Genomic DNA, 57,671 nt, shown 5'->3' with positions numbered 1-57,671 from the left:
TCGCTTTCGGCCAGGCTCTCGGGCAGTGCGGCGCAGTTGAGGGCGAGAAACGGCGCGGCGTGGCGGCTGCTGATCGCGTGGCAGGCGCGGGCCACCAGCTCCTTGCCTGTGCCGGTTTCGCCATGCACCAGCAGCGGTGCGTCCAGCGCCGCGACGCGCATCGCGCGAGCCTTGAGGGTGCGGATTGCCGGCGATTCGCCGAGCAGCGCATCGAAGCCTTCGGCGTGGTCGTGGTGCAGGGCCGACAGGCGCTCGCCCATGCGGTTGGGCGGGTACAGGGTGAGCAGGCCACCGGCGTTGGTGATGGGCGTGGCATCGAGCAGCAGGCTCTGGCCGTTGAGCTGCATTTCGCGCATCGGCAGGTGGAAATTGTTGTCCAGCAGGGCTTGCAGCAGCGCGGGGTCACCGAACAGCTCGCCCACCGAACGCCCAGCCGACTCACGGCCGCACAAGGCGATCAACGCCGGGTTGGCCAGCAGCACCTGGCCGGCGCTGTCCACCGCCAGCACCGGGTCGCTCATGGCGGCCAGCAGGGCATCGAGCTGCAGGTGGCGGCGCTGGCCGGGGAGGATGTCGACCACGTCCACCGACTGTACGCCCCGCACTTCGAACAGTGCGTCGTGCAATTCTTCAAGCACGGCGGGGCTTAGCGTTGGGGCGTCGATGTAGACGTTCGGCGGGACCATTTCCACGGCGTCCAGGTTGAGGTTGCGGGCACCGAGCAGGGCGAGAACTTCCTGGGTGATGCCGACGCGGTCGATGAAGCTGACGTGGATGCGCATGGGGGGCGGGGTTGTGGCTGGGGAGAGCAGTAGTATGCCTTAACATTGCCGGGACCGCTCTGCGGCCCCGGCGCTTGACATCATTCCAGATGTTCAGTCTTGATCGGATCGCCTGATTTCACATCGAGCTTCTGGCGAATGTCTTCGAACATCTTGTCGAATAGCGGGTGCGGAGATGGCAGGTTTTCAAATTTCTTAGTTGGAGGCAGGTAAGACTGAGCCGTGCGGCTCAGTTTCATAAGGAAGCTCGGCAACACCTGATCCTTGGCCAGGAAGAACTTCTCGTCCACCGTCTTGCCTTCGATGCTGCCATGCATGTGGAACTGTATGCCTCGGCCTTCCTTGGGATCCTGAATCGCTTCGTAATTGATGTTGAGATCGTAGCTATGGTCGGCGCTGTTCAGCGCGGTGCGCTCGATATGCACGTGACCGGGTTGGTACTGGGCCATGGCGGAATCCTCCGGAAGGTCGAAAACGGCGGGCGACCTGCGCCCGCCTACTGCATTCAACGGTAGCTGATACCTGGCTTGGCCGTGGAAACCCGAGTGCCGGCGGTGCCTTTGACGATGTCCTCGATGTTTTCCAGCGAGCTGATCACCGCCACTTTGCCAGTGTTGCGGGCGAAGTCACTGGCCGCCTGCACTTTCGGCCCCATGGAGCCGGCGGCGAAGCCCAGGCGTTCGAGTTCGTCGGGGTGGGCCTGGGCGATGGCTTTCTGTGTCGGCTTGCCCCAGTCAATGTAGGCCGCATCGACGTCAGTGGCGATGATCAAAAGGTCGGCTTCCAATTGCTCGGCCAGCAGTGCCGAGCACAGGTCCTTGTCGATGACCGCCTCGATCCCTTTGAGCTTGCGGTTTTCATCGTACATGGTGGGGATGCCGCCACCACCTGCGCAGATCACGATGCTGCTCTTTTCCAGCAGCCATTTGATCGGGCGGATCTCGAAGATGCGCTTGGGTTTGGGGCTGGCCACCACGCGGCGGTACTTGTCGCCGTCGGCCTTGACCACCCAGCCCTTTTCCTTGGCCAGGCGCTCGGCTTCCTCTTTGCCATAGACCGGGCCGATGAATTTGGTCGGGTCTTTGAAGGCGGGGTCGTTGGCGTCGACTTCGACCTGGGTCAGCAGGGTGGCGAACGGCACTTCGAACGCCAGCAGGTTGCCCAGTTCCTGTTCGATCATGTAGCCGATCATGCCTTCGGTTTCGGCACCGAGCACATCCAGCGGGTAGGCTTCGTCGGGCTTGTAGGACAGCGCCTGAAGCGACAGCAGGCCGACTTGTGGGCCGTTGCCGTGGGCGATGACCAGTTCGTTGCCGGGGTGAATCTTGGCGATCTGTTCGGTGGCGGTGCGGATATTGGCGCGCTGGTTCTCAGCGGTCATGGGCTCGCCGCGGCGCAGCAGGGCGTTGCCGCCCAATGCAACAACGATACGCATGGGAATGTCCTTTAACGAAGAGGGAAGGGCGCCGCCCCATTGGCCAGGGCGGCGCGGCCGGCTTACAAATCAGCCAGGGTCGATACCAGAATCGCCTTGATGGTGTGCATGCGGTTTTCCGCCTGCTCGAAGGCGATACAGGCCGGCGATTCGAACACCTCGTCGGTCACTTCGATGCCGTTGGCCATGTCTGGATATTGCTCGGCAATCTGTTTGCCGACCTTGGTCTCGGAGTTGTGGAAGGCCGGCAGGCAGTGCATGAACTTGGAGCGTGGGTTGCCGGTGGCCTTCATCAGTTCGGCATTCACCTGGTAAGGCTTGAGCAGCTTGATGCGCTCGCCCCAGGCTTCGATCGGCTCACCCATCGACACCCAGACGTCGGTGTGCACGAAGTCGACGCCCTTGACCGCGGCTTTCGGGTCTTCGGTGAGGGTGATACGTGCGCCGCTTTCTTCTGCGTATTTCTTGCAGCGATCGACCAGGTCGTCATGCGGCCACAGCGCCTTGGGGGCCGCAATGCGCACGTCCATGCCGAGCTTGGCGCCAATCAGCAGCAGCGAGTTGCCCATGTTGTTGCGGGCGTCGCCCAGGTAGGCGTAGCTGATGTCGTGCAGTGGCTTGTCGCTGTGCTCACGCATGGTCAGCACGTCGGCGATCATCTGGGTCGGGTGGTATTCGTCGGTCAGGCCGTTGAACACCGGAACACCGGCGAACTTGGCCAGTTCTTCAACGATTTCCTGCTTGAAGCCACGGTACTCGATGGCATCGTACATGCGCCCGAGCACGCGGGCGGTGTCCTTCATGCTCTCTTTGTGGCCGATCTGCGAGGAATTGGGGTCGATGTAGGTGACGTTGGCGCCCTGGTCATAGGCGGCGACTTCGAAGGCGCAGCGGGTGCGGGTCGAGGTCTTCTCGAAGATCAGGGCGATGTTGTTGCCCTTCAGGTGCTGCTGCTCGGTGCCGGTGTACTTGGCGCGCTTGAGGTCGCGAGACAGGTCCAGCAGGTAGCGCAGTTCGCGCGTGGTGTGGTGTTCGAGGCTGAGCAGGTTGCGGTTGTGAATGTTGAACGCCATGGTGATTCTCCTTGAATTCGGTAATCGGCCCGGCCGCCGCCTTGTAGGGGGCGGCCGGGGGAATGGTCGTTAGTAGTCGATGGGGTCGCGTACGATCGGGCAGGTCATGCAATGGCCGCCGCCACGGCCGCGGCCCAGTTCGCCAGCGCTGATGGTGATGACCTCGATGCCGGCCTTGCGCAGCAGGGTGTTGGTGTAGGTGTTGCGGTCGTAGCCGATGACCACGCCAGGCTCCATCGCCACCACGTTGTTGCCGTCATCCCATTGCTCGCGCTCGGCGGCGAAGCTGTTGCCGCCGGTCTCGACCACACGCAGCTTCACACCCAGTTGTTCGCCGACCACTTCGATGAACGATTTGTTGATGCGGCGAACATCCATGCCATAAGGCTTGCTTTCGTCTGGACGGATGATGAACGGCACGATCTCCTTCACCACCTCAGGGAAGACCGTGACCAGGTCGCGGTCGCAGAAGCTGAAGACCGTGTCCAGGTGCATGGCCGCACGGGACTTCGGCAGCCCGGCGACGATGACTTCCTTCACCGCACCCTTGGCGAACAGGTTCTGCGCCAGTTGGCCGATGGCCTGGCGCGAGGTGCGCTCGCCCATGCCGATGAGGACGATGCCTTTGCCGATCGGCATCACGTCACCGCCTTCAAGCGTGGCATTGCCATGCTCTTTGTCCGGGTCGCCGTACCAGACCTCGAAGTCGGCGTTGGTGAATTCCTTGTGGAACTTGTAGATGGCCGTGGTCAACAGGGTTTCCTGGCGTCGCGCCGGCCAGTACATCGGGTTCAGGGTGACACCGCCGTAGATCCAGCAGGTGGTGTCACGGGTGAACTGGGTGTTGGGCAGCGGCGGCAGGATGAAGCTGGAGTGGCCGAGATAGTCGTTGTACATCTTGACCACATCGGCGCCTTCACTTTGCGGCAGGTCCTGGCCGGCGACACCGCCGATGAGGAATTCGGCCAGGTGGCGAGGCTCCAGGCCTTCGAGCCAGCTGCGCACTTCGTTGGTCAGGCCGACACCAACGGTGTCAGGGGTGATCTTGCGGTCGAGGATCCACTTCAGTGCTTCAGGCTGCTGCACGATGTCGGTCAGCAGGTTGTGCATCTCCAGCACATCCACGCCGCGCTCGCGCATTTTGGTGACGAAGTCGAAATGGTCACGCTTGGCCTGGTCCACCCAGATCACGTCATCGAACAGCAGTTCGTCGCAGTTGCTCGGCGTCAGGCGCTTGTGCGCGAGGCCTGGTGAGCAGACCATCACTTTGCGCAGTTTGCCGGCTTCGGAATGGACACCGTACTTCTGTTTTTCAGCGGACATTGTTCAATCCTCCATGTAGTGCAAAGGCGTGGGTCACAGGGTCAGGAAGCCGTCGTACAGACCATAGGCCGCCACCAGGGCGCCGATGACCACGGCTGCGAAGATCAGTTTTTCCACGTTGGTAAAGATCGGTTGGCCAATTTCATGCTTGGCCTTGGCGAACAGGATCACGCCTGGGGCATACAGCAGCGCCGAGAGCAGCAGGTATTTCATGCCGCCGGCGTACAGCAGCCAGATGGCGTACACCAGGGCAACCGCGCCGATGAACAGGTCCTTGCTGCGCTCGCCGGCAGCGTTCTCGTAGGTTTCACCGCGCAGCGCCAGCAGGAAGCCGTAGCCCGCCGACCACAGGTAGGGCACCAGGATCATCGAGGTGGCGAGGTAGATCAGCGACAGGTAGGTGCTGGCGGAGAACAGCGTGATCACCAGGAAGATCTGCACCATCGCGTTGGTCAGCCACAGGGCGTTGGCCGGTACCTGATTGGCATTCTCCCGGCGCAGAAACTCCGGCATGGTGTGGTCCTTGGCTGCGGCGAACATGATCTCCGCGCACAGCAGCACCCACGACAGCAGGGCGCCCAGCAGCGAGATGATCAGGCCAACGCTGATCAGCACCGCGCCCCAGTGGCCGACAACATGTTCAAGCACCGCGGCCATCGATGGGTTCTGCAGCTTGGCCAGCTCTGGTTGAGTCATGATGCCCAGCGACAGCACATTCACCAGCACCAGAAACAGCAGCACGGTGATGAAGCCGATGACCGTGGCCTTGCCGACGTCGGAGCGTTTTTCCGCACGGGACGAGAAGATGCTCGCGCCCTCGATGCCGATGAATACCCAGACAGTGACCAGCATCATGTTGCGCACCTGGTTCATCACGCTGCCCAGTTCCGGCGTGCCAGTGCCCCAGATGTCGGCGGTAAAGATGTCGAGCCTGAAGGCGAACAGGCAGATCAGCGCGAACAGCACCAGCGGCACGACCTTGGCCACGGTGGTGACCAGGTTGATGAACGCCGCTTCCTTGATGCCGCGCAGCACCAGGAAGTGCACCGCCCACAGCAGGATCGACGCGCCGACGATGGCGGCCGGGGTGTTGCCTTCGCCGAACATCGGGAAGAAGTAGCCGAGGGTGCTGAACAGCAGCACGAAGTAACCGACGTTGCCCAGCCAGGCGCTGATCCAGTAGCCCCAGGCCGAGGAGAAGCCCATGTAGTCGCCGAAGCCGGCCTTGGCGTAGGCGTAGACACCCCCGTCGAGGTCAGGCTTGCGGTTGGCCAGGGTCTGGAACACGAACGCCAAGGTGAGCATGCCGACGGCAGTGATTGCCCAGCCGATCAGCACGGCACCGACGCCTGCGCTGGCCGCCATGTTTTGTGGAAGTGAGAAGATGCCGCCGCCAATCATCGAGCCAACGACGAGGGCAACTAATGCACCCAGTTTTAGTTTTCCAGAAGAATCAGACATTTAACAACTCCGTACCAGGAGAAAGTTGACAACAGAATAAATCTGCCGCCTGAGCCATGACCTGACTTGGATCAGTTCATGGCATTGTGAAGTAAGAAATTTCCTTCACATGACTCCTGGAGAGTGCCGACAGCTCTGCTGCAGGCCACGTGCGCTGGCACCTCCATGTACATCCAGAGCAAACGCTCTGTTCAACCTGCGAGCTTTGAAGCTAGTCGCTTTTGAGGTTTTCGCAAATATTTCTCAACAAATGTCATAGTTAAGATGTTTCGTTAAAGTTGCCCGGTGGACATGCGTTTTTGTCAGCAGGTCGGTATAGACAAAGGAGTTATGAGTGCTATAGCTTTAATAGCTTTGCCTCTTATAACTGGCCATTTTTATATGCACTTGATGCTGTTTCAGGCGTGTGACATGACACACAAACGATGGGGATTTGCATGAGCGAACCCGGACAGAAATTGCGCCTCGGCGCGTTGATCGCACTGGTGGTCGGTTCGATGATCGGCGGCGGGATCTTCTCGTTGCCGCAGAACATGGCGGCGCGCGCCGATGTCGGTGCCGTGCTGATCGGCTGGAGCATCACGGCGGTGGGCATGCTGGCGCTGGCCTTCGTGTTCCAGACCCTGGCCAACCGCAAGCCGGAGCTGGACTCAGGGGTGTACGCCTACGCCAAGGCCGGCTTCGGCGATTACATGGGCTTCTCCTCGGCCTGGGGCTACTGGATCAGCGCCTGGTTGGGCAACGTCGGTTACTTCGTGCTGCTGTTCAGTACTCTGGGCTTCTACTTTCCCGTGTTCGGCGAAGGCAATACGCCGATCGCCATCGGCTGCGCCTCGCTGCTGCTGTGGGCGGTGCATTTTCTGGTGTTGCGCGGCATCAAGGAAGCGGCGTTCATCAACCAGGTGACCACCGTGGCGAAGGTGGTGCCGTTGCTGATCTTCATCGTCATCGCCGCCTTCGCTTTTCGTGCCGACATCTTTACCCGCGACATCTGGGGGCTGAGCAACCCGCAGTTCGGCAACGTGCTGGACCAGGTCCGCAACATGATGCTGGTCACCGTGTTCGTGTTTATCGGCATCGAAGGCGCCAGTGTTTATTCGGGCAGGGCGCAGCGCCGCTCGGATGTCGGCAAGGCCACGGTTATCGGCTTTCTCGGCGTGCTGGCGCTGCTGGTGCTGGTCAATGTGCTGTCGCTCGGGGTGATGACCCAGCCGGAACTGGCCGGCCTGCAGAACCCGTCGCTGGCGTCGGTGCTGGAGCATATCGTCGGCCCATGGGGCGCATTGCTGATCAGTATCGGCCTGGCGATCTCGCTGCTCGGCGCGCTGCTGTCGTGGGCCCTGTTGTGCGCTGAAATCCTCTTCGCCACGGCGCGGGACAAGACCATGCCGCGCTTCCTGGCCAAGGAAAACGCCAACCACGTGCCGGCCAACGCGCTATGGCTGACCAACTGCATGATCCAGGGGTTCCTGCTGATCACGCTGTTCTCGGCGGGCACCTACACCAGCCTGATCTACCTGGCGTCGTCGATGATCCTGGTGCCGTATCTGTGGTCGGCTGCCTATGCGGTGCTGCTGGCGCTGCGCGGGGAAAGTTATGGCGGGGAGGCGGCGCTGCGGCGCAAGGATTTGCTGGTGGCGGCGGTGGCGCTTTTGTATGCGGTGTGGCTGCTATATGCCGGCGGGCTCAAGTACCTGCTGTTGTCGGCCTTGCTGTATGCGCCTGGGGTGATTCTGTTCGCCCGGGCCAAGCGCGAGCAGGGGCAGGCGCTGTTCACCACCTGGGAGAAAGCGATTTTTGCGGCGGTGCTGCTGGGCGCGGCGCTGGCAGCCTACGGCTTGTATTCAGGGTTGCTGAGCTTGTGAGGCCGGCGCGCAGGCGTGCTCTGGCCGGGACCAGATCCACAGGTTGCCCAGGGTCATGCCGGCGATAGCCAGGAACACCGGCCAGTGATGGTCAAGGAAGGTCAGCATGACGCCAGCACATACCAGCATGCTGATGGTCGCGCTAACCTTGGCCCGTCGCTGGATCACCTTGCCATTGCGCCAGTTGTAGAGGATCGGCCCGAACAGCCGATGATTCTCCAGCCAGGCCGACAGGCGCGGCGAGCTGCGCGTCGCGGCCCAGGCCGCCAGCAGGATGAATTCGGTGGTTGGCAGGCCGGGGATGACGATGGCGACCAGGCCAACGCCCAAGCTCACGTAAGCCAGGATGCCGTACAGCAGGCGCGCTAGTTTCGATCGGGCAGGTTGGGTCATGGTCTCACTGCGAAAAACGGTCCGGCCACCGGAAAGGTGGCCGGGTGAAGCGTATCAGGCCAGCGCGCGGTCTGCAGCGTAGGCATGCTTGAGCAGTTCGGTGAAGCGCTCGAAGGCGGCGACGGCGCCACGTTCGGCGGCAGCGTCCTGCTCGGCGGTCAATTCCAGGCCATCGAGAATGCGGGTGAACTGCTTCCAGCCTTCGGCGCGGCCACCGGCCGGCTCGCCCAGGTGACGGGCACCGAAGCTGTCGGATAGCTCCAGGGCCACCGCACGCTTGATCAGAAACGCAGCGCCCAGTTTGGAGCCTTCGGAGACGAAGATCCAGCCCAAGGACTCGGCCAGGCTCGGGTTCTGCAGTGCGCCAGCGACGGCGCCCGGTACTTCGGTGTCGAGGTCGGCGAGGTCCAGGCGGGCCTGTTCGGCGCGGCAGCGTTCGGCCAGGTCCGGGACGATGGCGATCAGTTGCGGGTCGTTGTACAGCGCCTGCAGCTCGGATTGGAACAGGTACTGGGCGACGACAAAACGGGCGAAGCTTTCGCGGCTGTCGAACGGCGCGTGGGATTTGACCAGGGCGTCGAGTTCGGTGTGCGGGGCGTGGGTGACCTGGTTCAGGCGTTGCGAGCGCAGGGCTGGGCGGTCGGTCATGGGGGTGTCCTTGGAAAATAGGGGGCGTCTAGTGACAAGACGAAACAGCGGGGGTGGGAGAGTAAAAAAACTGGTTTTTGACTTGAATGCGGTAGCGACTGTGCGATCGAGCGCCGCCCGCGCGGCGCATCGCGGATGAATCCGCTCCTACATTCGTTTCGGGCCAGTCCATCCTGTGAAAGCACCGCTGTACGCCTTGTTTGTACGACTCGATACCGAGGTTTACAGCCAAGGGCGCGAATCCCACAGAAATAATTGGCCCGAAACAAACGTAGGAGCGGATTCATCCGCGATGCGCCGCGCGGGCGGCGCTCGATCTGGCAGGCGCTGCAGTGCTCAAGCGCACCCAGCTATCAGATATCCCAAACCACATTGATGGCAAAGTTACGCCCCGGCATGGTCAGGCGGTCGAGGTTGGCCGGTTGGGTCACACCCGCTTCACCCTGGCCGTCGTAGCCGCGCACCGAATCCCACTGCCAGTACTTCTTGTCGGTCAGGTTGTACAGGCCAGCGTTCACCGTCACATCGTCGGTCACCTTGTAGAAGCCGCTCAGGTCCAGCACACCGTAGCCCGGAGTGCGGAACTGAGAGCTCTGGCCATCGGGGGCGAAGAAGGTGGTGTCGTCGACGCGGGTCTTGCGCTTGACCAGCGTCCAGCTGAGCAGGCCGCCGTAGTTCGGCTGCTCGTAACCCAGGCCGAACACGCCGGTCAGCGGGTTGACGCTGTTCAACGGCTGGCCATTGTCATCGTTGCGGCCATGGGCGTAAGCGATCGAGCCCTGGGTGTAGAGGCCCTCAGGCGCACCGAAATGGTCGAGGTTGAGACGGCCCTTGACCTCGGCACCCTTGATGGTGGCGTGCTTGATGTTGTTGGCCTGGAAGGTGGTTTCCAGGTTGGCCGACTGCACGGCATCTTCGTCGATGAAGTCGCGGTACTTGTTGTAGAACACCGCAGCACTGAAATTACCGGCATCGAAGTTGCCGCGCAGGCCTGTCTCGTAGCTCTTGCTCTTCTCCGGTTCAAGGCCTGGGTTGCCTTGCACCACATAACCTTCAGCCTGGTTCTCGAAGCGGCCGTACATCGACTTGGCGGTCGGCGTGCGGAAGCCTTCGGCGTATTGGCCGTACCAGGTGTAGTTGTCGTTGAAGGCGTAGGTCAGGCCGAATTTCGGCGACACGCGGTGCCACTTCTTGTCCGAGTCGTCGAGGCTGCCAGGGGCTGCGCCGGAGCCCTGGATGCCACGCAGGAATTCGTCGGTGAACTTCGGTTCCATGCGCGTGTAGTCGTAGCGGGCGCCTGGCAGGAAGGTCCAGTTGTTCCAGCGGATTTCATCCTGCACGAACAGGCTGTAGGTGTTGACGGTCGGGTCCGGGAAGTCGCTGACCAGGGCCTGGCCATCTGCTGGGCGGTTGGCGCCTGCTGCGGAACAACCTGAGCCAACGGCCAGGCAAGTGCCAGTGCCGCTGCGTGAACCGGTTATCTTCTCGTGCTTGAGCGTGGTGCCGTAGGTCAGCAGGTGGTCGGTGGCGCCGATGCTGAAGGCTTTGTCCAGCTGGGCGTCGAATACCCACTGGCGATCCTTGTAAGTCGTGTCGCGGGTACGGAGCACCTGGCGGCCAGGCGGCGCGTAAATTTCATCGGTGTGCTGATCAGTCTTGGCGATCTGGTAGTTCAGACTCCACTTCATATGGTCGGCGACCAGCGAGTCCAGACCAAATTCGTGGTTGATGCCGAAGCGTTCGCGGGTGACAGTGTCGTTGCCACTACGCGCCTTGTAGTAACCCATGCCACCAAAGCCTGGAACGAACGGCCCACCTACGGCGCTGAGGATATTCTGGTCGCGATCATCCTTGTAGCGTTCGTAGGTCAAGCCCAGGCGCGCGTCGTCGGCGTAGTTCCAGCCGAGCTTGGCCAGCACGTTGGTGGTGCGCACGTCTTCCGGGTTGGCTTCGGTGCGCGACAGGCCGGTGCCGCCATGCTCGCCGTAGGATTCGGTTTCGTGGCCGTTGCGCTGGCTCACGTGCAACAGGCCATCAAAGTCGCCCTGGCGGCCGGCCACGGTGGCGGAGGTCAGCCAGCTGTCGTCAGCCGAGCTGTAGCCGGTCTTCAGGCGGGCGCCAACGTCCTTGCCGGGCTTGATGATGTCGTCCGGGTCGAGGGTGAAGTAGCTCACCGCACCGCCGATGGCGTTGCTGCCGTACAACACCGAGGCGGGGCCGCGCAGGATTTCGACGCGCTTGACGATCTCGGGGTCGACGTAATTACGCTGAGTCTGGGCGTACGGGCCGTAGAAGAAGCTGTCGGGAATCGACACGCCGTCGATCTGCGTCAGGATGCGCTCGCCGTCGATACCGCGGATGTTGTAGCCGTTCAGGCCGCTGCGCTGACCGGTGCCGCCAACCGATACACCCGGCTCGTAACGCACCAGTTCCTGGATGTTGCTGACGTTCTGTCGGTCCAGTTCTTCGCGGGTATGCACGCTGACGGTGCTCGGCACCTGGCTGACATCCTGGGCGCTACGGGTAGCACTGACGGTCATCTGCTGCAGGGCGATGGCGTTGCCGGCCGATTGGCGTTCGAGCACCACATTGCCATTGCTGATCTTGCGATAGCCCAGGCCGGTGCCTTGCAGCAGTTGTCTCAAGGCCGCTTCCGGAGGCAGCGAACCGCGTACGCCGGGCGAAGCCACGCCATCGGCCAGTTCGGCGCTGAAGCCGACCTGCCAGCCAGTCACCTGGCTGAAGGCATTGATTGCCTCGACCAGGGGCTGTTGAGCGATGCTGAAGCGGTAGTCGCCCATGCGCGGGCTGCTCGCCTGGGCCGGCTCCACGGCCAGCGCCGGCAGGCTGCAGGCACCGCTGGCGAGAAGCGCCAGGGTCAGCAGAGACAGTTGGCCGGTACGGCGGGGAAGGGTGGACGGGCGAGTAAGACCTGTGGACATCGAAAGCGCTCCCTGACGCGCGAACTGTTATAGGTGATGACCGTTCTTGTTTTCAAACAAGAATCAGTTGCATTGGCTATAACGAGACGGGCGGGGCGGCGCGATCGCGTAAAAATAATTGACAGGTCAGTTGATGATGACCACGGCGGGGTATTCGTGCAGTTGCGCCGAAGTGATGTGGGCCAGGGCGCGCAAGGTCTCCAGCGGCTGGTCGAGGCGATAGTTGCCGGTCACCGCCATGTCGTCGAGTTGGGCGTTGCGGTTGATGATCCAGCCCGGGTAATAGCGGCGCACTTCGGCCAACACCTGGCTCAGCGGGCAGTTCTCGAACACCAGGCGGCCATCGACCCAGGCCAGGTCCTTGTGCATGTCCGGGCGCTGGCGCTGGCCGAAGCCCTGCGGGCCGACGCTGATGCTGTCACCGGCGCTCAGGCGGATACGCTGGTCGCTGGCGGCCTGCAGGTCGACATCGCCGCGTTGCACGCGCACCTGTGCCTCGCCATCGAGGTAGCGCACGGCAAAGTCGGTGTCGCGCACCTGTGCTCGCAGCGGCCCGGCTTGGACTTCCAGGGGCGGCTGGGCACCGCCTGGCACCTGGAAGTAGGCCTCGCCTTGCAGCAGGCGCGCTACCTGGCGACCTTCGCGCAGGTCACTGGCGAAGGCCGAGTTGGTGTTGAGCAACACCTTGGCGCCGTCATCGAGTTGCAGGCGCTGGCGCTCGCCCACCACCGTCAGATGATCGGCCTGCAGGCGCATCGGCAGGTTGCCCACGGTGAACAACCCAACCAGCAGCACGGCGGCGGTTGCCAGAGGTTTCCAGTGGCTGCGCAGGCGCCCGCGCAGGGAGCGGCGCCGGCCTTGATGCATGTGCGTGGCGGCCTGGCGCAGCGGCGTGCCGTTCCACAGCGCCTCGGCTTCGACGTAGGCCTCGGCGTTTTCTGGCGCGGCGCTGAGCCACTGCTCGAAGGCCAGGGTATCGGCTTCGGTCGCGCACTGCAGGCGTACCAGCCAATCCAGCGCCTCGTCCATCGCACGGGCGCGGGCGTGAGGCCCGGCAGTCGGCGGGCGAGGGGCGGGGCTGTCGGTCACGGTGAATCCTTGAAATGATTTTTCCGAATGATCACGGCTATGGCGCAGCGTGGCAAGCGCTTCGCCGCATTCGGCCGGCCAGCGGTCGCCTCACTTGAGGCGATCGGCGACACCCATGCAGATGGCCATGATCAGTTTCAGTTCCTTCTGCACCGTGCTGGCCGAGACATCCAGTTGCTCGGCGATCTCCAGGTAACTCGCGCCATGCAGGCGGCTGAGGATGAAAATACGCTGCTGGCGTTCGGTCAGTTGGTTGAGGCTGACGCTCAGGTGCTTGAGCAACTGTTCGGCGTGGGCGGCATCCTCGCTGCTACTCAGTGGCGCAGCGACGTTGTGGAGGATCTCGTCGGGCACATCGTCGACCAGCATGCGCGATTGCACCCGGCGCGTGCGCAGATGATCCAAGGCCAGATTGCGGGCAGTCTGGAACACGAAAGGTTCGAGATGCTCGATAGGCCGTTCGCCCAACGCGCGCGATACCCTCAGGTAGGTTTCCTGCAGCAGGTCCTCAGCGGTGCTGGGGTTGCCGACCATGCGCTGCAAAGTGCGCAGCAATGAAAGGCGCTGGACGAGGAAGATGGAGTTGAACCGGGACTGACTCACGGGAGAACCTGGCCGACGAAAGGTTAATGATAATGCTTATCATCTTGCCTATTGGTCAAGCCCGGAAGTGTTAGGAAAAGGTAAAGATTGTAGTTCCATGCCTGCCCTATCGCCGACATGCCGGCGATAGGGCGAATGCGGATCAGCGAGCGCTGCACAACGCCAGGCAGTTATCCAGCATGCGGTTGGAGAAGCCCCACTCGTTGTCATACCAGGCCAGCACCTTGAGCATCTTGCCGTTGGCGCGGGTGTGATTGGCGTCGAAGATCGACGACAGCGGGTTGTGGTTGAAGTCGCATGACACCAGCGGCAGCGCGTTGTAGCCGAGCACCTTGGAATGCTGGCTGGCTTCGAGGAACAGCTGGTTGACCTGCTCGACCGTGGCTTCGCGCTTGAGGTTGACGGTGAGGTCGACCAGCGACACGTTGATTACCGGCACGCGCACTGCCATGCCGGTCAGTTTGCCGGCCAGCTCCGGCAACACCAGGCCCACGGCTTCGGCGGCACCGGTCTTGCTCGGGATCATCGACTGGGTGGCCGAACGCGCCCGGTACGGGTCGCTATGGTAGACATCGGTCAGCACCTGGTCATTGGTATAGGCGTGAATGGTGGTCATCAACCCTTGTTCGATGCCGAACTCGCGGTGCAGCACCTGGGCGATCGGCGCCAGGCAGTTGGTGGTGCAGGAGGCGCTGGAAATGATCTGGTGCGACGACCGCAGGACGTCGTGGTTGACCCCGAACACCACCGTGGCATCCACCCCCTTGCCCGGCGCCGAGACGATCACCTTGCCAGCCCCCGCCGCCAGGTGCGCGGCGGCCTTGGCGCGGTCGGTGAACAGCCCGGTGCATTCGAACACCACGTCGATCGCTTCAGCCTTCCAGGGCAGTTCGGCCGGGTTGCGGATGGCGCTGACTGCAATGCGGTCACCATTGACCGTCAGGCTCTCGTGATCGGCCTCGACCGATGCATCGAAAATACCGTGCACGCTGTCGTACTTGAGCAGGTGGGCGTTCATCGCGCTGTCGCCCAGGTCGTTGATGGCGACGACCTGCAGGTCATGGCGGTAGCCTTGGGTATAGAGTGCGCGCAGGACATTGCGCCCGATGCGGCCGAATCCGTTGATGGCGATGCGTAGGGTCATGGCAGTACCTCTGGCAGTCCGAGTGAAACCTGTGGCACAAAGAAGCTTCACTGAAACGGTTTTGTTGTTGGAATTACAAGATTATTCACTGAGCGATAGAAAACAAGCCTTTTTACTGGCAGTATTTTGTTTAAATATACAACGAGTGGTCGGGTCAGCCGCCTCCTCGATGCGCAGGGCCTCTTACACTGGAGCCTAGGCCGCAATCGTTTGGAGGGGAAATGCCCGGTAAACCGCCCTTACCGTTAGCCTGGAGTCCCGTACATGCACCCGCGCATCCTTGAGGTCACCCAACGGCTGGTTGAACGCAGCCGTGCCACCCGTGAACGCTACCTGCAGCTGATTCGCGGCGCGGCCAGTGACGGACCCATGCGGGCCAGCCTGCAGTGCGCCAACTTCGCCCACGGCGTGGCCGGGTGTGGCGCCGACGACAAGCAGAACCTGCGGCTGATGAACGCCGCCAACGTGGCCATCGTCTCGGCCTACAACGACATGCTCTCGGCGCACCAGCCCTATGTGCACTTCCCCGACCAGATCAAGCAGGCCCTGCGCGAGGTCGGCTCGGTCGGCCAGTTCGCCGGTGGCGTGCCGGCCATGTGCGATGGCGTGACCCAGGGCGAGCCAGGCATGGAGCTGGCCATCGCCAGCCGCGAGGTGATCGCCATGTCCACGGCGGTGGCGCTGTCGCACAACATGTTCGACGCCGCGCTGATGCTCGGCATCTGCGACAAGATCGTCCCTGGCTTGATGATGGGCGCGCTGCGTTTCGGTCACCTGCCGACTATTTTCGTGCCGGGCGGCCCGATGGTTTCTGGCATCTCCAACAAGCAGAAGGCCGACGTGCGCCAACGCTACGCCGAAGGCAAGGCCAGCCGCGAGGAACTGCTGGACTCGGAGATGAAGTCCTATCACAGCCCCGGCACCTGCACCTTCTACGGCACTGCCAACACCAACCAGCTGGTGATGGAAGTGATGGGCCTGCACCTGCCCGGCGCCTCGTTCGTCAACCCGTACACGCCGCTGCGCGACGCGCTCACCGCCGAGGCCGCGCAGCAGGTCACGCGCATGACCAAGGCCAGTGGCAGCTTCATGCCGCTGGGCGAAATCGTCGATGAAAAGGCGCTGGTCAACTCGATTGTTGCCTTGCACGCCACTGGCGGCTCGACCAACCACACTCTGCACATCCCGGCGATTGCTCAAGCGGCGGGTATTCAGCTCACCTGGCAGGACATGGCCGACCTGTCCGAGGTGGTGCCTACCCTGTCCCATGTCTACCCCAACGGCAAAGCCGACATCAACCACTTCCAGGCTGCTGGTGGCATGGCGTTCCTGATCCGCGAGCTGCTCGATGCCGGCCTGCTGCACGAAGATGTCAACACTGTGGCCGGCCACGGCCTGCGCCGCTACACCCAGGAGCCGTTCCTCGACAATGGCAAGCTGGTCTGGCGCGATGGCCCGCAGCACAGCCTGGACGAAGATATCCTGCGCCCAGTGGCGCGCCCCTTCTCGGCCGAAGGCGGCCTGCGGGTGATGGAAGGCAACCTCGGCCGCGGCGTGATGAAAGTGTCCGCAGTCGCCCCCGAACATCAAGTGGTGGAAGCTCCGGCACGGGTTTTCCAGGACCAGCACTCGCTGGCCGAAGCGTTCAAGGCAGGCGAGCTGGAGTGCGACTTCGTCGCTGTGGTGCGCTTCCAGGGCCCGCGTTGCAATGGCATGCCCGAGCTGCACAAGCTGACGCCGTTCCTCGGGGTGCTGCAGGACCGTGGCTACAAGGTCGCGCTGGTCACCGACGGGCGCATGTCCGGTGCTTCGGGCAAGATCCCCGCGGCCATTCACGTTTGCCCCGAAGCCTTCGACGGTGGCCCGCTGGCGCGGGTGCGCGATGGTGATATGGTGCGAGTCGATGGTGTCGAAGGCACGCTGCGGGTGATGGTGTCGGCCGAGGAACTGGCCAGCCGTGACCTGCCGCCAGCCCCCCAGGGCAACGACCTGGGTTGCGGGCGCGAGCTGTTCGGCTTCATGCGCATGGCGTTCAGCCCGGCCGAACAGGGCGCGAGCGCCTTCACTTCGGCTCTGGAGAACCTCAAATGAAGGACCTGCTGGTTGGCGACATCGGTGGCACCAATGCCCGTTTTGCGTTGTGGCGTGACAACCAGCTGTATCAGGTAAAGGTGTTCGCCACTGCCGACTACACCAGCCCTGAACAGGCCATCGAGGCCTACCTGCACGATCAGGGCATCGCGCGCGGCGGTTTGTCGGCGGTATGCCTGGCCGTCGCCGGGCCGGTCGACGGCGATGAGTTTCGCTTCACCAACAACCATTGGCGGCTCAGCCGCAGCGCGTTCTGCAAGACCTTGCAGGTCGAGCGGCTGCTGCTGATCAACGACTTCTCGGCCATGGCCCTGGGCATGACCCGCCTGCAACAGGGCGAGTACCGCGAAGTTTGCGCTGGCCAGGCCGACCCGCTGCGGCCGGCGCTGGTCATTGGCCCAGGCACCGGCCTTGGCGTCGGCAGCCTGCTGCGCCTTGGTGAGCGCCATTGGCAAGCACTGCCGGGCGAGGGTGGCCACGTCGACCTGCCGGTGGGCAACGCCCGCGAAGCGGCGATCCACCAGCAGATTCACAGCCAGATCGGCCATGTCAGTGCCGAGACCGTGCTCAGCGGCGGCGGCCTTGTGCGCCTGTACCAAGCCATCTGCGCGCTGGACGGTGATACACCGCGACACAAAACGCCAGCGCAGATCACCGATGCCGCCCTGGGCGGCGAACCACGGGCGTTGGCGGTGATCGAGCAGTTCTGCCGCTTCCTTGGACGTGTGGCCGGTAACAATGTGCTGACCCTGGGCGCGCGCGGCGGGGTTTATATTGTCGGCGGTGTGATTCCACGCTTCGCCGAACTGTTCCTCGGAAGCGGATTTGCCGCGAGCTTTGCCGACAAGGGTTGCATGAGCGGGTATTTCGCCGGAGTGCCGGTGTGGCTGGTGACAGCGGAATTCTCTGGACTGCTGGGCGCGGGGGTGGCATTACAGCAGACGCTGGATCACTGATGCGTGGCTGGGGCCGCTTTGTAGCCCCGTAGCAGGCACCGAAGACCTGTGACAAAAAACAAGAGGGCGGGACACCTTGAGCACTGCCGGAAAATCGATCCTGATGGTCGACGACGATCAGGAAATCCGCGAACTGCTGCAAACCTACCTGAGCCGCGCCGGCTTCCAGGTGCATGCCGCAGCCGACGGCCAGGGCTTTCGCCATGCCCTGGAAAACACCTCCTGCGACCTGGTCATTCTCGATGTGATGTTGCCCGACGAAGATGGCTTCAGCCTGTGTCGCTGGGTGCGCCAGCACCCGCGCCAGTCGCGGGTGCCGATCATCATGCTGACTGCCAGCTCCGACGAGGCCGACCGGGTCATCGGCCTGGAGCTGGGCGCTGACGACTACCTGGGCAAGCCGTTCAGCCCGCGCGAGCTACAGGCGCGGATCAAGGCCCTGCTGCGCCGCGCCGAGTTCGGCCAGGCCGCACCGGCCAGCTCGGTCCTGGCCTTCGACGACTGGCGCCTGGACACGGTGAGCCACCGGCTGTTCCACCGTGACGGCGAAGAAGTGATCCTGTCCGGTGCCGATTTCGCCTTGCTCAAGCTGTTTCTCGATAACCCTCAACAGATCCTCGACCGTGACACCATTGGCAACGCCACCCGTGGCCGTGAACCGATGCCACTGGACCGTATCGTCGACATGGCGGTCAGCCGCCTGCGCCAGCGCCTGCGCGATACCGACAAGCCGCCACGGCTGATCCGCACCGTGCGCGGCAGTGGTTACCTGCTGGCTGCGAATGTCTGCTGCGCTTCCTGAGCGGCGCTGGCGCCTGCTGCCACGTTCGCTGCTGGGGCGCATGCTACTGCTGACCCTGTTGGTGGTGCTGCTCGCACAGGGGCTGTCGAGCATCATCTGGGTCGCCCAACTGCGCGCCAGCCAGCTGCAGGGCCTGCGCGCCAGTGCCGGCAGCCTGGCGCATTCGATGAGCGCCAGTGTCAGCTACTTCCGCTCATTGCCGGTGGCCTACCGGCCGATGGTGCTTGACCAGCTACGCAGCATGGGCGGCACGCGCTTCTTCGTTTCGCTCAACGACAAGCCGCTGGACATGCCAGTGTTACCCATCACGCCCCGCAAGCAGGCGGTCATCGACGTGTTTCAGCAGGTACTGCATGAGCGCCTCGGCGCGCAGATGGAAATTTCCGTCGAGTTCGTCGGGCCTGATGACTTGCGCATCTTCAACAGCGGTTTGAAACTCGATGAGCTGCCGCGCTCCTGGGCCCATTACTCGCTGACCCTGGAACCTCTCAATCCGCCGGTGCTGGTCACGCAGATTCGCCTGGGCGAGGGCGAGTGGCTGTACATCGCCTCGCTGCTGCCCGAGCCCTACACCAGCCTCGAAGCCGAGCGCCTGCCGCGCCAGCAGATCGGTTTCATCTTCCTGACCACCGCCTTGCTGCTGCTGTTCATCGGCCTGCTGGTGCACTGGCAGAGCCGTCCACTCAAGCGCCTGGCGCGGGCTGCGCGCGAGCTGTCGTTGGGTGCCGATGTTGCGCCGGTGGCCGAAGGCGGCGGCAGCGAAGTGGTCGAGGTCGGGCGCGCCTTCAACAGCATGCGCGAGCGCATCAGCCGATACCTCACCGAGCGCAGCCAGCTGTTCAGTGCCATTTCCCACGACCTGCGCACGCCGATCACGCGCTTGCGCCTGCGTGTGGAGCTGCTGGAGGACGAGCGTATGCAGGCCAAGTTCAGTCAGGACCTGGATGAGCTTGAGCTGTTGGTCAAGGGTGCTCTGCAGTGTGTGAAAGACACCGACATCCACGAGAACATCGAGCCGGTCGACCTCAACCAGGTGCTGGACATCCTCGCCGAACCTTACGTGCGCGACGGCCGCATCACCGTCGAAGGCCAGGCACTGGCGCCGTATCCGGGCAAGCCGCTGGCGTTGCGACGCTGTATTGGCAACCTGATCGACAATGCCATCAAGTATGGCGAGCGGGCGTGTTTGCGGGTCATCGACAGTGCCGATGGCTTTGTTCTGCAAGTGGATGACAACGGTCCCGGCGTGCCGCAACAGCAGCAAGAGCAAGTATTCGAGCCGCATTTCAGGCTGGCTGGGCAGCAGCAGGGTTACGGGTTGGGGCTTGGGATTGCGCGCAACATCGCCCACAGTCATGGCGGTGAGGTCAGCCTGTTGAACTTGCGCGAGGGTGGGTTGCGGGTGACGCTTTATCTGCCGCGAGGCATGGATTGACTTGTCACAGATCAGTGACATACCCGCGGGCCTTCGTGACATCCCAGCCAGGACGGCTGGCTAAAATCTGCAAACCTCTGGCATGGAAGTAGCGGGTGCATGAACGACATCGACTCCCCGGAACATATCGCCTGGCTCAGCGCCGAGGGCAGGCGATTGCTGTCATTCGCCCAGGCCGCGCAAGTCCCTGACGGCTTCGCTGGCCTGGATGCCCAGGGTACGTTGCCGCCCTCGGCCGTCGCCGACGCCCTCATTACCGCCCGTATGCTCCACAGCTTCGCCCTGGCGCATATTCAGGGTGAGCCCGGCTGCCGAACGCTTGTTGAGCATGGCGTGCAGGCGCTGCGCGGGCCATTGCGCGACGCCATTCACGGTGGCTGGATCAGCGATGACGGCAAGGCCGCCTATCTGCACGCCTTCGTCGCGCTCGCCGCCAGCTCCGCAGTGGTGGCGCGGGCATCGGGTGCGCAAGGCTTGCTGGTGGACGCGATCCGGGTGATCGAGGAACGATTCTGGAGCGAGGAGGAGGGCGCGATGCGTGAATCCTTCTCCAGCGACTGGTTGCAGGCTGAAGCCTACCGTGGCGCCAACAGCAACATGCACGCCACCGAGGCGTTCCTCGCCCTGGCGGATGTCACCGGCGATAGGATCTGGCTGGAACGCGCGCTGAGCATCGTCGAGCGCATCATCCATGGCCATGCCGCTGCCAATGACTACAGGGTCGTCGAGCATTTCGATGTGCACTGGCAACCCTTGCTCGATTACAACCGGGATAACCCCGCCGATCACTTCCGGCCCTATGGCGCCACACCCGGTCATGCATTTGAGTGGGCGCGGCTAGTGTTGCACCTGGAGGCGGCGCGGCGCCTGGCCGGGCTGAATACCCCGGAGTGGCTGCTGGGCAGCGCCCGCGGCCTGTTCGCCAGCGCCTGCCAGCAGGCGTGGCACGTCGACGGCGGCGAAGGCATCGTCTACACCCTGGATTGGGACAACCAACCGAAGGTGCGCGAGCGCCTGCACTGGGTGCACGCCGAGGCCTGCGCCAGCGCCGCGGCACTGTTGCGGCGTACCGGCGAGCCAGACTATGCGCGCTGGTACCGCTGCTTCTGGGCTTTCATCGACAGCCATTTCATCGACCGCGCAGCCGGCAGTTGGCACCACGAACTTGACCCTGCCAACCGACCTGCCGCGACGATCTGGGCTGGCAAGCCCGACCTTTATCACGCTTACCAGGCCGTTTTGCTGCCCACACTGCCCTTGGCGCCAAGCCTGGCCACCGCGCTCGCACGCAATGTAACCAAACGATGACATTCACGCATCGCTTCGTTACCTGGCGCAGCGGGCACTCTGATTAGACTCCATGCAATGCAAGCGACCGACTTGCCCGGCATAACAACAAGAAAGGTATTCCGATGAATTCGACTCTCCGCCTCGCTGCCGCGATCTCTCTCGCCTCCCTGTTCCCGCTCAGTGCCTTCGCCGCCGACTCCAAAGGCAGTGTCGAGGTGGTGCACTGGTGGACGTCCGGTGGTGAAAAAGCGGCTGTCGACGTGCTCAAGGCCCAGGTCGAGAAAGACGGCTTTACCTGGAAAGACGGCGCCGTTGCGGGTGGCGGTGGCGCCACTGCCATGACCGTGCTCAAAAGCCGCGCCGTGGCCGGTAACCCACCAGGCGTCGCTCAGATCAAAGGGCCGGACATCCAGGACTGGGCCTCTACAGGCTTGCTCGATACCGAGGTGCTCAAGGACGTTGCCAAAGAAGAGAAATGGGACACGCTGCTTGATAAGAAAGTCGCCGACACCGTGAAGTACGAAGGCGACTACGTAGCCGTGCCGGTGAACATCCACCGCATCAACTGGCTGTGGATCAATCCGGAAGTGTTCAAGAAGGCCGGCATCGACAAGGCGCCGACCACGCTCGACGAGTTCTACGCCGCCGCCGACAAACTCAAGGCCGCAGGTTTCATCCCGCTCGCCCATGGCGGCCAGCCGTGGCAGGACAGCACCGTATTCGAAAGCGTTGTGCTGTCGGTGATGGGCGCGGATGGGTACAAGAAAGCGCTGGTCGACCTCGATGAAGCGACGCTGACCGGGCCGCAGATGGTCAAGTCGCTTACCGAGCTGAAGAAGGTCGCCACCTACATGGACCCGGACGGCAAGGGCCAGGACTGGAACCTGGAAGCGGCCAAGGTCATCAACGGCAAGGCCGGCATGCAGATCATGGGCGACTGGGCCAAAAGCGAATGGACCCTGGCCAAGAAGACCGCAGGCAAGGATTACCAGTGCGTGCCGTTCCCGGGTACCGAAAAGGCCTTCCTGTACAACATCGACTCGCTGGTGGTGTTCAAGCAGAACGACAAGGGCACTGCCGCTGGCCAGCAAGACATCGCCAGAAAAGTGCTCGGCCAGGATTTCCAGAAAGTCTTCAGCACCAACAAGGGCTCCATCCCGGTGCGCAACGACATGCTCGCCGACATGAACAGCTATGGCTTCGACGCCTGCGCCCAGGCTTCCGCCAAGGACTTCATGGCCGACGCCAAGACCGGTGGCCTGCATCCAAGCATGGCGCACAACATGGCCACCACGCTGGCCGTGCAGGGTGCGTTCTTCGATGTGGTGACCAACTACATCAACGACCCCAAGGCCGATCCTGCCGATGCGGCGAAGAAGCTGGCGGCGGCGATCAAGTCGGCCAAGTAGGCCTCTTCGCGGGGCAAGTCGCATCGGCGAACCGCCGCTCCCACAGGTCTGGTGCCATGCCCAGAACCTGTGGTGAGTAGGGGACTCTGTGGGAGCGGGCTTGACCCGCGAAGCGGTGCGAAGCACCGCCCATACACTGGACTACTATTCCATGACTACAACCACCGCCCAACTGCGGGCCTCACCCCTGGACGCTCTACAGCGCTGGCTACCAAAGCTGGTGCTGGCGCCGAGCATGTTCATCGTCCTGGTAGGCTTCTACGGCTACATCCTGTGGACCTTCGTCCTCTCCTTCACCACCTCGACCTTCCTGCCGACCTACAAATGGGCGGGCCTGGCGCAATACGCCCGGCTGTTCGACAACGACCGCTGGTGGGTCGCCAGCAAGAACCTGCTGGTATTCGGCGGCTTGTTCATCGCCATCAGCCTGGCCATCGGCGTGTTCCTGGCGGTGTTGCTTGACCAACGCATCCGCCGCGAAGGCTTCATTCGCACCATTTACCTCTACCCGATGGCATTGTCGATGATCGTCACCGGCACCGCCTGGAAGTGGCTGCTCAACCCCGGCATGGGCCTGGACAAACTGCTGCGTGACTGGGGCTGGGAAGGCTTTCGACTGGACTGGCTGATCGACCCGGATCGGGTGGTGTATTGCCTGGTGATCGCCGCCGTGTGGCAGGCCTCGGGCTTCATCATGGCGATGTTCCTCGCCGGCCTGCGCGGCGTCGACCAGTCGATCATCCGCGCTGCGCAAATGGATGGCGCCAGCCTGCCGCGCATTTACTGGACCGTGGTGCTGCCGAGCCTGCGCCCGGTGTTCTTCAGCTCGCTGATGATCCTTTCGCACATTGCGATCAAAAGCTTCGACCTGGTGGCGGCGATGACCGCCGGCGGCCCGGGGTACTCGTCCGACCTGCCGGCGATGTTCATGTACTCGTTCACCTTCAGCCGCGGCCAGATGGGCATGGGCTCGGCCAGCGCCATCCTCATGCTCGGGGCGATCCTGGCGATCCTCGTGCCTTACCTGTACTCGGAATTGAGGAGCAAACGCCATGCATAGCCCTGCCGACAAACCGGCGTTGAGCCTCAGCCGCATCGCCATCCATGCCGTGCTGCTGCTGGCTGTGCTGCTGTACCTGGTGCCGCTGGTGGTCATGCTGCTGACCAGCTTCAAAACCCCCGAAGACATCAGCACCGGCAACCTGCTGAGCTGGCCGACCGTGGTCAGCGGCATCGGCTGGGTAAAGGCCTGGGGTACCGTCAACGGCTACTTCTGGAACTCGATCATGATCACCGTACCAGCGGTGTTGATCTCCACCGCCATTGGCGCGCTGAACGGCTATGTGCTCTCGATGTGGCGATTCCGAGGTTCGCAGCTGTTCTTCGGCCTGCTGCTATTCGGCTGCTTCCTGCCGTTCCAGACCGTGCTGCTGCCGGCTTCGTTCACCCTCGGCAAGTTGGGCCTGGCCAGCACCACCAGCGGCCTGGTGCTGGTGCATGTGGTCTACGGCCTGGCCTTCACCACGCTGTTTTTCCGCAATTTCTACGTGAGCATTCCCGACGCCCTGGTCAAGGCCGCACGCCTGGACGGTGCCGGGTTCTTCACCATCTTCCGCCGCATCATCCTGCCGATGTCGACGCCGATCATCATGGTCTGCCTGATCTGGCAGTTCACCCAGATCTGGAACGACTTCCTGTTCGGGGTGGTGTTTTCCAGCGGCGACTCGCAACCGATCACCGTGGCCCTGAACAACCTGGTCAACACCAGCACCGGGGCCAAGGAATACAACGTCGACATGGCGGCGGCGATGATCGCCGGCCTGCCAACCCTGCTGGTCTATGTGGTGGCAGGCAAGTATTTCGTCCGCGGCCTCAGTGCCGGCGCCGTCAAGGGGTAAGTCATGGCAACGCTTGAAATTCGCAATGTGAACAAGACCTATGGCAGCGGCCTGCCAGACACCCTCAAGGACATCCAATTGTCGATCAGGGACGGCGAGTTCCTGATCCTGGTCGGCCCATCGGGCTGTGGCAAATCGACCTTGATGAACTGCATCGCCGGCCTTGAGAACATCACCGGCGGCGCGATCCTGATCGATGAGCAGGACGTCAGCGGCATGAGCCCCAAAGACCGTGACATCGCCATGGTGTTCCAGTCCTACGCGCTGTACCCGACCATGACTGTGCGCGAGAACATCGAGTTTGGCCTGAAGATCCGCAAGATGCCGCAAGCAGCCATCGAAGAGGAAGTCGCGCGGGTGGCCAAGCTGCTGCAGATCGAGCACTTGCTGGCGCGCAAACCGGCGCAGTTGTCCGGTGGCCAACAGCAGCGCGTGGCCATGGGCCGGGCGTTGGCGCGGCGGCCGAAGATCTACCTGTTCGATGAGCCGCTGTCCAACCTCGACGCCAAGCTGCGGGTCGAGATGCGCACCGAAATGAAACTGATGCACCAGCGCCTGAAGACCACCACGGTGTACGTCACCCACGACCAGATCGAGGCCATGACCCTGGGCGACAAGGTGGCGGTGATGAAGGACGGCATCATCCAGCAGTTCGGCACTCCGCAGCAAATCTACAACGACCCGGCCAACCAGTTCGTCGCCAGCTTTATCGGCTCGCCGCCGATGAACTTCATTCCCGTGCGCCTGGCCAAACGGGACGGGCGCCTGCTGGCCCTGCTCGACAGCGGCCAGGCGCGTTGCGAGCTGCCGCTGGGTGTGGCCAGCGACGAGCTGGACGGCCGCGAGATCATCCTCGGCATCCGCCCCGAGCAAATCACCCTGGGCACGGGGGAGGGCAATGGCCTGCCGGGCATTCGCGCCGAGGTGCAGGTGACCGAGCCGACCGGGCCGGACCTTTTGGTATTCGTCACCCTCAACCAGACCAAGGTGTGCTGCCGCCTGGCGCCAGACGTGGCGTGTCGGGTCGGTGACAGCTTGAACCTGCAATTCGACCCGGCGCGGGTGCTGCTGTTCGACGCCGCCAGCGGCGAGCGCCTGGACCTGAACACTGCCAACGTTTCAGTGAAGGACAACGTCACCCGCCTCAAGGGCCGTTGAAACGTCTACACCATCAATAAGAAAAAAGAGGACGCAAAGGGATGGAACAGCGCAATCGCATCAAGACCTTGGGCTCACTGGCCTTGCTTGCCGTGGTCGGCAGCAGCGGGGCTCAGGCCGCCGAGGCCTTCTCCAGCGAGTCGAAATGGATGACCGGCGACTGGGGCGGCGCCCGCACCGAGCTGCTGGAAAAAGGCTATGACTTCACTCTCGATTACGTGGGCGAGGTGGCCGGCAACCTCAACGGTGGCTACAACGACGACAAGACCGCGCGCTACAGCGACCAGTTCGCCCTTGGCGCGCACCTGGACCTGCAGAAAATTTTCGGCTGGCACGATGCCGAATTCAAATTGGCGATCACCGAGCGCAGCGGCCGCAACCTGTCCAACGACCGCATCAGTGACCCGCGCGCCGGCCAGTTCAGTTCGGTGCAGGAAGTGTGGGGCCGCGGCCAGACCTGGCGGTTGACCCAGATGTGGATCAAGCAGAAGTACTTCGACGGTGCCCTGGATGTGAAATTCGGCCGCTTCGGCGAGGGCGAGGACTTCAACAGCTTCCCATGCGACTTCCAGAACCTGGCCTTCTGCGGCTCGCAGGTGGGCAACTGGGTTGGCGGCATCTGGTACAACTGGCCGGTCAGCCAATGGGCGCTGCGGGTCAAGTACAACATCACGCCGGAATTCTTCGTCCAGGTCGGCGCCTTCGAGCAGAACCCATCGAACCTGGAAACCGGTAACGGCTTCAAGCTCAGTGGCAGCGGCACCAAAGGCGCGATCCTGCCGGTGGAGGCGGTGTGGTCCCCGCAGGTGAATGGCCTGCCGGGTGAGTACCGCCTGGGCTATTACTACAGCACTGCCGATGCTGAAGATGTCTACGAGGACGTCAATGGCAACCCGCAAGGCATCAGCGGTGCTGGCTTCAAATCCCACTCCAGCAAGCATGGCTGGTGGGTGGTGGCGCAGCAGCAGGTCACCGCCCATGGCGGCGATGCAAGCCGCGGCCTCAGCCTGTTTGCCAACTTCACCGTGCATGACAAGGCCACCAACGTGGTCGACAACTACCAGCAGGTCGGCCTGGTCTACAAGGGTGCATTCGATGCTCGGCCCAAGGATGACATCGGCTTCGGCGTGGCCCGCATCCACGTGAACGACGACGTGAAGAAGCGCGCTGAACAGCTCAACGCGCAGAGCGGCATCAACGATTACGACAACCCAGGCTTCGTGCCGCTGCAGCGCACCGAGTACAACGCCGAGCTGTACTACGGCTTCCACGTCACTAACTGGCTGACCGTTCGCCCCAACCTGCAGTACATCAAGAGCCCCGGCGGTGTGGATGAAGTGGACAACGCGCTGGTCGCTGGCTTGAAGATTCAGTCGTCATTCTGAGGCCAATTGTTGTAAATTTACGCCAATCCACTATCGGCTCCCGGCACCCACTGGCTTGCAGTGGTTGTCGGGGATAGGTCGAGACAGCGCTATCTCAAACAACAAGAGCTCTGAACCATGCCTGAACATCCGCTCCATCGCTTCTTTTCCGCACAGAGGCCAAGGCCGACATTCGAGTGGGAGCGTTACCAGCAGCGCGATGTACTGATCATCGATCACCCCAAATGCCAGGCGGTATTCAGCCGCCAGGGCGCGCAGTTGCTGCACTTCCAGCCGGCCGGTGAGCGGCCCTGGCTGTGGTGTGCCGAGCAGTGGCCCCAGGTGGGGGCGATCCGTGGTGGCGTGCCGGTGTGCTGGCCCTGGTACGGCCGTCATCCCAGCGAAGACCTGTGGCCGGCTCACGGCTGGGCACGTTTGCTGGACTGGAAGCTGGTCGACAGCCGCGAGGACGAAGAGGGCGTGAGCCTGAAGTGGCGCCTGGACCTGTGCGATTGGCAGGTTGACCTACATGCCCGGCTGGGCAGCCGCATGGAGCTGAGCCTGAGCACCGAGCACCAGGACAGCGAACCCTGCCAGTTGAGTCATGCGCTGCTGGCCTATTGGCGTATCAGTGACGTGTCCGAGATAGCGCTGTCTGGGCTTGAAGATATCGAGGGTTACGATCGCTTGAGTCGGCAGGCTTGCCGCCAGGACGGCGCCTTGAAGCTCAAGGGCGGCTGCCAAAAGGTCTACCCCGGCACGCCAAGGGTGCAGTTGCAGGACCCGGCGTGGCAGCGCGAGCTGTGCATCGACACCGGTGACAGCGACGACACTGTGGTGTGGCACCCTGGTAACCGGCCTCTGATGGGCGTGAGCGGGCGTGAAAGCCAGGGCTTCGTCTGCGTCGAGGCGGCCAGCGGCAGTGGCGAGGGTCTGAGCCTGGCGCCGGGGCAGCGCGCCCACCTGCGGCTGCAGGCGCACCGGCTCAGCTGAGTTCGTCGTCTTCGACTGGATAGCGGCTGGCGTTCAGGCTCTCCTTGATCTTGCGCAGGTGCGGCTGGAAGTCCACGCCCCGGCGCAGGGTCATGCCGGTGGCCAAGACGTCGAGCACGGTCAGCTGGATGATCCGCGAAGTCATCGGCATGTAGATGTCGGTGTCTTCGGGCAGCGGAATGTGCAGACTCAGGCTGCAGGCCTGGGCCAACGGCGAACCGGCAGCGGTCAGGCCGAGCACCGAGGCGCCGTTCTCGCGTGCCAGGCGCGCCACCTCGACCAGTTCGCGGGTGCGGCCGGTGTAGGAGATGATCACGAACAGGTCGCCGGTGTGCGCCACCGAGGCCAGCATGCGCTGCATGAGTACGTCGGCATGGGCCGACACCGCCAGGTTGAAGCGGAAGAACTTGTGCTGCGCGTCCAGGGCCACCGGGGCCGAGGCGCCGAGGCCGAAGAAATGGATCTGCCGGGCCTGGATCATCATGTCCACGGCGCGGCTGACCTGTTGCGGGTCGAGCTGCTGGCAGGCACTGTCGAGCGAGGCGATGGCGCTGGCGAAGATCTTCTGGGTGTAGGCCGCCGGGTCATCGTCGGCTTCCACCGCGCGGCTGACGTAGGCGGCGCCGCTGGCCAGGCTCTGCGCCAGTTGCAATTTGAGCTCTGGGTAGCCGCTGACGCCGAACGAGCGGCAGAAACGGTTGACGGTCGGCTCGCTGACCTTGGCCGCCTGGGCCAGCGCGGCAATGCTGAAACGGGTGGCTTGTTGCGGGTTGAGCAGAATGACTTCGGCGACTTTGCGTTCGGCCTTGTTCAGCTCGTCGAGGCGTCCCTGGATCTGTTCCAGGAGGTTTCGCACGCGGTCCATGGGTGTGTCCTTGGGTCGGGAAGACAGCCGGCTGGCGCAGCAGCAGGCTTTTTGCACGGTCGTCTATCGTACTGGCGGTACGGGTGGCGCACCACTTGTCTGTAACACATGTGTGTAATGTTGTGGTTTTTACTACATTATTCCTTGAAAACCGTAAGTGAAAGCGGTATTCCTAGACCAACTTTAGGAAAGAACCAACATCATGGCAGCGATCAGTGTCGAACCTTGCACCTTTGCCCTGTTTGGCGCCCTCGGCGATCTGGCATTGCGCAAGCTGTTTCCTGCGCTTTACCAGCTCGACCGCGCCAATTTGTTGCACGCGGACACCCGCCTGCTGGCGCTGGCCCGCGAGCCTGGCAGCGCGCAGGAGCATTTGCAGAGTATTGAGGCCCATCTGCGCAAGCACGTGGCCGAAGACGATCTGGAGCCTGCGGCGCTGGGGCGTTTTCTCGGGCGCTTGAGCTACCAGCACCTGGACTTCCTTCAGGCCGAGGGCTACCAGGCCCTGGCCGAGCAGGCCCCTGCCGAGCTGCCGTTGATTGCCTATTTCGCCACGGCGGCGGCAGTGTACGGCGCCATTTGCGAAAACCTCGATCAGGTCGGGCTGGCCTCACGGACTCGGGTGGTACTTGAAAAGCCCATCGGCCACGACCTGGAGTCGTCGCGCCGGGTCAACGATGCCGTGGCGCGCTTCTTCCCGGAAAGCCGCGTCTATCGCATCGACCACTACCTGGGCAAGGAGACGGTGCAGAACCTGATCGCACTGCGCTTCGCCAACAGCCTGTTCGAAACCCAGTGGAACCAGAATTCGATCTCCCATGTGGAGATCACCGTCGCCGAGAAGGTCGGCATCGAAGGCCGCTGGGGCTATTTCGACAAGGCCGGCCAGCTGCGCGACATGATCCAGAACCACCTGCTACAACTGCTGTGCCTGATCGCCATGGACCCGCCCAGCGAACTGTCGGCCGACAGCATCCGCGACGAGAAGGTCAAGGTGCTCAAGGCCCTCGCGCCGATCACCGGCGAGGGGCTCAGCACTCGCGTGGTACGCGGCCAATACATTGCCGGCTACAGCGACGGCAAGCCGGTGCCCGGTTACCTGGAAGAAGACAATGCCAACGCCCAGAGCGACACCGAAACCTTCGTCGCCCTGCGCGCCGACATCCGCAACTGGCGCTGGTCGGGCGTGCCGTTCTACCTGCGCACCGGCAAGCGCATGCCGCAGAAATTGTCGCAGATCGTCATCCACTTCAAGGAAACACCGCACTACATCTTCGCCCCGGAGCAGCGCCTGCAGGTCGGGAACAAGCTGATCATTCGCCTGCAACCGAGCGAGGGTATTTCGTTGCGGGTGATGACCAAGGAGCAGGGCCTGGACAAAGGCATGCAACTGCGCAGCGGCCCGTTGCAGCTGAATTTTTCCGATACCTGGCGCACCGCGCGCATTCCGGATGCCTACGAACGCTTGCTGCTCGAAGTGATGCGCGGCAACCAGAACCTGTTCGTGCGCAAGGACGAAATCGAATATGCCTGGAAGTGGTGCGACCAGCTGATCGCTGGCTGGCAGAGCGCCGGTGATGCCCCCAAGCCTTATGCCGCCGGGTCCTGGGGGCCGATGAGCTCGATAGCATTGATCACACGTGATGGGAGGGCGTGGTATGGGGATATCTGAACTTCAACTGCCGCAAAGCGTTACAGCGCATTCATTGGTGGATGCCAAGGCGCTCTCGGTAAAGCTGGCCGCTGATGTGGCCGAGCGCTTGCGTGCAGCCATTGCCGCGAAAGGCCAGGCCTGCCTGGTGCTGTCCGGTGGCCGCAGCCCGGTGCCGTTCCTCGAAAAACTGGCAACTGAAGTGCTGGACTGGTCGAAGGTGACGGTCAGCCTGGCCGATGAGCGCTGGGTGCCGGTGGAACACGCCGACAGCAACGCCGGTTTGCTGGCTCGCCACCTGTTCCAGGGGGCAGCGGCCAAGGCGCGCTTTGTCAGCCTGTATCAGCAGGCGGAAAACCTCGATGCTGCCGCTGCCAAAGCAGACCAGGCCTTGGCCGAGCTGCCAGCCATCGATGTGCTGGTGCTGGGCATGGGCGACGATGGCCATACCGCGTCGCTGTTCCCCAACAGCCCGAACCTGGCCGAAGGCCTCGACCTGACCAGCAAACGCCGCTGCCTGCCGATGCTGGCGCCGAGCGTGCCGCACCAACGCTTGTCGCTGACCCGTTCGCTACTCGCCAGCGCCGCCTTCATCGCGCTGTCGGTGCAGGGCCCGGGCAAACTCGCTACCCTGCGCGCCGCGCTGGAGGGCAACGACCTTAACGAAATGCCGATTCGCGCCTTTCTTCACGACCCCTTGAGCATCTACTGGTGCCCATGAGCAAAGGATCCACTGTCATGACCACCCTTGAACGCCCACAGCCTCTGCTGTCGATGGCCGAAAAAGCCGACCGCATCGATGCCATCTGCGGTGCGGCGCGCATCCTGCCGGTGATCACCATCGCCCGTGAGGAAGACATCCTGCCCCTGGCCGACGCCCTGGCCGCTGGCGGCATCCGCACCCTGGAAGTGACCTTGCGCTCCCAGCATGGCCTCAAGGCTATCCAGGTGCTGCGCGAGCAGCGTCCGGAGCTGTGTGTTGGTGCCGGTACCGTGCTCGATCGTGGCATGTATGCCGCAGTCGAAGCTGCAGGCGCGCAGTTCGTGGTCACCCCGGGTATCACCCAGGATATTCTCGAAGCCGGCGTGGACAGCGACATCCCGCTGCTACCGGGTATCAGCACGCCGTCGGAAATCATGATGGGTTATGCGCTGGGTTACCGCCGATTCAAGCTGTTCCCCGCAGAAATCAGCGGCGGTGTTGCGGCGATCAAAGCGTTCGGTGGACCGTTCGGCGATATCCGCTTCTGCCCGACTGGCGGGGTCAACCCGGCCAACGTGCGCAACTATATGGCCTTGCCCAATGTGATGTGTGTGGGTGGGACCTGGATGCTCGACAGCAGCTGGATCAAGAACGGCGACTGGGCGCGGATCGAGGCGTGCAGCGCCGAGGCGATGGCGCTGCTGGACTGAAACTGAATTTGTTGTGTGCTTTATGGGGCGCTTGGTCGGCGTCCCTTTTTTTTGCATTTGTGTTGCATGTGCTGGCCTCTTCGCGGCTGAAGCCGCTCCTACGGGTCCGGTGCCAATCCCTGTAGGAGCGGCTTCAGCCGCGATGAGGCCCGCACAGGCAACAAAAAAGCCCGCATCATGGACGCGGGCTTCTGACCATCATTTCAAAGCTTACGCCGCCTTGGCTTCCTGCTGGCTCAGCGAGCGATTCAGCGCACTGAACAGTGCCTTGAAGCTGGCCGTAGTGATGTTCTCATCGATACCTACACCGTGCACCGGGCGACCACCGGCCACGCGCAGCTCGATATAGGCCGCCGCCTTGGCGTTGGTGCCGGCACCGATGGCGTGCTCGTTGTAGTCCATGATCTCCACGGCGATCGGCAAACCGGCCACCAGCGCTTCCAGGGCGCCATTGCCCTTGCCGCGCCAGTGCAGGGTGGTTTCGCCTTCGCCGGCGACTTCCACTTCCACGGCACTGTGGCCGTTTTCTTCCTGCAGACGGTGGCTGACCAGCGCATACGGGCTGTTGGCCTGGAGGTATTCCTTGTGCAGCAGGCTGTAGATCTGCTGGGCGGTCATTTCCAGGCCGAGGCGATCGGTTTCGCCCTGCACTACCTGGCTGAATTCGATCTGCATGCGGCGCGGCAGGCTGATGCCGTATTCCTGTTCGAGCAGGTAAGTGATGCCGCCTTTGCCCGACTGGCTGTTGACGCGGATCACCGCCTCATAGCTGCGGCCGATGTCGGCCGGGTCGATCGGCAGGTACGGCACTTCCCACAGTTCGCCGTCCTGCTGCTTGGCGAAGCCTTTGCGGATGGCATCCTGGTGCGAGCCGGAGAATGCGGTGTGTACCAGGTCGCCGACATACGGGTGACGCGGGTGCACGGGCAGCTGGTTGCACTCTTCGACGACCTTGCGCACGCCGTCGATGTCGGAGAAGTCCAGCCCTGGGTCGATGCCCTGGGTGTAGAGGTTCAGCGCCAGGGTCACCAGGTCGACGTTGCCGGTGCGCTCGCCGTTGCCGAACAGGCAGCCTTCGGCGCGGTCGGCGCCGGCCATCAGGCCCAGCTCGGTGGCGGCGATGCCGGTGCCACGGTCGTTGTGGCAGTGCAGGCTGATGATCACGCTGTCACGGCGGCTGACGTTGCGGCAGAACCACTCGATTTGGTCGGCGTAGATGTTTGGCGTGGCAACTTCCACGGTGGCCGGCAGGTTGAGGATAACCTTGTGTTCAGGTGTTGGGTTCCACACCTCGATCACCGCATCGCAGACTTCCTTGGCGAACTCCAGTTCGGTGGCGCTGAAGGTTTCCGGCGAGTACTGGAAGGTCCACTGGGTTTCCGGCTGTTGGGCGGCGTATTTGACGAACAGCTTGGCCGCGTTCACCGCGATGTCCTTCACGCCTTGCTTGTCCTGGTTGAAGACGATGCGGCGGAACGACGGGCAGGTGGCGTTGTACAGGTGGACGATGGCCTTCTTGGCCCCGCGCAGCGATTCGAAGGTGCGCGCGATCAGGTCTTCACGAGCCTGGGTGAGCACCTGGATGGTGGTGTCGTCCGGGATGTGGCCGTCTTCGATCAGGCTGCGCACGAAGTCGAAATCGGTCTGCGAGGCGGACGGGAACGAGGCTTCGATCTCCTTCACACCGACCTGCACCAGGGTCTTCCAGAAGCGCAGCTTCTTCTCCGAGTCCATCGGCTCGATCAGCGACTGGTTGCCATCACGCAGGTCCGAGCTGCACCAGATCGGTGCTTCGGTGATGGTCTTCGACGGCCAGGTACGGTCAGGCAGGTCGATGGTCGGGAAAGCGCGGTACTTCTTCGATGGGTCTTTGAGCATGGTCATGGAAGCAATCCTTTTGTGTGCGGCCGAAATCGGGCCTGCCGAGCTGTAACAAGATGAAAGGGCGAGGCGACGCGATTCAACCTGGTAGTCGGGCGCTGACCAGGCAGAGGCTGCGATGTTGTCGGAGCAGAATGAGGGTGCTGAAGGTTTTCATGCCTTCAACCCTAACCAGTGAGGTGAGGGATGGCAAGCGTTCGAAAAAAATTGAGATAAATGCTTAAAAAGCAGGATGTATCGAGATTTTATTGCTGGAATATCTGATGGTGTTTCTGTGTGTTGCGCGAGTCTTTTGGCTCGCGCAACACAGTCGCACCCCTTCGATCAGGGCTGAAAGGCCCCAATGAAGATGGCCGGATCCACCCGCGCATCATTGAGGCTGACGTTCCAGTGCATGTGCGGTCCAGTCGCCCGCCCGGTCGAACCTACACGGCCGACCACATCGCCGCGACGCAACTGTTGACCCACGTTCACATCGATCTTGGACATGTGGCAGAACATGCTGATGAAGCCCTGGCCGTGGTCGACGAACACCGTGCGGCCATTGAAGAAGTAATCGCCGACCAGGATCACCTTGCCATTGGCCGGGGTCTTGATCGGTGTGCCGGCAGGCACTGCGAAGTCCAGCCCCGCATGCGGGTTGCGTTCCTCTCCGTTGAAGAAGCGGCGCACACCGAACTTGCTCGACAGCGGGCCGCTGACCGGTTTGTCGAGCAGCAGGTTGCTCGGCAGGTTCGGGCTGAAGCTGCGGTAGGCGGTGATCTGCTCGGCAAGCTCGCGGTCGATGCGCTTGAGGTCGGCCGGGTCTGGGTTGACCTGGCGCTTGTTCTTCAGGGTGATGTGCTGCTCGGGGTATTTCTTGCTGCCCACGCTGAACGGCAGGTTGCGACTGCCTTGGGTCAGCGTGGCAGTGCCGGGCTTCTGAGTCAGCGGGATACCGACGATGGCCAGCCAGTTGTCCTGCTCTTTCACCACCAGCACCGGCTTGCCATCGAAGCGTGCGCTCGGCGCCGTGGCCGCCGGCCCCAGGTCGACCACGGCGACGCCGCCGGGCACCGGTTTGTTCAGGGTGCGGGTGATGTAGCTGGCCTGGGCGGCGCCGGCCAGCAGCATCAGGGAAAGGGCAAGCAGGGGCGCGAACAGGCGGGGCATGTGTCAGTCCAGTAGGGAAAGGGTGACCGGGGTCAGGTGATTGTCCTCGACCCGCACTTGCAGTTCGCCTTCGTTGAGGCGCGCAGTCAGGCGCTGGCCGTTGCGGGTCTGCTCGGCGCTGCGGATGGCCTGGCCATGCTCGTCGAGGAGGATGCTGTAGCCGCGCGCCAGGGTCGCCAGCGGGCTGACCACTTGCAAGGTCTGCAGCTGGGCCTGGAAGCGTTGGCGGCGGTCCTTGAGCACATCGCGCATGGCCTTTGGCAGGCGTTCGGCGAGGCTGTCCAGGCGTTGGCCGAGCAGCTTCAGCGTGCGCCCCGGGTGCTGCGCGGCCAGACGCGTGTCCAGGCGTGCCAGGCGCTCGCGGCGCTGGTTGAGGTTGAGCATGAACGCCCGGCGCAAGCGCATGTCCAGATCGTCCAGGCGTTGGGCCTGTTGGCGCAGTCGCTCGCCGGGGTGGCGCAGGCGCCGTGTCAGCGAATCCAGGCGCAAGCGGTCGTGGGCCAGGCGGTTCTGCATGCGCAGCAGCAGGCGCCGTTGCAGGCCTTCGAGGCGCTGCTGCAGGCCGCTGTTGTCGGGGGCCAGCAGTTCGGCGGCGGCCGATGGCGTAGGGGCGCGCACGTCGGCGACGAAGTCGCTGATCGACACATCGGTCTCATGGCCTACGGCGCTGACGATGGGCGTGACGCAGGCCGCCACGGCGCGCGCCACAGCTTCTTCGTTGAAACACCACAAATCTTCCAGCGAGCCACCGCCGCGGGCCAGGATCAGCGCATCGAAGCCGCGGCTGTCGGCCAGTTGCAGGGCGCGGACGATCTGGTTGATGGCCTCGCGGCCCTGCACGGCGGTGGGGATCAGGTTCAGCTCGACCTGCGGCGCACGGCGGCGGAACACGCTGATGATGTCGCGGATCACCGCGCCGGTGGGCGAGGTGATGATGCCGATGCGTTGCGGGTGGGCCGGCAGCGGCCGCTTGCGCTCGGCACTGAACAGGCCCTCGGCGCCGAGCTTTTCCTTCAGCGCTTCGAAGGCCAGGCGCAAGGCGCCGTCACCGGCCGGTTCGACGGTGTCGAGAATCAACTGATAGTCGCCGCGCCCTTCGAACAGCGACACCTTTCCGCGCACCCGCACCGCCAGGCCGTCACGCAGGGCCTGGCGCACCCGTGTGGCGTTCTGCCGGAACAGCGCGCAGCGCACCTGGGCGCCGCTGTCCTTGAGGGTGAAGTACATATGGCCGGAGGCCGGGCGGGCGAGGTTGGAGATTTCGCCTTCCACCCAGACACTGCGGAATACGTCTTCCAGCAGCACTCGCGCGCGGCCGTTGAGCTGGCTGACGGTGAGGACCTCGCGGTCCAGGCCGAGTCGTTCGAAGGGGTCTTTGATCATGGGGGCATGATAAGGGGGTGGGTGGGGGGCGCCAAGTCCGCGGTGGGAGATTTGCGATAGAATCAGCCCATTACCGCAGTCGCCAGGCCCGTCCGATCCATGAACATCCAGAGCATCATCGTCCCGAAACTCTCCACCGTGCCGGTGCACGAGGCCCGTGCCCGGGCCATCCTGCGCTGGCTGGTGCGTGAAAAAGTGGTCGAGGAGCAATTGACCACCTGCGGTCGCACCGGCAACCGCATGGGCTATGCCCTGGCCGAAGGCGCACGCAAAGTCGCCCTGCATCCGCACAAGCTGCCCTTCGGCGAGCCGGTCAATGGCTTGGAAGTGGTGCTCAAGCGCTGCATCTATACGCCCCATGACGGCTTCCTCGAAGAAGCCGGTTGCCCCGAGTGCCGCCGCGAGGTGGGCGAGCCTCTGTTCGAGAGCCTGGAAGAGTGGATGCCGGGGGTGAGCGACAACTTCACCTGCCCACTGTGTGGCCATGAAGACGACATCAATGGCTTCCTTTTCCTGCAGCCATGTGCCTTTTCCAACCTGGGGTTCATCTTCAACAACTGGGGCGAGGCCGGTTTCACCCAGGCCTTTCTCGACAGCTTCGCCGACTGGCTGGACCAGCCGGTGGCGGTGGTGCAGGTAAAACTGCCAGAACGCTGACCGAAGGCCCTTATTTTGCATTGAGCGGCGCGCCGTGGATGAGTATAATGGCGCGCTTCCATTTTTCCCGCCCGGGAGCCCCCGCGATGCTGCGTATCAGCCAAGAAGCCCTGACTTTCGACGATATCCTCCTTGTACCTGGCTATTCCGAGGTACTGCCCAATGAAGTCAGTCTCAAGACCCGTTTGACTCGTGGCATCGAGCTGAACATTCCTCTGGTTTCCGCCGCCATGGATACCGTGACCGAAGCGCGTCTGGCCATTGCCATGGCTCAGGAAGGCGGCATCGGCATCATCCACAAGAACATGACCATCGAACAGCAGGCCGGCGAAGTACGCAAGGTCAAGAAGTTCGAGGCTGGCGTGGTCAAGGACCCGATCACCATCGAAGCCGACGCCACCGTGCGCGACCTGTTCGACCTGACTCGCCTGAACAACATCTCGGGCGTTCCGGTGCTGGAAAACGGCGACCTGGTCGGTATCGTCACCTCCCGTGACGTGCGCTTCGAAACCCGCCTGGATGCCAAGGTGCGCGACGTGATGACGCCCAAAGAGCGTCTGGTCACCGTGCGCGAAGGCGCCGACAAGAACGAAGTCCGCGAGCTGCTGCACAAGCACCGGCTGGAAAAAGTCCTGATCGTCGACGACAAGTTCAGCCTCAAGGGCATGATGACCGTCAAGGACATCGAAAAGGCCAAGGCCTACCCGCTGGCCAGCAAGGACGACCAGGGTCGCCTGCGCGTCGGCGCTGCGGTCGGCACTGGCAAGGACACCGGCGAGCGCGTTGCCGCCCTGGTAGCCGCTGGCGTTGACGTGGTGGTCGTAGACACCGCCCACGGTCACTCCAAAGGCGTGATCGACCGCGTTCGCTGGGTGAAAGAAACCTACCCGCAGGTGCAGGTGATCGGCGGCAACATCGCCACCGGCGCTGCGGCCAAGGCCCTGGCTGAAGCTGGCGCCGACGCCGTCAAGGTCGGCATCGGCCCAGGCTCGATCTGCACCACCCGCATCGTCGCCGGTGTCGGCGTGCCGCAAATCAGCGCCATCGCCAACGTCGCCGCCGCACTGGAAGGCACTGGCGTGCCGCTGATCGCCGATGGCGGCATCCGTTTCTCGGGTGACCTGTCCAAGGCCATCGTTGCCGGTGCGTCCTGCGTGATGATGGGTTCGATGTTCGCCGGTACCGAAGAAGCACCGGGTGAAGTCGAGCTGTTCCAGGGCCGTTCCTACAAAGCGTACCGCGGCATGGGCTCGCTGGGTGCGATGGCACAGGCGCAAGGCTCGTCCGACCGTTACTTCCAGGACTCCTCGGCCGGTGCCGAGAAACTGGTCCCGGAAGGCATCGAAGGCCGTGTGCCGTACAAAGGCGCCCTGGCCGCGATCATCCACCAGCTGATGGGCGGCCTGCGTTCGTCCATGGGCTACACCGGCAGCGCGACCATCGAAGAGATGCGTACCAAGCCGGAGTTCGTGCGCATCACCGGTGCCGGCATGGCCGAGTCCCACGTGCATGACGTGCAGATCACCAAAGAAGCCCCTAACTACCGCGTAGGCTGAGGCTTTTAGCAACATTTGCATGCGGGGCTGTCACGACAGCCCCGCGTCGTTTCCGATTTCCACTGACGAGATTGAGTCATGGCCCTCGACATTCACGCTCACCGCATCCTGATCCTCGATTTCGGTTCCCAGTACACCCAGCTGATCGCCCGCCGCGTGCGTGAGATCGGCGTGTACTGCGAACTGCACCCCTTCGACATGGACGATGAAGCGATCCGCGAATTCAACCCGCGCGGCATCATCCTCGCTGGCGGCCCCGAGTCGGTCCACGAAGCCAACAGCCCGCGTGCACCGCAGGCCGTGTTCGACCTGAACGTGCCGCTGTTGGGCATCTGCTACGGCATGCAGACCATGGCCGAGCAACTGGGCGGCAAGGTCGAAGGTTCCGACCTGCGCGAGTTCGGTTATGCCCGCGTTGACGTGGTCGGCAAGAGCCGCCTGCTCGACGGCATCGAAGACCACGTCGACGACGACGGCGTACTGGGCCTGGACGTGTGGATGAGCCACGGCGACAAGGTCACCCAGATGCCGGGCAGCTTCAACGTCCTGGCCAGCACCCCGAGCTGCCCGATCGCCGGCATGTTCGACGACGCCCGTGGCTACTACGGCGTGCAGTTCCACCCGGAAGTGACCCACACCAAGCAAGGCGGTCGCATCCTGTCCCGCTTCGTGAAGGACATCTGTGGCTGCGAAGCCCTGTGGACCGCCTCCAACATCGTCGAAGACGCCATCGCCCAGGTGCGTGCCCAGGTCGGTTCGGCCAACGTCCTGCTGGGCCTGTCCGGCGGCGTCGACAGCTCGGTGGTTGCCGCGCTGCTGCACCGCGCCATTGGCGACCAACTGACCTGCGTATTCGTCGACAACGGCCTGCTGCGCTTGCACGAAGGCGACCAGGTGATGGCCATGTTCAAAGAGAACATGGGCGTCAAGGTCATCCGCGCCGATGCCGAGAAGCAGTTCCTCGACAACCTGGAAGGCGAAGCCGACCCTGAGAAGAAGCGCAAGATCATCGGCCGTACCTTCATCGACGTGTTCGATGCCGAAGCCAGCAAACTGGACAACATCCAGTTCCTCGCCCAGGGCACCATCTACCCGGACGTGATCGAGTCGGCGGGCGCCAAGAGCGGCAAGGCCCACGTGATCAAGTCGCACCACAACGTCGGCGGCCTGCCGGAGGAAATGAACCTCAAACTGGTCGAGCCACTGCGTGAGCTGTTCAAGGACGAAGTGCGCAAGATCGGCCTGGAACTGGGCCTGCCGTACGACATGGTCTACCGCCACCCGTTCCCAGGCCCAGGCCTGGGCGTGCGTATCCTCGGTGAAGTGAAGAAGGAATACGCCGACATCCTGCGTCGTGCCGACCACATCTTCATCGAAGAGCTGCGCAAGGCCGACTGGTACCACAAGACCAGCCAGGCCTTCGTGGTGTTCCAACCGGTCAAGTCGGTCGGCGTCGTTGGCGACGGCCGTCGCTACGCCTGGGTCGTGGCCCTGCGTGCCGTGGAAACCGTGGACTTCATGACCGCGCGTTGGGCACACCTGCCGTACGAGCTGCTGGAAACCGTCAGCGGCCGTATCATCAACGAAATCGACGGTATCTCGCGCGTCACTTACGACGTGTCGAGCAAGCCGCCGGCCACTATCGAGTGGGAATGAGTTAAACAACAAGGGCGCCGCAAGGCGCCCTTGTTGTATTCAGCCTTTTATGAGGTTTTCAGCTCCTTCATGACCATGCCGTGGCGTGAGAGGATGCCGCGCAACTGGCTGAGGTTGCTGAAACGCTGGCCACTGATCCAAGCCCACTTCGGTCGATTGATGAAGTAATAGTTGCCCTCTTTTTGGATCGGCGTGCGCACCAAACTGCCATCCCCAGATCGGTGTATCAGGAATAACTGATTGTGTTGCGCTGTAACGTGATAATCGCCTGGCTCTCGCAGGAGCTCTTCGAGCGTCTCCGTGGCGACCTCGGGTTTTTTCAACGCGGCTTGCAGGCGTATGTCCCCTTTGATAAAGCGCGCGGTCTTATTATCGGCGACTGACTGGCCAGGATCGATCTCGAACCGTTCTGGCTGGCCCATGGGTACATCTTCAATTCGTAGGCCATAGGCACCTTGTATTTCGCTGACGCCAGGCACCCCTTCAAAGGTATTTGAGTGGCTGTTTCCCATCAGCGCTACCCACTTGGATTTACCTCGGGTCGCTTGGTCGGCGTCGATGATCAAGTGCGCGTAATAATTCATCATTTCCTGGCGGGCCAAAGGTGCTGGTTGAATTTCCCAATAGCTGGCCATGCAATCAATCGACTGAATTCGAATGTTCTCTTTCTGCGCACTGCGCAGCACTTCGGTGAATGTATAGGGGTTGGTTTTTGCCAGCCCTCGTCGCGTGCCTTGTGTATCGGCGTACTCGAGTAACCGTTCGGACATGACGCCTGTACGATTGAAGACATCCAGGTCTGCCTGATGAATATCGGTCAGGAAGTGCTCCATATACAGCACTTTCACGTTTTGTTTGCGCAACAGCTTCATGTTGTCGATCAGAAAGCGTTTGCTACCCATGTCGGAGTGGGACTCGCCGATAACGAGTCCATCGGCCTGTTCAAATACGTCGGAGAGAAGCGCCTTCACTTGGGTGGTTGCAGTGAGTTGAGGTAGCGGGGGGCGCGGCGGCAGCTCGAAGGTCTGGACAAAACGGTGAGCGTCCGTTGCCAGTCGCCCACTTGTTTGGCGAAAAGTTTCGGTTGCACTTTCAGTTGGAGAGTCGACCCCCATGCCGTAGTCGCCCTTGAGGACACCGGTATGCTTCTCCAGTGATGCGGTTTGCTCTAATAGTGGGCGGTGCTCGATGGGTATTTCATACGGGGTGGGTGGCAACTCTGGAAGTGCGGCTGTTGTCGCGGGCCTGCCGAAAATCTTCAAGAGTGACGCAGGCATTCCGCCTTTCAGGCTCGGCGGTAAAATAACTTCCCATTGACCGTTGGGGCCAAGGCGGATTGGCTGGTGGCGAGCGAATGAGAATGGGTTTTCCGGGTCTATGACGACCCAACTGTTCAGTTCGCCCACATGGCGCACCTCATAGGGCAGTTCGTCGATCAGGGCATAGAACTTGCCGTCCTGTGTGTAGATCCCCTGCAGTTCGCCGGAGCCGGGATTACCGTTGAGGAGCACATTGGTTTCGAAAGGCGCCAGCAAGTCTTGAGCCTGGGCGGGGCGCAAGGGTTCGGGTACCCAGGCAACGAGGTCCGCGCGCGTGGCAAGGCGATCATCTTCCGTTGGCTCAAGTGTTTCGTCAGGCGTTGTCAATGGCTCTTCGACGCTCACCGGCTCAAGCGCATTGTCTACAGCCGAGCCTGGGGCACTGAGCAGGAAGGTGGCATTGAACAGGGTGTTGACCGCCGCCAGGATAGCCCCCACGACACCGGCTTGGCGCTCGGCGGTTATATGTCCGGTGATGGCCTGGTCGATATTCAACCCGGTTTCGGCAAGCCCCGCGCCGACCGCCGCCAGGGCGACCGGCCAATCCAGCGCGGCCAGCGCGCCGCTGACTTCACCGAAAGCCCGCAGATAGCCGATCCACAGTTGCTTGCGCAGGTCGGCATTGGAGCGCAGCGCGAATCGTTCGTCATCGAGCATGCGTTGCTTGCAGCTATCGCGAAGATGGCTGAATGCATCCGCGTCGATACCGCGGTTGAGCTGGTTCAGAGGGCTGGGCGCAGAACCTCCCCAGTTGAAGAACAGCAGGTCGATCATGTGGTTCAGGCCGACGCTGCTGTTTTGTTGCGCGTGGCTTTCCAGCGGAAAATGGCCCATGAATCGTGACCGGTTATCCGCCTGGTTGTTTTGGTTGAGTAACCACCAGTACAGGTCGTCGTGGCTGGCGAACAGGTGCAGGGCGTCCACTTCGCCTGGCAGGTACAGCAGCTGCTGGCCGTCCAGCATCTCGACGCGCAGGATATCGGACGCCACATGGCCGCCAATGTCGAAGGTACCAACTCTGAGCCCAGCGCTGGGTTGTACCTGTTGGCGAAGTTGCTCAAGCGTAGGTGGCCAGGCGATGTCACCGACCAGGGCCGTGGCTACCCGGCCCGCTTGCAGCGCCAGTGGGCTGCCGGGATTGCTCGCGCGCTCTTCCAGCACCTTGCTCAGGAAGTTGACCTTGGCCAGGACGCGATAATCATCGCTGTGCGCAGCCCAGAACGCCTCGACCTGCTGCTTGAAGTCGCTGCAGAAGTCGATTTGCCAGAAGTACTCCAGCACGTCCCGCGGCGCGATGGCGAGCTCGTTGTGTTCGTCGAACGACTCAGCCTCTGGGCCATCGGTGTAGAAACCGGTCAGGTAGGTGAGCAGGTCGGCGTTGTCCTGATCGTGGACATCGAACCGATGCATCACCAGCTGGGGCAGCGTGTACGATTGATAGGGCGCCTGGTTGTGCGCCCACCCGTTGAAGGTTCGAGGGCTGGTGTGAGCGTACTTGAATCGATGCAGATAGACCTTGTCCGGGTCCAGATCCGTGTGACCGAATTTGCTCAGGACGGCTTGCGCCACCTTGCGTGCGGCTTGTCGAATGTCGGGGCAGGCTGCGGTCACCTGTGTCGCTAAATCCCGCAGGGTCTGCTGAGTGCTCGACTGTTGTGGCGTGAGAGTCATGGCCTATGCACCTGGGAAAGGGGAAGGCCAGTGTTGAGCGGACCCGAAGAGTTCGGGCGGTACATAAATCTCGTTTCGGTATCACGCAGCAACCCTCGTGGGGAAGACTTCACTTAATATTTCGCATTTGCAGGTGTATCGTATTCGCCCTTCATCGCCAGCCGCTGCTGGCACGCTGATTGCGCAGAGCACGAGGTACCCGCACCGATGTCCTTCACCCGTCGACAAATGCTCAAAGGCCTGACCGGCCTGGTTGTGGTTGGCCTGGGCGCTGGAGGCGCCGCGCGGTATTGGCTGGGCAAGGTTGAGGATGAAAATGCCGGGCACGATTATGAGCTGATCGCCGCTCCCCTGGACGTCGAACTGGTGCCGGGCTTCAAGACCGAGGCCTGGGCCTTCGGACCGTCGGCGCCAGGCACCGAGTTGCGGGTACGCCAGGGCACTTGGTTGCGGGTTCGCTTCATCAACCATCTCCCGGTGGAAACCACCATTCACTGGCACGGCATCCGCCTGCCGCTGGAAATGGACGGCGTGCCCTATGTTTCGCAATTGCCGGTCAAACCGGGTGAGTACTTCGACTACAAGTTTCGCGTCCCGGATGCCGGCAGTTATTGGTACCACCCGCATGTCAGCAGCTCCGAGGAGCTGGGGCGCGGGCTGGTCGGCCCGCTGATCGTCGAAGAACGCGAGCCGACGGGTTTCAAGCATGAACGCACGCTTAGCCTGAAAAACTGGCACGTGGACGAGCAGGGCGCCTGGCTGCCGTTCAGCATTCCCCGCGAGGCGGCGCGCAACGGCACGGCGGGGCGGCTGATCACCATCAATGGCCAGGCCGGTTCGGTGACCGAGCTGCCGGCCGGGCAAGTGGTGCGCGTGCGCCTGCTCAATCTGGATAACACCTGGACCTACCGCATCAACCTCAAGGGCAACTGCGAGGCGATGATCTACGCGCTCGACGGCAACCCGGTAACGCCACGCAAACTCGATGACGACTATTGGCTCGGCCCCGGCATGCGTATCTGCCTGGCAATCCGCATTCCTCAAGCGGGCGAAGAAATTTCCCTGCGCGACGGTTTCGTGCGCCTGGGCACCTTGCGTTCGGTGGCCAGCAACGACGCGCCGAGCGATTGGCCGCCAGCCTTGCCGCCGAACCCGGTGGCCGAGCCGGACCTGGAGAACGCCGAGAAGCTGAACTTCAATTTCGAGTGGGTCGGCAAAGTGTCGGTCAATACCGAGAATGGCAAGCCACCTAGCCTTTGGCAGATCAATGGCCAGGCCTGGGATATTACCGACAAGACCTGTGCCGACCGGCCAATTGCCACGCTGCAGAAGGGCAAGAGCTACATCTTCGAGCTGAAGAACATGACCCAGTACCAGCACCCGATCCACCTGCACGGCATGAGCTTCAAGGTGATCGCCTCCAACCGGCACAAGATCGTCGAGCCGTGGTTTACCGACACCTACCTGCTGGGCAAGAACGAGCGCGCCCAGGTGGCGTTGGTGGCGGATAATCCGGGCACCTGGATGTTCCACTGCCATGTCATCGACCACATGGAAACCGGCCTGATGGCCGCGATCGCGGTGGTCTGATGCGCCCGCAGATCATCGATCGCAGCCGCGATCAGGAATTCATGCGCCTGGCCCTGGCCCTGGCCGCCGAGGGCGCGGCGATGGGTGAAGTGCCGGTGGGTGCGGTGCTGGTCCAGCATGGTCAAGTGATCGGGCAGGGCTTCAACCGTCCGATTTTCGACAGTGACCCCAGTGCCCACGCCGAAATGGTCGCCATCCGCGCGGCGGCGAAATCCGCCAGCAACTATCGGCTGCCGGGCAGCACGCTGTATGTAACGCTGGAACCCTGCAGCATGTGTGCGGGGTTGATCGTGCATTCGCGGGTGGCGCGGGTGGTGTTCGGCGCGCTGGAGCCCAAGGCGGGGATCGTGCAGAGCCAGGGGCAGTTCTTCGGGCAGGGCTTTCTCAACCATCGGGTGATGGTCGAGGGCGGGGTGCTGGCGGAGGAGTGCGGGCAGATTCTCAGTGACTTCTTCAAGGCCCGGCGGGCCAAAGGGTAGCTCTCGGCCTCACATCGGCGGCGACTGTTCCGCCGGTTTATCCTTGTTGACCCCCGGCACGTGCAGGTTGCCTTCGGCGACCTGGCCTTCGAGCTGCGGCTGGGTCACCCAGGTGAGGATGTCGTAGTAGCGGCGGATGTTGGCCACGAAATGCACCGGCTCGCCGCCGCGGGCATAGCCGTACTTGGTCTGGCGGAACCATTGCTTCTGCGACAGGCGCGGCAGCATCTTCTTCACGTCCAGCCATTTGTTAGGGTTGAGCTTCTCGCGCCGGGCCAGGGTGCGGGCATCTTCCAGGTGGCCACTGCCAACGTTGTAGGCAGCCAGGGCGAACCAGGTGCGGTCCGGTTCCTTGATGCTGTCGTCGAGCTGTTCCTTGATCAGCATGAAGTACTTGGCGCCACCCTGAATGCTCTGTTTCGGGTCCAATCGGTTGGACACGCCCATGGCCTGGGCCGTGCGCTGGGTGAGCATCATAAGGCCGCGCACACCGGTCTTGGAGGTGACTTCCGGCTGCCACATGGATTCCTGGTAACCGATGGCTGCCAGCAGGCGCCAGTCGACCTGCTCGACCTTGGCGTAACTTTTGAAATGCTTTTCGTACTTGGGCAGGCGCTGCTGCAGGTGTTGGGCGAAGGTGTAGGCGCCGACATAGCCAAGCACGTCGACATGGCCGTAATAGCGGTCTTTAAGGCGCTGCAGAGTGCCGTTCTTCTGCGATTTGTCGAGAAACTCGTTAACTTCGTTGAGCAGGCTGTTGTCTTCGCCCGGGGCTACGGCCCAGCGCTGGTCACGGGTTTCGCCGAGGTCGAAGGCCACCCGTACGTTGGGGAAGTACACCTGATTCATCGCCAGTTCGTTGGAATCGACCAGTGTCAGGTCGATCTGCCCCTCATCGACCATGCGCAACAAGTCGACCACCTCGACCGCGTCGGACTCTTCATATTCCAGGCCTGGATACTGCCGCTTCAGATCGGCCAACTGGTCAGCATGGCTGCTGCCCTTGAGCACCATGATCTTCTTGCCCACCAGGCCCTTGGGTTCGGTCGGGCGCGAACGGCCATTGCGATAGATGACTTGCGGGGTCACTTCCAGGTACGGGTGGGAGAATCGCGCCTGGGTCTTGCGCCGCTCGCTGCTGACCAGGCCGGCGGCCGCCAGCACCGGGCCGGACGGTTTGCTCAGGTCGTCGAACAACTCGTCGAGGTTATCGGCGGTCTCGATCTCCAGCTTGACGCCCAGATCATCGGCGAAACGCTTGACCAGCTCGTACTCGAAGCCGGTTTCGCCGTTACGGTCCTGGAAGTAGGTGGCCGGGCTGTTGCGGGTGATTACGCGCAGCACGCCATCCTCCTTCACGCGCTCGAGGGTGCTGGGTTTTTCAACGCAGGCACCGAGCAGCAGAAAGAGTCCGGTTGCGAAAAGCCATTTGGCGCAACGCTGGCGCAAAGCAGTGTGGGCGAACATAGCTTGCAGTATACGCAAAGGATGAAGCCCGCCATATCTCGACATCCAATTGCTTGTCTGGTAGCAGCTAAAGCCCGACACCGGTTTTTTTGACCCCGAAGTCCGGTTCCACCGCCCGGCAGCATTGGCTTCTGGCGGGTGCCGAAAGCCGTTGAATTAGGCTAGAATGCACGGCCTCTAAGCACACCCCTTCCTGAGGCTGTCCCGACGATGTTGATCCTGCGCGGCGCTCCTGCCCTTTCTGCCTTTCGCCACGGTAAATTACTCGAGCAACTGAGCCAGAAAGTCCCCGCTGTTACTGGTTTGTATGCCGAATTTGCCCACTTCGCCGACGTTGACGGCGAGCTGACCGCCGACCAGCAGCAGGTGCTGGGCCGTCTGCTCAAGTACGGCCCGAGCGTGCCGGTGCAGGAGCCGACCGGCCGCCTGTTCCTGGTCGTGCCGCGCCTGGGTACCATTTCGCCCTGGGCATCCAAGGCCAGCGACATCGCCCACAACTGCGGCCTGCAGTCGATCCAGCGCCTGGAGCGCGGTATCGCCTACTACGTCGCCGGTGACCTGAGCGATGCCGACGCCGCCGATGTCGCGGCCGAGCTGCACGACCGCATGACCCAGCGCGTGCTGGCCCAGCTGGAGCAGGCATCCGACCTGTTCAGCCACGCGCAGCCCAAGCCGATGACCTCGGTCGACATCCTGGCCGGTGGCCGCGACGCGCTGGCCAAGGCCAACATCGACCTGGGCCTGGCCCTGGCCGAAGACGAAATCGACTACCTGGTAGCTGCCTTCCAAGGGCTCAAGCGCAACCCGAACGACATCGAACTGATGATGTTCGCCCAGGCCAACTCCGAGCACTGCCGCCACAAGATCTTCAACGCCAGTTGGGACATCGATGGCCAGGCGCAGGAAAAAAGCCTGTTCGGCATGATCAAGAACACCTACCAGATGCACAACGAAGGCGTGCTGTCCGCTTACAAGGACAACGCCTCGGTGATCGTCGGTAACGTCGCCGGCCGCTTCTTCCCGAACCCTGAGACCCGCCAGTACGGCGCGGTGCAGGAGCCGGTGCACATCCTGATGAAGGTCGAGACGCACAACCACCCGACCGCCATCGCCCCGTTCTCCGGCGCCTCCACCGGCTCCGGCGGCGAAATCCGCGACGAAGGTGCCACCGGCCGTGGCGCCAAGCCAAAAGCCGGCCTGACCGGTTTCACCGTTTCCAACCTGCGTATCCCGGGCTTCGAGCAGCCATGGGAACAGGCCTACGGCAAGCCGGAGCGTATCGTCGACGCCCTCGACATCATGATCGAAGGCCCGCTGGGCGGCGCTGCGTTCAACAACGAATTCGGTCGCCCGGCACTGACCGGCTACTTCCGTACCTTTGAACAAAGCATCAACACCCCCCACGGCGAAGAAGTGCGCGGCTACCACAAGCCAATCATGCTCGCCGGTGGCATGGGCAACATCCGTGAAGACCACGTGCAGAAGGGCGAAATCACCGTTGGCGCCAAGCTGATCGTGCTCGGCGGCCCAGCCATGCTGATCGGCCTGGGCGGCGGCGCCGCTTCGTCGGTCGCTACCGGTGCCAGCTCCGCTGACCTGGACTTCGCCTCGGTACAGCGCGAAAACCCGGAAATGGAGCGCCGTTGCCAGGAGGTCATCGACCGCTGCTGGCAGCTGGGTGACGAGAACCCGATCGCGTTCATCCACGACGTCGGCGCTGGCGGCATCTCCAACGCCTTCCCCGAGCTGGTCAACGACGGTGGCCGCGGTGGCCGCTTCGAGCTGCGCAACGTGCCCAACGACGAGCCGGGCATGGCCCCGCACGAAATCTGGAGCAACGAATCCCAGGAGCGTTACGTGCTGGCTGTCAGCGCGGTCGACTTCGAGCGCTTCCAGGCCATCTGCGAACGCGAGCGCTGCCCGTTCGCCGTGGTGGGTGAAGCGACTGAAGAGCCGCACCTGACTGTGAGCGACAGCCACTTCGGCAACACCCCGGTAGACATGCCGCTCGACGTGCTGCTGGGCAAGCCGCCGCGCATGCACCGCTCGGTCACCCGCGAAGCCGAGCTGGGCGATGACTTCGACCCGAGCGAGCTGGACCTGGACAACGCCGTACAGCGCGTGCTGAATCACCCAGCCGTGGCCAGCAAGAGCTTCCTGATCACCATCGGCGACCGCACCATCACCGGCCTCGTGGCCCGCGACCAGATGGTCGGCCCTTGGCAGGTCCCAGTCGCCGACTGCGCCGTCACCGCCACCAGCTTCGACGTCTACACCGGTGAAGCCATGGCCATGGGCGAGCGCACGCCGCTGGCCTTGCTCGACGCCCCGGCCTCCGGCCGCATGGCGATCGGCGAGACCCTGACCAACCTGGCTGCCGCGCAGATCGAGAAACTGTCCGACATCAAACTGTCGGCCAACTGGATGTCCGCTGCCGGCCACCCAGGTGAAGACGCCCGCCTGTACGACACCGTCAAGGCAGTCGGCATGGAGCTGTGCCCGGAGCTGGGCATTACCATCCCGGTCGGCAAAGACTCGATGTCGATGAAGACCAAGTGGAGCGAAGAGGGCGTCGAGAAGAGCGTTACCTCGCCGATGTCGCTGATCATCACCGGCTTCGCCCCGGTCACCGATATCCGCAACACCCTGACCCCGCAACTGCGCATGGACAAGGGCGAAACCGACCTGATCCTGATCGACCTGGGCCGCGGCAAAAACCGCATGGGCGCCTCGATCCTGGCCCAGACCCACGGCAAGATCGCTGCCCAGGCACCAGACGTCGACGACGCCGAAGACCTCAAGGCCTTCTTCGCCGTGATCCAGGGCCTGAACGCCGATGGCCACCTGCTGGCCTACCACGACCGTTCCGACGGCGGCCTGCTGACCACCGTGGTGGAAATGGCCTTCGCCGGCCACTGCGGCCTCGACCTGCAGCTCGACCCGCTGACCGACAACCGCAAGGACGTGCCGGCCATCCTCTTCAACGAAGAGCTGGGTGCGGTCATCCAGGTTCGTCAGGATGCCACCCCGGACGTGCTGGCGCAGTTCAGCGCCGCCGGCCTGGGTGAGGGCTGCGTGGCGGTGATCGGCAAGCCGGTCAACAACGCCGAAGTGTCCATCAGCCTGAATGGCGAAGTGCTGTTCGACGACGACCGCCGCATGCTGCAACGCCAGTGGGCCGAGACCAGCTACCAGGTCCAGCGCCTGCGCGACAACGCCGACTGCGCCGACCAGGAATTCGACGCGCTGCTTGAAGAAGACAACCCGGGCCTGTCGGTCAAGGTCGGCTTCGACGTCAACGAAGACATCGCCGCGCCGTACATCAAGAAAGGCGTGCGTCCGCAAGTGGCGATCCTGCGTGAGCAGGGCGTCAACGGCCAGGTCGAGATGGCTGCCGCCTTCGACCGTGCCGGCTTCGCCGCCATCGACGTGCACATGAGCGACATCCTCGCCGGCCGTGTCGACTTCGAAGCCTTCAAAGGCCTGGTCGCCTGCGGTGGCTTCTCCTACGGCGACGTGCTGGGTGCTGGCGAAGGCTGGGCCAAGTCGGCACTGTTCAACGCCCGTGCCCGCGATGCCTTCCAGGCCTTCTTCGAGCGTACCGACAGCTTCGCCTTGGGCGTGTGCAACGGTTGCCAGATGATGTCCAACCTGCATGAGCTGATTCCGGGCACCGAGTACTGGCCGCACTTCGTGCGTAACCGCTCGGAGCAGTTCGAAGCCCGTGTGGCCATGGTCGAGGTGCAGAAGTCCAACTCGATCTTCCTGCAGGGCATGGCCGGTTCGCGCATGCCGATCGCCATCGCCCACGGCGAAGGCCATGCCGAGTTCGCCAGCGAAGAGGCACTGCTGGAAGCCGACCTGTCCGGTTGCGTGGCCCTGCGCTACGTCGACAACCATGGCAAGGTCACCGAAGCCTACCCGGCCAACCCGAACGGCTCGCCGCGCGGTATCACCGGCCTGACCAGCCGCGACGGCCGTGTGACCATCATGATGCCGCACCCGGAGCGTGTGTTCCGCGCCGTGCAGAACTCCTGGCGCCCGGATGAGTGGCAGGAAGACGCCGCGCTGATGCGTATGTTCCGCAACGCACGCGTCTGGGTGAACTAAGAGGGTGTACAAGCTCGCCTTCTTCGTCCCGGCCAGCCACGTCGACGTGGTCAAGGCTGCCGTGTTCGCCGCCGGTGGCGGGCGTATCGGCGACTACGACCACTGCGCCTGGCAAACCCTCGGCCAGGGCCAGTTTCGCCCGTTGGACGGCAGCCAGCCGTTCCTTGGGCAAACCGGCCAGGTCGAGGTGGTCGAGGAGTGGAAGGTGGAGCTGGTGGTGGCTGACGACCTGATTGCTCAGGTCGTCGCTGCGCTCAAGCAGAGCCATCCGTACGAGACGCCGGCCTATGAAGTCTGGCGTCTCGCCGACTTCTAGATCGCATCAGCTTCTTCGCGGGCGGTTCATTCAGCACCTATTTCTCGGCTATGCTCAGGCCGCCTCAACCAGGCGCACGCCAACAAACCCACCTCAAACAGCACCCACATCGGCACCGCCAGCATCGTCTGCGAAAACACATCCGGCGGCGTCAGAATCATCCCCACCACAAAGCACCCGACGATCACGTAGGGCCTGCTTCTACGCAACATGGCCACATCGGCCAACCCCACCCAGACCACGATGAACGTCGCCACCGGGATCTCGAACGCCAGGCCAAACGCCAGGAACAGCGCCATGATGAAGTCCAGGTACTGGCTGATGTCGGTCATCATCGCCACGCCATCCGGTGTCACGCTGGCAAAGAAACCAAACATCATCGGAAACACCAGGTAGAACGCGAACGCCATGCCAGCGTAGAACAGCACGATGCTCGACACCAGCAACGGCAGGGCAATGCGCCGCTCGCGGCGGTACAGCCCCGGGGCTAGAAAGCCCCAGGCCTGGTGCAGCAGCAGCGGCATGGCCACGAACAGTGCGCACATCGCAGTCAGTTTGAAGGGCGTGAGAAACGGCGAGGTGACGCTGGTGGCGATCATGCTGGCGCCTTCCGGGAGGAAGCGGCGCAGTGGTTCGGAGATCAGCGTGTAGAGCTGCTGGGCGAAGGGAAACAACCCCGCGAAGACCACCGCGATCAACAGCAGGCAACGCACCAGGCGCTTGCGCAGGTCGCGCAAGTGATCGGTCAGGGGCATGCGTGCAGCAGGGTCCAGGGCAATGCTCATGGGGTGCTCTCCCGAGTCAGGTTGACCGGTTCTACTTCAAGGCTGATGCCCTGGCGGATTTCCTGTTCAAGGCGCTGGAGGGGCGCGCTGTCGAGAGTGGGCATGTCTATTTCACGTTCCATCTGTGCGCGTAAACCGTGCATCGCCCGACGTGCCTGGCCCAGGCCCCGGCCCAGGATGCGCGCCGCCACCGGCAGGCGCTCCGGGCCGAGGACCAGCAGGGCGACGATGCCCACCAGCAGCAGCTCGCTGAAACCTACCTCGAACATCAGGCCTGCCGTTCCGCTTGGGGCTGTGGTGCCGGTTGGCTGGTCAAAGGTGGCTGCTGTACTTGAGCAGCGGGCGGTGTAGTGGCTTCGCCTTCGCCGCCCATGGATTTGCGAAAGCCCTGGATCGCTTCGCCGACATCGCTGCCCAAGCCCTTGAGGCGCTTGGTGCCAAACAGCAGAAACACGATCAACAGCACGATCACCAATTGCCAGATGCCAATGCCACCCATACCAACTACTCCTGTAAGGTCATGAAAAGAAAGGCCAATCCTGCCTCGTGTAGATGACGCCCACATGAATGCAAGGCGATTGCCATCCAACTGCAACAACCCGCGTGTTGACTGGCGCCACGATCGATCGGAAGGGTGGTTGCAGGATGGGCGGCAAGCGACAGCAGGGCGCGGCACTGCTGATGGTGATGGTGGTGCTGGCGATGCTCGCCGCAGGCATGGCTTGGCTGGTGGAGGATGGGCGGCGGCAGGTCGACGAGGTGCAGTTGTTGCGCCAGCGCGTGCAGGTGCGGGCGATGGAACAAGCCGGGCTGGCGTATGCCGAGCAAGCCTTGCGCGACCCTGCCTGGCGCCTCAGCCCGCTGTTCTGGCAAGCCTTGCGCGGGCAGCCGCTGAGCTACGACTTTGGTGCGGGCCAGGCGCAACTGCGGGTGCGCGACCAGCACACCTGCTTCAACGTCAATGCACTGCTGGGCGCCGACGGCGAGCGTGCCGAGCGCCAGCTGCGGTACTTGCTGGGCGACGACATGGCGGCTGAACGCCTGGTCGACGCCTTGGCCGACTGGCTCGACAGCGACAGCGACGCGCGCCTGCAGGGCGCCGAAAGCAACCAATATCTGCGCCAGCAACCACCGCGCCTGGCGGCCAATCAGCCGATGATTGAAACCAGTGAATTGAACCTGCTGCTGGAACCGGATGCCGTACGTCAACGCCGCTACCCGATGCTGTGTGCGTTGCCGCAGACCACGGGCTGGCGTCTGAATGCCAATGCCCTGGGTCTGGAGCATCTGCCGTTGCTCGATGCGCTGTATGAAGGGCGTTACTCGCGCGCGCTGCTGAGCCGGATCATCAGTGGCCGGCCGGCGTCGGGGTATGAGGATGCGTCGGCGTTGCGCCAGGCATTGGGCGCGGTGGATGACGAGACGTTCGAGCGGTTGAGCGAAGGCTTGCTGCTCAACAGTGGGCATTTTCTGCTGCAGCTGTCGTTCGAAGAGCAGGGGCGGACGATGCGCAGCGAGTTTCAAGTCGAGGCGCTGGGGGTGGTGCAGTGGCATGCGCGGGTGCCGGCGCAGCAGGTGCGGGTGAAGAGTCGCGAGCCGATGCTCTGGTGAACCATACCGGCCTCTCCGCGGGGCAAGCCCGCTCCCACAGGTATCTCACCGATCTCAAGAACAGTGGGGTACCTGTGGGAGCGGGCTTGCCCCGCGAAGAGGCCGATACAGTCAGCACAAGGCTAACTGACCGGCTATCAATCAAGCAGTCCCGATCTCGCCGCCATCATCCCGCTGAATCACCACCGTCGAAGCCCGCGGCCGAACCGTGGCACCTGCCGGGGTCACATCCGTCGCCTTGTCGGTATACGGCCAGTTCTCCGGATGCTGGATATTCACGAACATCGATTTGTTATCCGGCGAGAACGCGATCCCGGTCACCTCGCAACCATTCGGCCCAACGAAGAAGCGGCGCAGGTCCACCTGGTTCTGTGCATTGATCGGCACCTGCTTGCCAGTGCCATCCACCAGGTCGGTCGGAATCACAGCCAGCAGTTGGTCGTTGGTGTAGTCGGTGAGCGTGGTCTCGCCGTTGTCGGTCTCGAACCACAGCACGCCACGGCTATCGAAGCTCATGCCGTCGGGGCTGGCGAACTGGTTGAGTTCGGTCAGGCCAGAGCGGTTGATGTCCGCCGTACCGGCGGCGTTGGCGCCGAACACGAAGATGTCCCAGGTGAAGCTCAGCTGGTCGTCGCTGTCGTGCCAGCGGATGATATGGCCGTGGCGGTTCGGGCCACGCGGGTTGGCTGCGTCGACCTTTTCCGGGGTGCGTGCGCTGTTGTTGGTGAGGGTCAGGTAGACATCGCCATTGAGCGGGTTGACCGCCGTCCACTCCGGGCGGTCCATCGGCGTTGCGCCTACTGCATCGCCTGCACCACGGGTGTTGAGGATGATGCCCGGCAGGTCACCGTAGAGGGCGCCGAGGGTGCTGCCGGTGGTGGTCGGGGTGGCCACGTCGAGCAACAGCCACACGCCCGTGCCGTCGGCATTGAAGCGGGCGACGTAGAGCTTGCCCTGGTCCATGTACTTGGCACCGGTGGCCAGGCGGTCAGCGGGGCTGGCGTCGGCGGCGTCCCACACGGCGGTGGAGACGAACTTGTAGAGGTACTCGTTGTTGGAGTCGTCGCCCATGTACCAGACCAGCGGCTTGCCGGCGACTGGCAGGCCCGGGCAGCAGCCTTCGTGGCGGAAGCGGCCCAAGGCAGTGCGCTTGGTGGCCAGGGTGCTGCTGTTGTAAGGGTCGATCTCGACGATGTAGCCATAGGTGCTGGCTTCGTTGCGGTAGTCGTCGGTGGCGCTGGCGCCTTTGACGGTTACGTCGAAGCGGGCGAACTCGTCGCTGACCTCGGTACTGTCACCGGCAGCGCTCTCCCACTTGTACTGGCCGCTGGAGGTGCCGACACCAATGCGGCGCTGGTCTTCCGAGCGGGTGCCCTTGTTGACGAAGATGCCTGGCCAGTTCTCTTCGCAGGTCAGGTAGGTGCCCCACGGCGTGTAGCCGTTGCCGCAGTTGTTGTTGGTGCCGCGGCAATGGGTGCCGGCCGCCGAGTACTTGGTCTTGACGTGGTCGGTACCACGCAGCGGGCCGGTGATTTCCATGCGCGAGGCAGTGGTGAAACGGCGGTTGAGCGGGTCGTTGTCGACCACCTGCCAGCGGCCGTTGAGCTTCTGCAGGCGCACCACACCGGCGCCGTGGGCGTTGATTTCCTTGCGCACTTCCTCGGCCGGGCGCTTGCCGCTGACGTCGGTGGTCGGGCCGTTGGGGTGCAGGGCGGCGGCATCGATGTATTCGAAGTTGATTGCCAGCAGGCCGTCTTCGGAGCTGCCATTGATGGGGAAAAAGTGCATGCCGTCATGGTGCATGCCCATGGCGTTGGCCTGGTCGGTCGAGGTGTTGCTGCCGTCCGATTTCCATGGGTTGCCGTTGCTGTTGATGGGCGTGCCCCATGGCGCCAGCACGTAGGCGCTGTAGCCGGCGGCGACCACGCAGGCGTCGGTGCGCGAGCCTGGGATCGACTGGAAGCCCAGGGCCATTTTCGGCTCAGGCTCGGGCTCGGTCACCGGTGGCTCGGTCACGGGCGGTTCGGTGACCGGGTCGTCGTTGTCGGAACCGCCACCACTGTCGAAGCAGCCGGTCAGGCCGGTACCGGCAATCATGGCGATCGCGGCGCCGAGGCTGCCGCGCATCACGCTGCGACGGCTCAGGTAAGCGTCCATGACGCTAGCCATCGGCAGGTTGCCGCTTAGGTTGCGGTCCAGGTTATCGCCGGATTCTCGACTCATCAGGGTGTCCTTATAGTGGCTGAGTTGAAGGAAACCGGGACTTTAGAGCCCTAGTGTGATGATTCCTTGGCAGAAATGTTAACGGCGCTTTAAAACTGTAAGTTCTTACTTCCACGACAGACAGATCAATTTGGAATGGCTGACCGATTTCTGCCATCAAACTGTCATGCCAACGCCGCAACATCCGGGGCCCAAAGAGAACTCGGATAAGGATGGCGGGCCCGATGGCAAGCAGTGTGAACAGGCGCGAAGTGATCAGCTGGATGGGTGTCGGTGCCCTGGCACCGTTGCTCGGCGCCTGTTCTGCCTTCCCCAGCCAAGGTCGCGGTAATGCCAGCCTGGACCTGCTCTACGTGGCCGACACCCTCGATGCACGGCAACCCGGCCTGCCCGTAGTGCCGGCGACGCGCCTGGGCCCGGTCAGCCACCTGGGCCGCGCACCTTGGATGACCGGGGCCAGCGCCAGTGTGGCGTACCCGCAACTTGCTCCCTTGCTGGATGCCAACCAGGCAACCACGGTACAACTGGGTGGCTATGCCGTGCTGGCAGCCCTGCTTGAGCAATTGCGCGGCGAGGCGGGGGCAGGCAACAGCCTGACACTGGAGAATGGCCAGGGTTGGAATGGTAGCGGCCTGGCTTATCTGACCCAGGGCGAGAGCGGGGTGCAGGGCAGCCAGCTGCTGGGCAGTGAAGCGCGGGTCAGCAGCGATGAACGCGTGCTCTGGCCGCAGCGCAGTGCGGCGCTGTATCGCCAGTCTTCTGCTGTCACCCTGGGTGCCGGGCTTGCTGACAATCAGCGCAAAAGCCTGGGGCTGGAGCCCCTGCAAATCTTCGAACGGGGCGGCGCACGTATCGCCGTGGTCGGGGTCACCGATCCGTATGCTCAGGATCAGAAGGCTTCCCTCAAACAGTGGTACCAATCGTTGTTGCCCACTTTCGAACAGGCGCGTCGCGATGCGGACCTGGTGGTGGCGCTGGCGGATGTCGGCACCGGGCCGGGCCTTTGGCTGGCCGAGCGGGTGGCGCAAGTTGACGTGCTGCTCTGCGCCCGCGGCCAGGACCTGTGGCCGTCCCCCGTACAAGCGACTCAGGCGAGCGGTCGCCGTGTACCGGTGCTGTTCGCAGGCTGTCGTGGCAGCGGAGCCTTTCGCCTTCGTTGCCAGCAAGTGGCGGGGCAATGGCAATTCGATGGGCGTTTCTATCCGGCTTTGGCCCAGCAACTTTCACCGGCCGCGCAGTTGCGCGCCAGCCAGTTGCATGCGCAGGTGCGCCAGCAACGCGCCGGCCACGCCGCCTGGCTCGACCAGCCGCTGGCCCGCGCCCCGCAGGCGCTGTGGCGTCGCGACACGCGTGGCGGCAGCTGGGATCGTCTGCTGCATCAGGCCCTGGCCGATGACGACAGCACGCCGGTGCTGTTGCCAGGCCTGCGCTACGACTACCCCCTCGCCGCCGGTGAACCGATTACCCGCGAACATCTGATCAGCCTCACTGGCAGCTACCCGGCGCCAGTGGTCGAGGCCCCGGCCCGGCAGGTCGAGCAGGTGCTTGAGAACGCCGCCGAGCAATTGTTCGGCGACCCGCTGCTGCTGGACAACAGCCAAGATTTGCCACGCTGGCAAGGTCAGGCCTGGGACGTCAGCTACAGCCCGCAAGGCAAACGCATCACCGGTCTGGCCCCGGTGCAAGGCCAGTGTCGCACCTTCGGCCTGCGATTCGAGGCCCAGGCCGGCGA

General features: G+C 63.1%; 46 protein-coding genes (2 of these 46 running past the window's edge). 24 read left to right on the top strand and 22 right to left on the bottom strand.

What is annotated here, in order from left to right:
• From ACIQUF_RS09555 to arcD (ACIQUF_RS09530), 6 genes are all read right to left on the bottom strand, one after another.
• Positions 1-782, bottom strand: the 5' portion of a protein-coding gene (locus ACIQUF_RS09555) for a sigma-54-dependent transcriptional regulator (protein ID WP_403130942.1). The gene continues 727 nt to the left of window position 1, outside the view; the window shows 782 of its 1,509 coding nt (coding positions 1-782); it begins with the start codon at positions 780-782; its stop codon lies off the left edge, out of view.
• An 80-nt stretch (positions 783-862) separates the two neighbouring features.
• On the bottom strand, positions 863-1,231 hold the full coding sequence (locus ACIQUF_RS09550; RefSeq protein ID WP_403130940.1) for a DUF5064 family protein: 369 nt from the start codon (positions 1,229-1,231) through the stop codon (positions 863-865).
• 56 nt (positions 1,232-1,287) lie between these two features.
• The gene (arcC, locus tag ACIQUF_RS09545) at positions 1,288-2,217 is read right to left on the bottom strand and encodes a carbamate kinase (RefSeq protein ID WP_403130938.1); all 930 of its coding nucleotides are present in this window, start codon (positions 2,215-2,217) and stop codon (positions 1,288-1,290) included.
• 62 nt (positions 2,218-2,279) lie between these two features.
• Entirely contained in the window at positions 2,280-3,290 is a 1,011-nt protein-coding gene (locus tag ACIQUF_RS09540) for an ornithine carbamoyltransferase (RefSeq protein WP_403130935.1), read from the bottom strand.
• 69 nt (positions 3,291-3,359) lie between these two features.
• Entirely contained in the window at positions 3,360-4,613 is a 1,254-nt protein-coding gene (gene arcA, locus ACIQUF_RS09535; protein ID WP_403130933.1) for an arginine deiminase, read from the bottom strand.
• Between the two features lie 33 nt (positions 4,614-4,646).
• Entirely contained in the window at positions 4,647-6,074 is a 1,428-nt protein-coding gene (gene arcD, locus ACIQUF_RS09530) for an arginine-ornithine antiporter (RefSeq protein WP_400797219.1), read from the bottom strand.
• Positions 6,075-6,511: 437 nt separating this feature from the next.
• On the opposite strand from arcD (ACIQUF_RS09530), the gene arcD (ACIQUF_RS09525) reads away from it, so the two are divergent.
• Positions 6,512-7,939: an arginine-ornithine antiporter gene (gene arcD, locus ACIQUF_RS09525; RefSeq protein WP_403130930.1), complete on the top strand. Its 1,428-nt coding sequence runs from the start codon at positions 6,512-6,514 to the stop codon at positions 7,937-7,939.
• On the opposite strand, the gene ACIQUF_RS09520 is transcribed toward arcD (ACIQUF_RS09525), so the two are convergent.
• The 6 genes from ACIQUF_RS09520 to gap form a co-directional block, all read right to left on the bottom strand.
• Positions 7,919-8,332 (bottom strand): YbaN family protein, encoded by a 414-nt coding sequence (locus ACIQUF_RS09520; RefSeq protein WP_403130928.1) that lies wholly within the window; start codon positions 8,330-8,332, stop codon positions 7,919-7,921. The genes arcD (ACIQUF_RS09525) and ACIQUF_RS09520 overlap by 21 nt on opposite strands.
• A 54-nt stretch (positions 8,333-8,386) precedes the next feature.
• On the bottom strand, positions 8,387-8,980 hold the full coding sequence (locus ACIQUF_RS09515) for a biliverdin-producing heme oxygenase (protein WP_403130926.1): 594 nt from the start codon (positions 8,978-8,980) through the stop codon (positions 8,387-8,389).
• A gap of 353 nt (positions 8,981-9,333) precedes the next feature.
• Complete coding sequence (locus tag ACIQUF_RS09510) at positions 9,334-11,922, bottom strand: TonB-dependent receptor (RefSeq protein ID WP_403130923.1); 2,589 nt, start codon at positions 11,920-11,922, stop codon at positions 9,334-9,336.
• 126 nt (positions 11,923-12,048) lie between these two features.
• Positions 12,049-13,011: a FecR family protein gene (locus ACIQUF_RS09505; protein ID WP_403130922.1), complete on the bottom strand. Its 963-nt coding sequence runs from the start codon at positions 13,009-13,011 to the stop codon at positions 12,049-12,051.
• A 90-nt stretch (positions 13,012-13,101) separates the two neighbouring features.
• Positions 13,102-13,614 (bottom strand): RNA polymerase sigma factor, encoded by a 513-nt coding sequence (locus tag ACIQUF_RS09500; RefSeq protein ID WP_403130921.1) that lies wholly within the window; start codon positions 13,612-13,614, stop codon positions 13,102-13,104.
• A 142-nt stretch (positions 13,615-13,756) separates the two neighbouring features.
• Complete coding sequence (gene gap, locus ACIQUF_RS09495) at positions 13,757-14,758, bottom strand: type I glyceraldehyde-3-phosphate dehydrogenase (protein WP_403130918.1); 1,002 nt, start codon at positions 14,756-14,758, stop codon at positions 13,757-13,759.
• Positions 14,759-15,022: 264 nt separating this feature from the next.
• Here gap and edd point away from each other — a divergent pair, with 264 nt between their 5' ends.
• The 11 genes from edd to ACIQUF_RS09440 all read left to right on the top strand — a co-directional run bounded on the left by edd (position 15,023) and on the right by ACIQUF_RS09440 (position 28,154).
• Positions 15,023-16,849, top strand: a complete 1,827-nt coding sequence (edd, locus tag ACIQUF_RS09490) for a phosphogluconate dehydratase (RefSeq protein ID WP_403130916.1) — start codon at positions 15,023-15,025, stop codon at positions 16,847-16,849.
• Positions 16,846-17,805, top strand: a complete 960-nt coding sequence (locus ACIQUF_RS09485; protein ID WP_403130915.1) for a glucokinase — start codon at positions 16,846-16,848, stop codon at positions 17,803-17,805. The genes edd and ACIQUF_RS09485 overlap by 4 nt, the downstream gene beginning before the upstream one ends.
• 76 nt (positions 17,806-17,881) lie before the next feature.
• Positions 17,882-18,607 (top strand): two-component system response regulator GltR, encoded by a 726-nt coding sequence (gltR, locus tag ACIQUF_RS09480; protein WP_403130912.1) that lies wholly within the window; start codon positions 17,882-17,884, stop codon positions 18,605-18,607.
• Positions 18,588-20,042 (top strand): ATP-binding protein, encoded by a 1,455-nt coding sequence (locus tag ACIQUF_RS09475; RefSeq protein WP_403130910.1) that lies wholly within the window; start codon positions 18,588-18,590, stop codon positions 20,040-20,042. The genes gltR and ACIQUF_RS09475 overlap by 20 nt, the downstream gene beginning before the upstream one ends.
• Positions 20,043-20,141: 99 nt before the next feature.
• A complete protein-coding gene (locus tag ACIQUF_RS09470; protein WP_403130908.1) occupies positions 20,142-21,350 on the top strand; it encodes an AGE family epimerase/isomerase in 1,209 nt (402 codons plus the stop codon).
• Between the two features lie 104 nt (positions 21,351-21,454).
• Positions 21,455-22,741 (top strand): ABC transporter substrate-binding protein, encoded by a 1,287-nt coding sequence (locus ACIQUF_RS09465; RefSeq protein ID WP_403130906.1) that lies wholly within the window; start codon positions 21,455-21,457, stop codon positions 22,739-22,741.
• A 151-nt stretch (positions 22,742-22,892) separates the two neighbouring features.
• A complete protein-coding gene (locus ACIQUF_RS09460; RefSeq protein ID WP_403130904.1) occupies positions 22,893-23,801 on the top strand; it encodes a carbohydrate ABC transporter permease in 909 nt (302 codons plus the stop codon).
• Complete coding sequence (locus ACIQUF_RS09455; RefSeq protein WP_403130902.1) at positions 23,794-24,639, top strand: carbohydrate ABC transporter permease; 846 nt, start codon at positions 23,794-23,796, stop codon at positions 24,637-24,639. Before ACIQUF_RS09460 ends, ACIQUF_RS09455 begins: the two co-directional genes overlap by 8 nt.
• Before the next feature lie 3 nt (positions 24,640-24,642).
• Positions 24,643-25,797 (top strand): ABC transporter ATP-binding protein, encoded by a 1,155-nt coding sequence (locus ACIQUF_RS09450; protein ID WP_403130899.1) that lies wholly within the window; start codon positions 24,643-24,645, stop codon positions 25,795-25,797.
• Positions 25,798-25,838: 41 nt separating this feature from the next.
• Entirely contained in the window at positions 25,839-27,182 is a 1,344-nt protein-coding gene (locus tag ACIQUF_RS09445) for a carbohydrate porin (RefSeq protein ID WP_403130897.1), read from the top strand.
• Positions 27,183-27,299: 117 nt separating this feature from the next.
• Entirely contained in the window at positions 27,300-28,154 is an 855-nt protein-coding gene (locus ACIQUF_RS09440; protein ID WP_403130895.1) for a D-hexose-6-phosphate mutarotase, read from the top strand.
• Here the strand turns inward: ACIQUF_RS09440 and hexR are convergent.
• The gene (hexR, locus tag ACIQUF_RS09435; protein ID WP_400798063.1) at positions 28,147-29,010 is read right to left on the bottom strand and encodes a DNA-binding transcriptional regulator HexR; all 864 of its coding nucleotides are present in this window, start codon (positions 29,008-29,010) and stop codon (positions 28,147-28,149) included. The two genes, ACIQUF_RS09440 and hexR, sit on opposite strands and share 8 nt — an antisense overlap.
• A 211-nt stretch (positions 29,011-29,221) precedes the next feature.
• Between hexR and zwf the strand changes: the two genes are divergently transcribed.
• From zwf to ACIQUF_RS09420, 3 genes are read left to right on the top strand one after another with little or no spacing between them, the layout of a single operon-like run.
• The gene (gene zwf, locus ACIQUF_RS09430) at positions 29,222-30,691 is read left to right on the top strand and encodes a glucose-6-phosphate dehydrogenase (RefSeq protein ID WP_403130891.1); all 1,470 of its coding nucleotides are present in this window, start codon (positions 29,222-29,224) and stop codon (positions 30,689-30,691) included.
• Positions 30,678-31,391, top strand: a complete 714-nt coding sequence (gene pgl / locus ACIQUF_RS09425; protein WP_403130888.1) for a 6-phosphogluconolactonase — start codon at positions 30,678-30,680, stop codon at positions 31,389-31,391. Before zwf ends, pgl begins: the two co-directional genes overlap by 14 nt.
• Positions 31,392-31,408: 17 nt before the next feature.
• Complete coding sequence (locus ACIQUF_RS09420; protein ID WP_403130885.1) at positions 31,409-32,083, top strand: bifunctional 4-hydroxy-2-oxoglutarate aldolase/2-dehydro-3-deoxy-phosphogluconate aldolase; 675 nt, start codon at positions 31,409-31,411, stop codon at positions 32,081-32,083.
• Positions 32,084-32,293: 210 nt separating this feature from the next.
• On the opposite strand, the gene leuA is transcribed toward ACIQUF_RS09420, so the two are convergent.
• The 3 genes from leuA to xseA all read right to left on the bottom strand — a co-directional run bounded on the left by leuA (position 32,294) and on the right by xseA (position 36,499).
• A complete protein-coding gene (gene leuA, locus ACIQUF_RS09415; RefSeq protein ID WP_400797162.1) occupies positions 32,294-33,967 on the bottom strand; it encodes a 2-isopropylmalate synthase in 1,674 nt (557 codons plus the stop codon).
• Positions 33,968-34,288: 321 nt separating this feature from the next.
• Complete coding sequence (locus ACIQUF_RS09410) at positions 34,289-35,116, bottom strand: peptidoglycan DD-metalloendopeptidase family protein (protein WP_403130882.1); 828 nt, start codon at positions 35,114-35,116, stop codon at positions 34,289-34,291.
• A gap of 3 nt (positions 35,117-35,119) precedes the next feature.
• The gene (xseA, locus tag ACIQUF_RS09405; RefSeq protein WP_403130880.1) at positions 35,120-36,499 is read right to left on the bottom strand and encodes an exodeoxyribonuclease VII large subunit; all 1,380 of its coding nucleotides are present in this window, start codon (positions 36,497-36,499) and stop codon (positions 35,120-35,122) included.
• 99 nt (positions 36,500-36,598) lie between these two features.
• On the opposite strand from xseA, the gene ACIQUF_RS09400 reads away from it, so the two are divergent.
• The 3 genes from ACIQUF_RS09400 to guaA all read left to right on the top strand — a co-directional run bounded on the left by ACIQUF_RS09400 (position 36,599) and on the right by guaA (position 40,368).
• Entirely contained in the window at positions 36,599-37,156 is a 558-nt protein-coding gene (locus ACIQUF_RS09400; protein ID WP_403130878.1) for a sugar ABC transporter ATPase, read from the top strand.
• An 86-nt stretch (positions 37,157-37,242) separates the two neighbouring features.
• Positions 37,243-38,712, top strand: coding sequence for an IMP dehydrogenase (guaB, locus tag ACIQUF_RS09395; RefSeq protein ID WP_008094438.1), 1,470 nt, complete (start codon positions 37,243-37,245; stop codon positions 38,710-38,712).
• A gap of 78 nt (positions 38,713-38,790) precedes the next feature.
• Positions 38,791-40,368 carry a glutamine-hydrolyzing GMP synthase gene (gene guaA, locus ACIQUF_RS09390; RefSeq protein WP_400802806.1) on the top strand — a complete coding sequence of 526 codons (1,578 nt, stop codon included), beginning with the start codon at positions 38,791-38,793 and terminating at the stop codon, positions 40,366-40,368.
• 47 nt (positions 40,369-40,415) lie between these two features.
• On the opposite strand, the gene ACIQUF_RS09385 is transcribed toward guaA, so the two are convergent.
• Positions 40,416-43,358 (bottom strand): membrane-targeted effector domain-containing toxin, encoded by a 2,943-nt coding sequence (locus tag ACIQUF_RS09385; RefSeq protein ID WP_403130876.1) that lies wholly within the window; start codon positions 43,356-43,358, stop codon positions 40,416-40,418.
• Between the two features lie 207 nt (positions 43,359-43,565).
• Between ACIQUF_RS09385 and ACIQUF_RS09380 the strand changes: the two genes are divergently transcribed.
• Together ACIQUF_RS09380 and tadA are read left to right on the top strand one after the other, a co-directional pair.
• On the top strand, positions 43,566-44,948 hold the full coding sequence (locus ACIQUF_RS09380) for a multicopper oxidase family protein (protein WP_403130875.1): 1,383 nt from the start codon (positions 43,566-43,568) through the stop codon (positions 44,946-44,948).
• Positions 44,948-45,427, top strand: a complete 480-nt coding sequence (tadA, locus tag ACIQUF_RS09375) for a tRNA adenosine(34) deaminase TadA (RefSeq protein WP_403130872.1) — start codon at positions 44,948-44,950, stop codon at positions 45,425-45,427. Before ACIQUF_RS09380 ends, tadA begins: the two co-directional genes overlap by 1 nt.
• Before the next feature lie 9 nt (positions 45,428-45,436).
• Here the strand turns inward: tadA and mltF are convergent, their stop codons facing one another.
• Positions 45,437-46,894: a membrane-bound lytic murein transglycosylase MltF gene (gene mltF / locus ACIQUF_RS09370; RefSeq protein ID WP_403130870.1), complete on the bottom strand. Its 1,458-nt coding sequence runs from the start codon at positions 46,892-46,894 to the stop codon at positions 45,437-45,439.
• A 210-nt stretch (positions 46,895-47,104) separates the two neighbouring features.
• Here mltF and purL point away from each other — a divergent pair, with 210 nt between their 5' ends.
• Entirely contained in the window at positions 47,105-51,004 is a 3,900-nt protein-coding gene (gene purL / locus ACIQUF_RS09365) for a phosphoribosylformylglycinamidine synthase (RefSeq protein ID WP_403130869.1), read from the top strand.
• A gap of 4 nt (positions 51,005-51,008) precedes the next feature.
• Positions 51,009-51,320 carry an NGG1p interacting factor NIF3 gene (locus ACIQUF_RS09360; RefSeq protein ID WP_403130866.1) on the top strand — a complete coding sequence of 104 codons (312 nt, stop codon included), beginning with the start codon at positions 51,009-51,011 and terminating at the stop codon, positions 51,318-51,320.
• A gap of 26 nt (positions 51,321-51,346) precedes the next feature.
• Here the strand turns inward: ACIQUF_RS09360 and tatC are convergent, their stop codons facing one another.
• Genes tatC through tatA form a run of 3 tightly spaced genes read right to left on the bottom strand, consistent with a single transcriptional unit; the run spans position 51,347 to position 52,604 of the window.
• Positions 51,347-52,105 carry a twin-arginine translocase subunit TatC gene (tatC, locus tag ACIQUF_RS09355; RefSeq protein WP_403130864.1) on the bottom strand — a complete coding sequence of 253 codons (759 nt, stop codon included), beginning with the start codon at positions 52,103-52,105 and terminating at the stop codon, positions 51,347-51,349.
• Complete coding sequence (tatB, locus tag ACIQUF_RS09350) at positions 52,102-52,374, bottom strand: Sec-independent protein translocase protein TatB (protein WP_403130861.1); 273 nt, start codon at positions 52,372-52,374, stop codon at positions 52,102-52,104. The genes tatC and tatB overlap by 4 nt, the downstream gene beginning before the upstream one ends.
• Positions 52,374-52,604, bottom strand: a complete 231-nt coding sequence (tatA, locus tag ACIQUF_RS09345) for a twin-arginine translocase TatA/TatE family subunit (RefSeq protein ID WP_403130859.1) — start codon at positions 52,602-52,604, stop codon at positions 52,374-52,376. Before tatA ends, tatB begins: the two co-directional genes overlap by 1 nt.
• A gap of 146 nt (positions 52,605-52,750) precedes the next feature.
• Between tatA and gspK the strand changes: the two genes are divergently transcribed.
• The gene (gene gspK, locus ACIQUF_RS09340) at positions 52,751-53,716 is read left to right on the top strand and encodes a type II secretion system minor pseudopilin GspK (protein ID WP_403130857.1); all 966 of its coding nucleotides are present in this window, start codon (positions 52,751-52,753) and stop codon (positions 53,714-53,716) included.
• Positions 53,717-53,857: 141 nt separating this feature from the next.
• Here the strand turns inward: gspK and ACIQUF_RS09335 are convergent, their stop codons facing one another.
• On the bottom strand, positions 53,858-55,939 hold the full coding sequence (locus ACIQUF_RS09335; RefSeq protein ID WP_403130854.1) for a PhoX family protein: 2,082 nt from the start codon (positions 55,937-55,939) through the stop codon (positions 53,858-53,860).
• 224 nt (positions 55,940-56,163) lie between these two features.
• On the opposite strand from ACIQUF_RS09335, the gene ACIQUF_RS09330 reads away from it, so the two are divergent.
• Positions 56,164-57,671 carry the 5' portion of a lipoprotein UxpA gene (locus tag ACIQUF_RS09330; protein WP_403130853.1) on the top strand. The gene runs 133 nt beyond the window's last position, so 1,508 of the gene's 1,641 nt are visible here — the first part of the coding sequence; the start codon lies at positions 56,164-56,166; its stop codon lies off the right edge, out of view.

It is taken from the genome of Pseudomonas sp. NPDC090233 (assembly GCF_044772285.1).
In the GTDB taxonomy this organism is placed as follows: domain Bacteria; phylum Pseudomonadota; class Gammaproteobacteria; order Pseudomonadales; family Pseudomonadaceae; genus Aquipseudomonas.
This window is presented reverse-complemented; position numbering and strand designations above follow the sequence as displayed.

What these genes read in the sequence shown, in the direction of transcription:
- ACIQUF_RS09550 (WP_403130940.1), bottom strand. Translation starts at nt 1,231, where the DNA reads ATGGCCCAGTACCAACCCGGTCACGTGCATATCGAGCGCACCGCGCTG.
- arcC (WP_403130938.1), bottom strand. Translation starts at nt 2,217, where the DNA reads ATGCGTATCGTTGTTGCATTGGGCGGCAACGCCCTGCTGCGCCGCGGC.
- ACIQUF_RS09540 (WP_403130935.1), bottom strand. Translation starts at nt 3,290, where the DNA reads ATGGCGTTCAACATTCACAACCGCAACCTGCTCAGCCTCGAACACCAC.
- arcA (WP_403130933.1), bottom strand. Translation starts at nt 4,613, where the DNA reads ATGTCCGCTGAAAAACAGAAGTACGGTGTCCATTCCGAAGCCGGCAAA.
- arcD (WP_400797219.1), bottom strand. Translation starts at nt 6,074, where the DNA reads ATGTCTGATTCTTCTGGAAAACTAAAACTGGGTGCATTAGTTGCCCTC.
- arcD (WP_403130930.1), top strand. Translation starts at nt 6,512, where the DNA reads ATGAGCGAACCCGGACAGAAATTGCGCCTCGGCGCGTTGATCGCACTG.
- ACIQUF_RS09520 (WP_403130928.1), bottom strand. Translation starts at nt 8,332, where the DNA reads ATGACCCAACCTGCCCGATCGAAACTAGCGCGCCTGCTGTACGGCATC.
- ACIQUF_RS09515 (WP_403130926.1), bottom strand. Translation starts at nt 8,980, where the DNA reads ATGACCGACCGCCCAGCCCTGCGCTCGCAACGCCTGAACCAGGTCACC.
- ACIQUF_RS09510 (WP_403130923.1), bottom strand. Translation starts at nt 11,922, where the DNA reads ATGTCCACAGGTCTTACTCGCCCGTCCACCCTTCCCCGCCGTACCGGC.
- gap (WP_403130918.1), bottom strand. Translation starts at nt 14,758, where the DNA reads ATGACCCTACGCATCGCCATCAACGGATTCGGCCGCATCGGGCGCAAT.
- edd (WP_403130916.1), top strand. Translation starts at nt 15,023, where the DNA reads ATGCACCCGCGCATCCTTGAGGTCACCCAACGGCTGGTTGAACGCAGC.
- ACIQUF_RS09485 (WP_403130915.1), top strand. Translation starts at nt 16,846, where the DNA reads ATGAAGGACCTGCTGGTTGGCGACATCGGTGGCACCAATGCCCGTTTT.
- ACIQUF_RS09475 (WP_403130910.1), top strand. Translation starts at nt 18,588, where the DNA reads ATGTCTGCTGCGCTTCCTGAGCGGCGCTGGCGCCTGCTGCCACGTTCG.
- ACIQUF_RS09470 (WP_403130908.1), top strand. Translation starts at nt 20,142, where the DNA reads ATGAACGACATCGACTCCCCGGAACATATCGCCTGGCTCAGCGCCGAG.
- ACIQUF_RS09465 (WP_403130906.1), top strand. Translation starts at nt 21,455, where the DNA reads ATGAATTCGACTCTCCGCCTCGCTGCCGCGATCTCTCTCGCCTCCCTG.
- ACIQUF_RS09460 (WP_403130904.1), top strand. Translation starts at nt 22,893, where the DNA reads ATGACTACAACCACCGCCCAACTGCGGGCCTCACCCCTGGACGCTCTA.
- ACIQUF_RS09455 (WP_403130902.1), top strand. Translation starts at nt 23,794, where the DNA reads ATGCATAGCCCTGCCGACAAACCGGCGTTGAGCCTCAGCCGCATCGCC.
- ACIQUF_RS09450 (WP_403130899.1), top strand. Translation starts at nt 24,643, where the DNA reads ATGGCAACGCTTGAAATTCGCAATGTGAACAAGACCTATGGCAGCGGC.
- ACIQUF_RS09445 (WP_403130897.1), top strand. Translation starts at nt 25,839, where the DNA reads ATGGAACAGCGCAATCGCATCAAGACCTTGGGCTCACTGGCCTTGCTT.
- ACIQUF_RS09440 (WP_403130895.1), top strand. Translation starts at nt 27,300, where the DNA reads ATGCCTGAACATCCGCTCCATCGCTTCTTTTCCGCACAGAGGCCAAGG.
- zwf (WP_403130891.1), top strand. Translation starts at nt 29,222, where the DNA reads ATGGCAGCGATCAGTGTCGAACCTTGCACCTTTGCCCTGTTTGGCGCC.
- pgl (WP_403130888.1), top strand. Translation starts at nt 30,678, where the DNA reads ATGGGGATATCTGAACTTCAACTGCCGCAAAGCGTTACAGCGCATTCA.
- ACIQUF_RS09420 (WP_403130885.1), top strand. Translation starts at nt 31,409, where the DNA reads ATGACCACCCTTGAACGCCCACAGCCTCTGCTGTCGATGGCCGAAAAA.
- leuA (WP_400797162.1), bottom strand. Translation starts at nt 33,967, where the DNA reads ATGACCATGCTCAAAGACCCATCGAAGAAGTACCGCGCTTTCCCGACC.
- ACIQUF_RS09410 (WP_403130882.1), bottom strand. Translation starts at nt 35,116, where the DNA reads ATGCCCCGCCTGTTCGCGCCCCTGCTTGCCCTTTCCCTGATGCTGCTG.
- xseA (WP_403130880.1), bottom strand. Translation starts at nt 36,499, where the DNA reads ATGATCAAAGACCCCTTCGAACGACTCGGCCTGGACCGCGAGGTCCTC.
- ACIQUF_RS09400 (WP_403130878.1), top strand. Translation starts at nt 36,599, where the DNA reads ATGAACATCCAGAGCATCATCGTCCCGAAACTCTCCACCGTGCCGGTG.
- guaB (WP_008094438.1), top strand. Translation starts at nt 37,243, where the DNA reads ATGCTGCGTATCAGCCAAGAAGCCCTGACTTTCGACGATATCCTCCTT.
- guaA (WP_400802806.1), top strand. Translation starts at nt 38,791, where the DNA reads ATGGCCCTCGACATTCACGCTCACCGCATCCTGATCCTCGATTTCGGT.
- ACIQUF_RS09385 (WP_403130876.1), bottom strand. Translation starts at nt 43,358, where the DNA reads ATGACTCTCACGCCACAACAGTCGAGCACTCAGCAGACCCTGCGGGAT.
- ACIQUF_RS09380 (WP_403130875.1), top strand. Translation starts at nt 43,566, where the DNA reads ATGTCCTTCACCCGTCGACAAATGCTCAAAGGCCTGACCGGCCTGGTT.
- tadA (WP_403130872.1), top strand. Translation starts at nt 44,948, where the DNA reads ATGCGCCCGCAGATCATCGATCGCAGCCGCGATCAGGAATTCATGCGC.
- mltF (WP_403130870.1), bottom strand. Translation starts at nt 46,894, where the DNA reads ATGTTCGCCCACACTGCTTTGCGCCAGCGTTGCGCCAAATGGCTTTTC.
- purL (WP_403130869.1), top strand. Translation starts at nt 47,105, where the DNA reads ATGTTGATCCTGCGCGGCGCTCCTGCCCTTTCTGCCTTTCGCCACGGT.
- tatC (WP_403130864.1), bottom strand. Translation starts at nt 52,105, where the DNA reads ATGAGCATTGCCCTGGACCCTGCTGCACGCATGCCCCTGACCGATCAC.
- tatB (WP_403130861.1), bottom strand. Translation starts at nt 52,374, where the DNA reads ATGTTCGAGGTAGGTTTCAGCGAGCTGCTGCTGGTGGGCATCGTCGCC.
- tatA (WP_403130859.1), bottom strand. Translation starts at nt 52,604, where the DNA reads ATGGGTGGCATTGGCATCTGGCAATTGGTGATCGTGCTGTTGATCGTG.
- gspK (WP_403130857.1), top strand. Translation starts at nt 52,751, where the DNA reads ATGGGCGGCAAGCGACAGCAGGGCGCGGCACTGCTGATGGTGATGGTG.
- ACIQUF_RS09335 (WP_403130854.1), bottom strand. Translation starts at nt 55,939, where the DNA reads ATGAGTCGAGAATCCGGCGATAACCTGGACCGCAACCTAAGCGGCAAC.